The 57,671-nt window shown below is 63.5% G+C and carries 44 protein-coding genes, 1 tRNA gene and 1 riboswitch (1 of these 46 cut by a window edge); of the genes, 22 read left to right on the forward strand and 23 right to left on the reverse strand.

Translation table 11 applies throughout. The features are described from left to right. Positions 1-17: 17 nt before the first annotated feature. From bcsN to bcsA, 5 genes are read right to left on the reverse strand one after another with little or no spacing between them, the layout of a single operon-like run. Positions 18-674, reverse strand: a complete 657-nt coding sequence (bcsN, locus tag L2I41_RS15320) for a cellulose biosynthesis protein BcsN (RefSeq protein WP_237154446.1) — start codon at positions 672-674, stop codon at positions 18-20. Then, positions 671-2,554: a tetratricopeptide repeat protein gene (locus tag L2I41_RS15325; protein WP_237154447.1), complete on the reverse strand. Its 1,884-nt coding sequence runs from the start codon at positions 2,552-2,554 to the stop codon at positions 671-673. The genes bcsN and L2I41_RS15325 overlap by 4 nt, the downstream gene beginning before the upstream one ends. Continuing rightward, positions 2,545-3,621 carry a family 8 glycosyl hydrolase gene (locus tag L2I41_RS15330; protein ID WP_237154448.1) on the reverse strand — a complete coding sequence of 359 codons (1,077 nt, stop codon included), beginning with the start codon at positions 3,619-3,621 and terminating at the stop codon, positions 2,545-2,547. Before L2I41_RS15330 ends, L2I41_RS15325 begins: the two co-directional genes overlap by 10 nt. Then, the gene (locus tag L2I41_RS15335) at positions 3,618-5,834 is read right to left on the reverse strand and encodes a cellulose biosynthesis cyclic di-GMP-binding regulatory protein BcsB (protein WP_237154449.1); all 2,217 of its coding nucleotides are present in this window, start codon (positions 5,832-5,834) and stop codon (positions 3,618-3,620) included. The genes L2I41_RS15330 and L2I41_RS15335 overlap by 4 nt, the downstream gene beginning before the upstream one ends. Further along, on the reverse strand, positions 5,831-8,050 hold the full coding sequence (gene bcsA, locus L2I41_RS15340) for a UDP-forming cellulose synthase catalytic subunit (protein WP_255720257.1): 2,220 nt from the start codon (positions 8,048-8,050) through the stop codon (positions 5,831-5,833). Before bcsA ends, L2I41_RS15335 begins: the two co-directional genes overlap by 4 nt. A 516-nt stretch (positions 8,051-8,566) precedes the next feature. Between bcsA and L2I41_RS15345 the strand changes: the two genes are divergently transcribed. Next, positions 8,567-9,874, forward strand: a complete 1,308-nt coding sequence (locus L2I41_RS15345; RefSeq protein WP_237154451.1) for a TolB family protein — start codon at positions 8,567-8,569, stop codon at positions 9,872-9,874. 71 nt (positions 9,875-9,945) lie between these two features. Here the strand turns inward: L2I41_RS15345 and L2I41_RS15350 are convergent, their stop codons facing one another. The 3 genes from L2I41_RS15350 to L2I41_RS15360 form a co-directional block, all read right to left on the reverse strand. After that, entirely contained in the window at positions 9,946-11,460 is a 1,515-nt protein-coding gene (locus L2I41_RS15350; RefSeq protein WP_237154452.1) for a DEAD/DEAH box helicase, read from the reverse strand. Between the two features lie 294 nt (positions 11,461-11,754). Beyond that, positions 11,755-14,325, reverse strand: coding sequence for a cation-translocating P-type ATPase (locus L2I41_RS15355; protein ID WP_237154453.1), 2,571 nt, complete (start codon positions 14,323-14,325; stop codon positions 11,755-11,757). 382 nt (positions 14,326-14,707) lie between these two features. Then, entirely contained in the window at positions 14,708-15,142 is a 435-nt protein-coding gene (locus L2I41_RS15360; RefSeq protein WP_237154454.1) for a MarR family winged helix-turn-helix transcriptional regulator, read from the reverse strand. 144 nt (positions 15,143-15,286) lie between these two features. On the opposite strand from L2I41_RS15360, the gene L2I41_RS15365 reads away from it, so the two are divergent. The 4 genes from L2I41_RS15365 (at position 15,287) to L2I41_RS15380 (ending at position 19,592) form a co-directional block, all read left to right on the forward strand. Then, positions 15,287-15,709, forward strand: coding sequence for an organic hydroperoxide resistance protein (locus L2I41_RS15365; RefSeq protein ID WP_237154455.1), 423 nt, complete (start codon positions 15,287-15,289; stop codon positions 15,707-15,709). A gap of 233 nt (positions 15,710-15,942) precedes the next feature. Next, the gene (locus L2I41_RS15370) at positions 15,943-16,458 is read left to right on the forward strand and encodes a hypothetical protein (protein WP_237154456.1); all 516 of its coding nucleotides are present in this window, start codon (positions 15,943-15,945) and stop codon (positions 16,456-16,458) included. A 530-nt stretch (positions 16,459-16,988) separates the two neighbouring features. Next, positions 16,989-18,443, forward strand: coding sequence for a siroheme synthase CysG (gene cysG / locus L2I41_RS15375; RefSeq protein WP_237154457.1), 1,455 nt, complete (start codon positions 16,989-16,991; stop codon positions 18,441-18,443). A 90-nt stretch (positions 18,444-18,533) separates the two neighbouring features. Continuing rightward, positions 18,534-19,592, forward strand: coding sequence for a M14 family metallopeptidase (locus tag L2I41_RS15380; protein ID WP_237154458.1), 1,059 nt, complete (start codon positions 18,534-18,536; stop codon positions 19,590-19,592). A 39-nt stretch (positions 19,593-19,631) separates the two neighbouring features. Here the strand turns inward: L2I41_RS15380 and L2I41_RS15385 are convergent, their stop codons facing one another. After that, positions 19,632-20,552: a LysR family transcriptional regulator gene (locus L2I41_RS15385; RefSeq protein WP_237154459.1), complete on the reverse strand. Its 921-nt coding sequence runs from the start codon at positions 20,550-20,552 to the stop codon at positions 19,632-19,634. A 412-nt stretch (positions 20,553-20,964) separates the two neighbouring features. On the opposite strand from L2I41_RS15385, the gene folD reads away from it, so the two are divergent. Together folD and fae are read left to right on the forward strand one after the other, a co-directional pair. Then, entirely contained in the window at positions 20,965-21,834 is an 870-nt protein-coding gene (gene folD / locus L2I41_RS15390) for a bifunctional methylenetetrahydrofolate dehydrogenase/methenyltetrahydrofolate cyclohydrolase FolD (protein WP_237154460.1), read from the forward strand. Positions 21,835-21,934: 100 nt separating this feature from the next. After that, positions 21,935-22,474, forward strand: a complete 540-nt coding sequence (fae, locus tag L2I41_RS15395; protein WP_237154461.1) for a formaldehyde-activating enzyme — start codon at positions 21,935-21,937, stop codon at positions 22,472-22,474. Between the two features lie 183 nt (positions 22,475-22,657). On the opposite strand, the gene L2I41_RS15400 is transcribed toward fae, so the two are convergent. Beyond that, complete coding sequence (locus tag L2I41_RS15400) at positions 22,658-23,869, reverse strand: TIGR03862 family flavoprotein (protein WP_237154462.1); 1,212 nt, start codon at positions 23,867-23,869, stop codon at positions 22,658-22,660. A 429-nt stretch (positions 23,870-24,298) separates the two neighbouring features. Between L2I41_RS15400 and L2I41_RS15405 the strand changes: the two genes are divergently transcribed. The 5 genes from L2I41_RS15405 to L2I41_RS15425 all read left to right on the forward strand — a co-directional run bounded on the left by L2I41_RS15405 (position 24,299) and on the right by L2I41_RS15425 (position 33,597). Then, the gene (locus L2I41_RS15405; RefSeq protein ID WP_237154463.1) at positions 24,299-25,591 is read left to right on the forward strand and encodes a capsular polysaccharide export protein, LipB/KpsS family; all 1,293 of its coding nucleotides are present in this window, start codon (positions 24,299-24,301) and stop codon (positions 25,589-25,591) included. A 298-nt stretch (positions 25,592-25,889) separates the two neighbouring features. Continuing rightward, complete coding sequence (locus L2I41_RS15410; RefSeq protein ID WP_237154464.1) at positions 25,890-27,008, forward strand: hypothetical protein; 1,119 nt, start codon at positions 25,890-25,892, stop codon at positions 27,006-27,008. Positions 27,009-27,011: 3 nt separating this feature from the next. After that, entirely contained in the window at positions 27,012-29,234 is a 2,223-nt protein-coding gene (locus L2I41_RS15415; RefSeq protein ID WP_237154465.1) for an HAD-IA family hydrolase, read from the forward strand. Between the two features lie 129 nt (positions 29,235-29,363). Continuing rightward, positions 29,364-31,388 (forward strand): YgiQ family radical SAM protein, encoded by a 2,025-nt coding sequence (locus L2I41_RS15420; RefSeq protein WP_237154499.1) that lies wholly within the window; start codon positions 29,364-29,366, stop codon positions 31,386-31,388. Between the two features lie 505 nt (positions 31,389-31,893). After that, positions 31,894-33,597, forward strand: coding sequence for an NAD-dependent malic enzyme (locus L2I41_RS15425; RefSeq protein WP_237154466.1), 1,704 nt, complete (start codon positions 31,894-31,896; stop codon positions 33,595-33,597). Positions 33,598-33,671: 74 nt separating this feature from the next. Here L2I41_RS15425 and L2I41_RS15430 read toward each other — a convergent pair whose 3' ends face one another. Continuing rightward, positions 33,672-35,444 (reverse strand): ABC transporter transmembrane domain-containing protein, encoded by a 1,773-nt coding sequence (locus L2I41_RS15430; RefSeq protein ID WP_237154467.1) that lies wholly within the window; start codon positions 35,442-35,444, stop codon positions 33,672-33,674. 308 nt (positions 35,445-35,752) lie between these two features. Between L2I41_RS15430 and rpmE the strand changes: the two genes are divergently transcribed. Next, a complete protein-coding gene (gene rpmE / locus L2I41_RS15435) occupies positions 35,753-35,980 on the forward strand; it encodes a 50S ribosomal protein L31 (RefSeq protein ID WP_237154468.1) in 228 nt (75 codons plus the stop codon). Positions 35,981-36,120: 140 nt separating this feature from the next. Here the strand turns inward: rpmE and rcdA are convergent, their stop codons facing one another. Continuing rightward, positions 36,121-36,660 carry a protease adaptor protein RcdA gene (gene rcdA / locus L2I41_RS15440; protein WP_237154469.1) on the reverse strand — a complete coding sequence of 180 codons (540 nt, stop codon included), beginning with the start codon at positions 36,658-36,660 and terminating at the stop codon, positions 36,121-36,123. Positions 36,661-37,216: 556 nt separating this feature from the next. Beyond that, complete coding sequence (locus L2I41_RS15445) at positions 37,217-37,405, reverse strand: DUF1192 domain-containing protein (protein ID WP_237154470.1); 189 nt, start codon at positions 37,403-37,405, stop codon at positions 37,217-37,219. 234 nt (positions 37,406-37,639) lie between these two features. On the opposite strand from L2I41_RS15445, the gene L2I41_RS15450 reads away from it, so the two are divergent. From L2I41_RS15450 to L2I41_RS15470, 5 genes are all read left to right on the forward strand, one after another. Next, a complete protein-coding gene (locus L2I41_RS15450; protein ID WP_237154471.1) occupies positions 37,640-38,638 on the forward strand; it encodes an NAD(P)H-quinone oxidoreductase in 999 nt (332 codons plus the stop codon). 135 nt (positions 38,639-38,773) lie between these two features. Further along, positions 38,774-39,478, forward strand: a complete 705-nt coding sequence (locus tag L2I41_RS15455; RefSeq protein WP_237154472.1) for a DUF1013 domain-containing protein — start codon at positions 38,774-38,776, stop codon at positions 39,476-39,478. Positions 39,479-39,924: 446 nt separating this feature from the next. After that, positions 39,925-40,368, forward strand: a complete 444-nt coding sequence (locus L2I41_RS15460; protein ID WP_237154473.1) for an NUDIX hydrolase — start codon at positions 39,925-39,927, stop codon at positions 40,366-40,368. A gap of 161 nt (positions 40,369-40,529) precedes the next feature. After that, positions 40,530-42,068, forward strand: coding sequence for a YjjI family glycine radical enzyme (locus tag L2I41_RS15465; RefSeq protein WP_237154474.1), 1,539 nt, complete (start codon positions 40,530-40,532; stop codon positions 42,066-42,068). Further along, positions 42,061-42,966 (forward strand): YjjW family glycine radical enzyme activase, encoded by a 906-nt coding sequence (locus tag L2I41_RS15470; protein WP_237154475.1) that lies wholly within the window; start codon positions 42,061-42,063, stop codon positions 42,964-42,966. Before L2I41_RS15465 ends, L2I41_RS15470 begins: the two co-directional genes overlap by 8 nt. Positions 42,967-43,017: 51 nt before the next feature. On the opposite strand, the gene L2I41_RS15475 is transcribed toward L2I41_RS15470, so the two are convergent. Beyond that, positions 43,018-43,093, reverse strand: a tRNA-Glu gene (locus L2I41_RS15475). Between the two features lie 113 nt (positions 43,094-43,206). Further along, positions 43,207-43,320, forward strand: a riboswitch (TPP riboswitch). 111 nt (positions 43,321-43,431) lie between these two features. On the opposite strand from L2I41_RS15475, the gene L2I41_RS15480 reads away from it, so the two are divergent. Both L2I41_RS15480 and L2I41_RS15485 read left to right on the forward strand, forming a co-directional pair. Continuing rightward, positions 43,432-44,277, forward strand: a complete 846-nt coding sequence (locus L2I41_RS15480; RefSeq protein WP_237154476.1) for an ABC transporter permease — start codon at positions 43,432-43,434, stop codon at positions 44,275-44,277. Positions 44,278-44,321: 44 nt separating this feature from the next. After that, entirely contained in the window at positions 44,322-45,272 is a 951-nt protein-coding gene (locus L2I41_RS15485; protein WP_237154477.1) for an ABC transporter substrate-binding protein, read from the forward strand. Here the strand turns inward: L2I41_RS15485 and L2I41_RS15490 are convergent. The 3 genes from L2I41_RS15490 to L2I41_RS15500 form a co-directional block, all read right to left on the reverse strand. After that, on the reverse strand, positions 45,242-45,874 hold the full coding sequence (locus tag L2I41_RS15490) for a peroxiredoxin-like family protein (RefSeq protein ID WP_237154478.1): 633 nt from the start codon (positions 45,872-45,874) through the stop codon (positions 45,242-45,244). The genes L2I41_RS15485 and L2I41_RS15490 overlap by 31 nt on opposite strands. A gap of 294 nt (positions 45,875-46,168) precedes the next feature. Beyond that, the gene (gene rpoH, locus L2I41_RS15495) at positions 46,169-47,068 is read right to left on the reverse strand and encodes an RNA polymerase sigma factor RpoH (RefSeq protein WP_237154479.1); all 900 of its coding nucleotides are present in this window, start codon (positions 47,066-47,068) and stop codon (positions 46,169-46,171) included. Positions 47,069-47,192: 124 nt separating this feature from the next. Next, positions 47,193-48,221: an RluA family pseudouridine synthase gene (locus L2I41_RS15500; protein ID WP_390634301.1), complete on the reverse strand. Its 1,029-nt coding sequence runs from the start codon at positions 48,219-48,221 to the stop codon at positions 47,193-47,195. 113 nt (positions 48,222-48,334) lie between these two features. On the opposite strand from L2I41_RS15500, the gene L2I41_RS15505 reads away from it, so the two are divergent. After that, complete coding sequence (locus L2I41_RS15505; RefSeq protein WP_237154481.1) at positions 48,335-48,691, forward strand: hypothetical protein; 357 nt, start codon at positions 48,335-48,337, stop codon at positions 48,689-48,691. A 39-nt stretch (positions 48,692-48,730) separates the two neighbouring features. Here the strand turns inward: L2I41_RS15505 and L2I41_RS21555 are convergent, their stop codons facing one another. Further along, on the reverse strand, positions 48,731-50,590 hold the full coding sequence (locus L2I41_RS21555) for a hypothetical protein (RefSeq protein WP_304610561.1): 1,860 nt from the start codon (positions 50,588-50,590) through the stop codon (positions 48,731-48,733). 191 nt (positions 50,591-50,781) lie between these two features. After that, positions 50,782-52,077 (reverse strand): adenylosuccinate synthase, encoded by a 1,296-nt coding sequence (locus tag L2I41_RS15515; protein WP_237154482.1) that lies wholly within the window; start codon positions 52,075-52,077, stop codon positions 50,782-50,784. A 329-nt stretch (positions 52,078-52,406) separates the two neighbouring features. On the opposite strand from L2I41_RS15515, the gene L2I41_RS15520 reads away from it, so the two are divergent. After that, a complete protein-coding gene (locus L2I41_RS15520) occupies positions 52,407-53,312 on the forward strand; it encodes a DMT family transporter (RefSeq protein ID WP_237154483.1) in 906 nt (301 codons plus the stop codon). 70 nt (positions 53,313-53,382) lie between these two features. Here L2I41_RS15520 and serA read toward each other — a convergent pair whose 3' ends face one another. The 4 genes from serA to glmM form a co-directional block, all read right to left on the reverse strand. Further along, a complete protein-coding gene (gene serA, locus L2I41_RS15525; protein ID WP_237154484.1) occupies positions 53,383-54,969 on the reverse strand; it encodes a phosphoglycerate dehydrogenase in 1,587 nt (528 codons plus the stop codon). A 204-nt stretch (positions 54,970-55,173) separates the two neighbouring features. Further along, complete coding sequence (locus L2I41_RS15530) at positions 55,174-56,346, reverse strand: phosphoserine transaminase (protein WP_237154485.1); 1,173 nt, start codon at positions 56,344-56,346, stop codon at positions 55,174-55,176. A gap of 190 nt (positions 56,347-56,536) precedes the next feature. After that, the gene (locus L2I41_RS15535; protein WP_237154486.1) at positions 56,537-57,361 is read right to left on the reverse strand and encodes an outer membrane protein; all 825 of its coding nucleotides are present in this window, start codon (positions 57,359-57,361) and stop codon (positions 56,537-56,539) included. 234 nt (positions 57,362-57,595) lie between these two features. Next, positions 57,596-57,671, reverse strand: partial view of a phosphoglucosamine mutase gene (glmM, locus tag L2I41_RS15540; RefSeq protein WP_237154487.1) — the final stretch only. Its footprint extends 1,271 nt past the window's final position; 76 of the gene's 1,347 nt are visible here — the last part of the coding sequence; its start codon lies off the right edge, out of view — the gene reads right to left on this strand; it ends in the stop codon at positions 57,596-57,598.

A 57,671-nucleotide genomic window follows, 5' to 3' on the forward strand; every position in this document is an offset into this window, starting at 1 on the left:
GCTTGGGCGTCTGGCTGTTACTGCTGTGCCGATGGTGCGCCGATGAGGCCCGAGGCGGCGGCGAGCGGGTCGACGCTGAGGCCGCCGCTGCGGACGGTCCAGTCGGTGGCTGGGCCGAGGGCGAGGCGCAGGCCGGTCATGTTGGCGGTGAGGGCTTCGGGCGTGGCGCGGGCGCACAGGCGCAGGCGGATGTCGATGGGCTTGGACGTGGCTTCGGTGATGTGTTGCCAGGCAAAGAGGCAGGTGACGCCGGCGCTGTGGCCGAGCGCGGTGCCGAAGGCGCCGTAGGCGTTCTGGCCGAGGGCATTGGTGCGGGCCATGCGGACGCCGGGGATGGCGGCGGCCATTTCCGCGTCGATGCCGGCGGGCGTCGGCGGGGCGAGCAAGGCGGGGTCGGAGCCGTCGGGACTGGCGGTGGCGACGGTGATCACATTCTCGCCGGCCAGCGGGGTCGCGCTTTCCAGGACGATGCGCTGGCTGAGGCGGCGCGGCTCCTGCCGCTCACTGACCGCGAGGACGCGGCCGGCCGTCGGCGGCAGCACGGCCCAGGCCTGGCCGGGTTCGCGGGTGAGCGAGGTGGTGGTCTGCAAGGTTGCCACCGAATAGCCGGTGGAGGCGATGCAGCCGGAGAGCATCAGGCCGGCAAGAGCGGCGGCGAAGGGGGCGCGGATCATGACCGGGCTCCCGAGGTGGCGACGGCGCGGCGGGTGTCGGCCGTGGACAGGGTGTTGTCGAGGCGGAGGAACAGGGCCTTGGCTTCGGCGCGCGCGCCAATGTGCCAGAGGCACCAGCCGCGCAGGAGGGCAAGGTCGGCGGTTTCAGGGGTGAAGGCCGCGCGCTGCTCGAGCGCGGTCAGAGCGCCGCGCCAGTCCTTGGCGTTGAAGCGGGCCTGGGCGGTGTCGGCGAGCGCGGCGGCGCCGATCTCGGCGCGGCGCTCGGGCGCGCTGACGCCGTTCATGGCGGTGGCGACGGCGCCTTGCACGTCACCAGCGGCCATGGCGGCGAGCGACTTGCCATAGGCGGCGTCCTGCCGGACCTTGCCGCTGCCGGCCATGCCGGCCTCGAAGGCGGCGGCGGCCTCGACCGGGCGCTGCAGCTTCATCAGGCACCAGCCCTTGATGACGCTGAGATCGGGCTTGAGCCTGGCGCGGCCGTTGGCAAGATCGACGCAGCGGCTGAAGTTGCCGGCCTCGAAGGCGACGAGGATGGCGTCGCGGCCGGCGGGCTTGCCTGCGCCAGAGGTGGGGGCAGCAAGCCGGATGTCGGCCACTTCGGGGAACTGGGTGCGCCAGGTGGTGATCAGGGCATTGGCCTTGCTGTCATCCTTGACGGCGAGGGCGGCGTAGATGGCACCGCTCGCGAGGCTGGCGGAGGGCTTCCAGGCGAGCCCGTGGTCGAACCAGGGGGCGGCGTCGGCGGGGCGCTTGAGGTCATAGAGATACCAGCCGAGCACTTCGGCGCCGGCTGCCGACTGGGTGGCGCTGACGGCGGAGCCGTAGTCGGCGATGTCGGGGGCGGCCAGCGATGGGCGGGGGTTGCCCTCGAACTGGGCGGTGCCGAGATCGACATAGAGGTGCGTCAGCGTGTCGGAACGCTGGCGGTTGTCATGGGCGATGCGGATCGCCTCGGCGCGCTGGTGCAGGTCGTCGAGCGAGAGCACCAAGCCCTCGGCGATCTTGGCGTCCATGTCCGGGCCGGCGAGCGTGGCAGCGGTGCGGAAGGCGGCGAGCGCCTTGTCGCTCTGCTTGCCGGCGCGATACCACCAGCCGAGCAAGGCGGCGTCATCGGGCTTCGGACCCGCGTTGGCGAGCGATTCCAGCACGGCCAGATCGCGCGGATCGGGATCGGCCGTCGCGGTGCCGGAGAGGCGGGCGGCGATGGCGGCGCGGGCGAAATCGGGGCGGAGCCGATCGAACTCGCCGGGCGTCTTCTCGTGGGTCAGCAACAGGTGGCCGCCGTCGGCGCCGAGGCTGGCGATGGCCTTCTGCACGGTGGCGAGGCGGGTCGAGGCGTCCGGGCAGCTGTCGAGCAGCCGGGTATAGAGGGCGAGCGACGCCTCCCGATCGGGCTTGGCGGCCTCGGCGGCGGCAACGCGCCAGCTGACGTCGAGATCGGCGCAGCCGATCATGTCGGCGTGGGCGGCGGCGATGGCGAGCACCTTGGCGGCGTCATTGGCGTCGGAGGCGGCGATCAGGCCATCGCGCGCCTGCCGGCGTTCGATCTGCGCCTTGAGATCGGCGGAGGGCTGGAAGGCGGGATCCTGCGCTTTCAACTGGTCGATGGCGGCGGAGAGCGCGGCCATGTCGCCCTTGCGGAACAGGTCCCAGAGGGGGCTCTCGCGGTCGCCGGAGAGGGCGGTGAGATCGGTGGGCGGCGTCCAGTCGGGATAGAGCGCCTGCAGGCGGCGGATCTCGGCCTGGGCGCGGTCCATCTCGTTGTGGCTGGCGTAATAGCGCAGGGCGCTTTCGTCGACCTTGCTGTCGGCGGCGAGCGCGGGCGCGGCGAGCAGCAGGGCGGCGCCGGAAAGGGCGGAGATCATCCGGATCAAAGGCATTGCGGATACCTCTCGGACGCGGCGGCCAGCACGAGCAGGCGCAACGTCGACGGATAGTAGACGTCCATTGGGGCGGAACGGAGGGCGGGATCGAGCTTCTGGCCGGTGAGGGCGCAGCCGACCAGGGCGGGTATGGCGGCATATTCGGGGCCGCCGAAAGGCGCAGGCGCGGCCTTGCCGGTCACGTCGACGACGGACGGCGGGGCCTTGGCCCAGGCGCGGGCATAGGGGGCGAGGTCGTCGGGCGTGGCAAAGCCGCTCCAGGCCAGATAGAGCGGCACGCGCAGGGCGTTCCAGCCGAAGGCGGGCGGAAAACCGTCGGCGGGGCGGGGCGCGGTGGCCAGCGAGATCCAGTCGGTGGGCAGGCCGGCGGTGCCGAAGTGGGCAGCCCGACCGACGGCGAGACCGGAGGCGGCGATGGCCTGCCAGTCATATTCGGGAGCGACAGTGGCGAGCGCCGGCAGGGCCGGATAGACCCAATAGGAGAGATTGACCACCGGCCCGTCCTTGCGCTCGGCGGCGGAAAAGCCGGTCACGCCGGGCAGCAGCAGGCGGCCGTAGGGACTGGAGGCGGTGGCCTTGTCGGCGACGGCGCGGGCGATGAGGGCGGCGGTCTTGCGGTAGTCCGGTTCGCTCCAGCGGTCGCCGGCGAGCACGAGCGCCCAGGCGATGAGGATGTCGCCGTCGGTGGCGTCGTTGAGGTCGGCCACCGGCTTGGCGGCGGCGGGATCGTAGGACCAGGCGAAGAGCGCGTCGTCGCGGACGCCGAGATTGGCGAGCGTCCAGTGCAACAGGCGCTCGAAGGTGGGGCGATCGTCGGCCATCACCGCGAGGAGCAGGCCGTAGCCCTGGCCCTCGCTGTGGGAAATGCCGTGGTTGCCATTGTCGATCACGCGACCGCTCGCATCGACGAAGGCCTTGGCCCAGGCGTCGAACAGGGAGCGATCGATCTGCGGTTGCGGCAGGTTCCCGGCTTCGGCCTCCTTGGGCAGTTGCAGCGCGCCGGAGATCCAGACGCAGCCGAAGACGATCGCCACAAGGGCAAGGCCGGCAAGACGCCTGATCATTTGGCGGTCCTCACGCCGGCGCGGCGCACGGTGGCATAGGTGGTGAGGCCGAAGGCGAGGGCGGCGAGCACCATCAAGCCGGCATAGATGGTCGCGTTCGAGGCAAACCAGGCGGCGAGGGTGAGGCGCAGGTTGCCAAGGCTCATGTCGCCGGTGGAGACGATGCGCGGCGCGGTGGCCTGCTGCACCTGCCAGGTCTGGCTTTCGGCGTTGAAATAGGTTCCCTCACCGGTGAGGCGCTGCCAGTTGGCGCGGTCCACGAGTGTGGTGACGCCATCGGCGAGCAGCGCCGCGGTGGGGGCGGTGACCAGCGTTATGGGCGCGTCGGACCCTGCGGGCAGGGATTGCACCACGGCGAGGCTGCTGCCGATCGGAGCGGCGGGGCGCTGCTTTTCCGAGAAGCCGAGGGTCTGGCTCGCGGACTGGAAGAGGCCGCCGAGCAGGCCGTTCAGATCGGTCCAGCGGCTGTGGTCGCTGCCGACGCGCTTCTTCCATTCGGCGATCAGCGGATCGTTGTTGCCGGCGCTGTTGGCGATTGAACCGGTGAACAGGGTGTCGGCGTTGCCGGATGCGCCGACCGAAGCCAGCGCCGGGCCGCCGGTGGTGAGGGCTGCGAGATCGACGCCGGAGGTATCGCGCAGATCGCGCGGCAGGCTGTCGGCGGCGCCGACGATGACCAGAGCGTCCTTGCGATCGCGCGGCACCGACAGGGTGGCAGCGAGCGCGGGAAGCGCGTCGGCGGCGACGGCCATCTTGGCGTAAAGCGTCGCGGCGGCCCCGATGGTGGCCGGATCGCTGCCGGCGAGCGCGAGGCGAACCGGGGCGGTGGCGTCAGGTCCCGTCGAGCCGGCGGCGAGCGTGGCGCCGAGATCGGGCAGGCTGGCGGCGCGCGCGAGCGTCGGGATGGTGAGCGAGGTGGAGTTCAGGATCAGGAAGCGCGCGTTGTCGGCGAGCTGGGCATGCGGGTCGCAGGCGAGATCGTCGGCCGAGGTGACCTTGGCGATCAGCTGCACCTCGTTGTCGCCGGCGTGGAAGGCGCTGAGCGGCACTTCGATGCGGCGACCGTCGATGACGTCGCCATCGGGCTTGCCGAAGGGCAGGGCGGCGGCGAGGTGGCCGTCGACGAAGAGCGACAGGCTGTTGTCGCGGTCGAGGTTACCGGCATAGCCGGTGGAGAGCTTGATGGTGACGGAGTCGTAGTCGGCGGTCAGTGCGTCGGACGGCAGGGTGACGTGCAGGGTGTTCTGCCAGAGACGGCCGGAGAAGCTCTCGCTGGGCAGGCCGAAATCGGCGAGCTGCAGCGTCCGGCGCTCATGGCCGATGCGAAGCGTATCGACGCTCGGACGGCCGACGTCGTCGGCGACATCCATGAGGTGACCGATGCGCGGGGCAGCCTTGGGGCTCTCGAGGGCGACGACCAGGGTGGGACGCCCGCCGGCGGTGGGGCCAAGCAGCTGCGGCTCGGTGAGCGCGGCCGTGGCGGTGGCGGCGGGAATGCCAACCGCGGCGAGTTCGGCCTGCGTGCCCAGGGCGATGTCGAGACCGGCGCCGGTGCCGGGCGTGGCGGCGACGTCCACCTTCGGGATCGAGGCGCCCGCCATACGGGCCGCGACGGCGGCGGTCTGCAAGGCGGCCGTCAGCTCGGCGTCGCTGGTGGGCAGCACGCGCAGCCGCAGCGGCAGGCCGCCGGAGGCGTCTGCCGACAGGGTGGCGATGGACTTGAGCGACGCCGTCGAGACTTGCGCGAGGCTGAGGCCGGAGCGGGCGGGATCGATGCGGCTCCACAGTTCGTAGGTGCCGTTCAGCGAACAGTCGACGCGGTGGCGCTGGCTGGCGGTGAGGGTGATCTCGTTCCAGCCGGCCTTCATCAGCGAGGGAGGGATGGCGATGGAGGTGGTGCCGCTCGCCTCCGCGTTGCCAAGGCCGACACGACCGATGGTCTTGCCGTTGATGGCCGCGACCAGGGTGGAGGTTTCGGGCATGACGGAGACGGCCGACTGCAGCGCGAGGATCAGTTCGCCGGAGCGGGCGGTAGCTTCAGCGTCGAGATAGAGGGGGAACCGCAGGCTGGATTCCTCGCCGTTGAAGGTCCAGCCGCCGCGAGGCGCGGGCAGGTGGCGGAGCGGCTGGGCCGGCGGCTCGGCCAGTGCCGGAAAGGCAAGGACGGTGGCCAGCAGCAGGGCCGCGCATCGGGTGGAGAGGTGGCGGATCATTTGCGGACCTCGACAGTGGCGTGGACAACAGTGCCACTGGGTTCGGGGGCTGGCGCGTCCGGCTGGCCGATGCGGGCGAGGTAGCTGATGCCGCGCACCACGTGGTGCAGGCTGAGGCCGAGCATGCGCAGCGTACCGGTCAGCACGCCGACCGGATTGCGCCGGCGCTGGCGGAAGCCGTCGAGGGGATCGCCGTTGGCATACATGATGGAGGCGACGACGGCGGTGTTCTCGATCTCGGTGCCGGTGAAGGCGATGCCGGCACTGACGCCCTTGTCGTCATGGCCGAGGCGGCGCAGCGTGACGGGGACATGCAGGATGGGCTGACCGGGCTTGGCCGGGGAGATGGCGAGATGGCCGGACTTCTCGGCGGCGCGATCGAAGCTGAAGCGGCCCGACAGCGGCCGCAGCTTGGCGCCGCCGGCGGAGACGTCCTCGATCAGCACCTGTTCGATCTTGCCGTCGATCCGGACGGCGCCGCGGCGGGAGACGGCGAGGCGTTGGGCATGGCGCCGCTCGACGCGTTCGGAAACGACGCCCAGGGCGAGGCCGGCAACAGCGAGATTGAGGAGGTTCCACAGGCCGACGACCAGCAGCAGATCGCTGGCGGCGGGGTCGTGATACCAGCGCCAGGCGGTGACGACGGTGGCGATGACAAGCACGGCGAAGATGACGAAATAGGGCAGGGCCAGCTCGCTCAGGCGCTTGCTCTCCAGCGTCTGGCCCTTGGCCGTGACGTTGAAGGTGGGCTTGCGCGGGTTCAGGAGCACACCGAAGATCGAGCGGACCAGATAGACCGACTGGACGTATTCATAGAGCTCGCTCATCCACGGCCAGCGCACTTTGCCGTAGAGATAGTTCTGCATCATCATGTTCGCGGCCATGTAGACCGTGGTGTAGGCGATGAACTCGGAGATGTTCGCCTCGTAGATCTCCATGGAGAAGAAGGTGTAGAGCAGCGGGGCGATGATGAAGGTGAGGCGCGTCAGCGGGAACAGCCAGAACAGGCTGGACGACAGATAGGCGATGCGCTGCGGACCGGACAGGCCACGCTTGAACAGCGGGTTCTTGAGCAGCAGGATCTGCATCATGCCCGAGCACCAGCGCGAGCGCTGGCCAATGAAGCTGGCGAAGGTTTCCGGCTGCAGTCCGGCGATCAGGGGCTTGTCGACATAGCGGCTGTTCCAGCCGCGAGCGTGCAGCGACAGGGCCGTCTCGCAGTCCTCGGTGATGGACACGCCGTCGAAGCCGCCGGCTTCCTCGAGCGCCGCGCGGCTGATCACGGCGGCGGAACCGCAGAAGAAGGCGCCGTTCCACTTATCGAGGCCCTTCTGGATGATGCCGTAGAACATCTCGTTCTCGGAGGGCATGCGGTTGAAGGTGGAGAGGTTCTTCTCGATCGGGTCCGGGTTGAGGAAGAAATGCGGGGTCTGCACCAGGAACAGGCGCGGGTCCTCGTGGAAGTGGCCGACGGTTTCGGTGAGGAACTCGCGCACGGGGCCATGATCGGCGTCGAAGATGGCGATGAGTTCGCCCGAGGTCTTGGGCAGGGCGGCGTTCATGTTGCCGGCCTTGGCGGACAGGTTGCGCTCACGCGTCAGATAGTGCGCACCGAGCTCCTCGCACAGCGCCATCAGTTCGGCCCGGCGGCTGCGTGCCGAGTGCGCGGCGACGGGGTCGGCGGCGTTGCACTTCTGGTCGGTGCCGCCGTCGTCCAGCAGGTAGACCTTCAGCTTGCCGGCCGGATAGTCCATGGCCAGCGCCGCCGAAACGGTGGTGGCCAGCATGGCCTTGTCTTCGTTGTAGGTGGGGATGAACACGTCGACGGTGGGCGTGTCGTCGTCGGAAAGGCGCGGGGCCGGGGCACGTTCGATGGGATCGGCGACGATGAACAGGCTGATGCAGAGCATCAGCACGGTGAACATCTCCATCACGTAGAGGATGAAGCCGGGAATGAAGTTCAGCGGGTCTTCGATGCTCGGGAGCGTGGATGTGGTGCGCCAGTAGACATAGCGGCCGGCGATCGTCAGCGCGAGGCCGATGAAGGCGAGACGCCAGGGACCGGTGCGGCCACCCATCCAGACAAGGATCATGGCCCACAGGAGCGCAAGACCGGTGGTGAGCTGAACGCCCGTGCCGACGGGCTGCATCGTGAGGGCTGCCAGCACCAGGCTAGACAGGATCCAAACTGCAAAAATCAACTTGTCCGACTTCATGTCTATGCATCTCGATCATGGATCTGGGCGGACACTAACGGCAAAATCGAGAGAAAAGCGAGGTCTCATATGGTTTTGTATGGTGATATACGGGATTCTCGGTTTAATTTATGTGAATGCGAAAAGAATGTGTAACCATTTATTATGGTTAATGTTTCTTTAATTCTGCTTTTTTGATGTTGATTTACGTATGAGATCATGGAGAATTCCAGGTTTTACTTCGGCTTGGCTCGGCAGGGTGGCAGGGTAGCTCCTGCCGGGCTGTGGCAATGTGCGGCTGTCGGCAGGGAACGCGAGGCAAGATGGCCACTTTGCTAAAACCGGTCTCATGGCTATTGTCGTGAACATGCCGCCGGTTCCTGCAGACAGGGACTTTGCAGGCAAAGGTGAACCGAGCGTGGTCGGCCGCAAGATTTCCGTGGCCCAGTTGGTGTGCCCTGGTTGGGGGCTATTTCCGTGCCGGCGACGGAGAGTTATCGTCGGCGAAAATGTTGCCATTGTTGGGGAGTGATTGCGATGCAAGCGATTTCGGCGGCAGCAAGAGCCGGCCTCGTCCTGTCCTTTCTTGTGAGTTCCTGTGGCATTGTGGCGGCGGCGAGCCCGGTCGCATCGGTCGTGCGGGTCTCGACCAAGGCGAATGGCGGGCAGGTGTTCGCCGAGAGCCAGAGCCCGAAGATCTCGCCTGACGGCAAACAGGTCGTGTTTTCCAGTCTGGCGTCCAACCTGGTGGCCGGCGACACGAACGGGCGCTCGGACATCTTTCTGAAGACATTGTCGAACAATGCCATCAAGCTGATCTCGACCAGTTCGGCCGGCGTAAAGGGCAACAACTCGAGCTACGGCCCCGTGTTCTCGCCAGACGGCAAGAAGGTGGCCTTCTACAGCTTTGCCCGCAACTTCGATGGCGGCAAGAACCCGCTCTTCATCGAGGATGTCTATGTGAAGGATCTGGTGTCGGGCAAGCTGACGCTTGTGTCCAAATCCAAGTCGGGCGTGCCGGGCAATGACGACAGCATCTACCCGGTGTTTACGCCGGATGGGAAGAGCATCCTGTTCCAGAGCAAGGCGTCCAATCTGGTGCCGAATGACACCAACGGCGTGTCGGACATCTTCATAAAGTCGCTGACGACGGGAAGCATCAGCCGGCTTTCGACGACGCTGGCGGATGGGCAGTTGAACGGGCCGAGCTTTCAGGTGCGCATGGCGCCGAGCGGGGTGCGGTTCATGTATAGCTCGCAGGCCAGCAACTTGTTCAACGGCGATACGAGCGGCACCGACATCTTTCTTTATGATGGGCCGAGTGACAACCTCTACCTCGTGTCGTCCAATTCGGCCGGTCAGCAAGCCAACAGCGACTGCAACCTTCCGGAGTTCTCGCCGGACAGCAATTGGGTGGTGTTCGAGAGCAACTCGACCAATCTCGTGTCGACGCCGACGGGCGGCATGCACCAGATCTTCCTCAAGAGTTTGACGACCGGCAAGGTGACGCTGATCTCGGCGAGCAAGACGGGTGCCGCCGGCAATGCCAACAGCGATCACGCGCGCTTTTCGCCGGACGGCAAGAGCGTGATCTTCGAGTCCGTATCAAGCAATCTCGTCGCCGGCGACAGCAATCAGAAGACCGACATCTTCATCAAGACGATCTCCACCGGGGCGATCACGCGGGTCTCCGTGGCGGCCTCGGGCTTGCAGAGCAACGATCACAGCTCCAACCCCATGTTCGGGCCGAATGCCAAGATGATCGCCTATGCCAGTAAGGCGACCAAGCTGGTGAGTGGCGACAGCAACTCGGTGCAGGACGTCTTCGTTGCCAAGCTGAAGTAAGGCGGCGGGCAGCAAAAAGGCCGCCTTGCGGGGCGGCCTTCGTGTCTTGATGCAAGATCAGAAGTCAGAAGTCAGACTTCCTGACGGCGCTGACCGTTGCCGCCATTGCGCTGCGGGCGACGGCTGTCGCCCTGCGGACGGGCGGCCGCCTGCGGGCGGGTCGGCTTTTCACGGCCGCCGGCGAGGAAGCCGACGCGGCCGAGGGTTTCTTCCTGGGCGCCGTTGTCACGGTGCTGCGGCCGCGCGGTCTGGGGCTTGGCGGCGGGCTTGCCGCCGGCAGCCGCGGGGCGGCTTTCGGGGCGCTTGCCGGGATGATGATGACCGTCCTTGGCGCCCTGGGCGCCGCTGGGGCGATGGTGACGCTGCTGGTTGCCGCGCGGATTGCGGCGGTCACCGCGCTCTGCGCGATCCTCGTCGTCACCGCCCGCGTCGCGGTCGGAGCGCGGGGACAGGGCGATGGTGCCACGGCGATCCTCGGCGGGGATCTTCTGACGCGTGACCTTCTCGATGTCCTTGAGGTAATCGCGCTCGTCGTCCCCGCAGAAGGAGATGGCGATGCCCGACTTGCCGGCGCGCGCGGTGCGGCCGATGCGGTGCACGTAGCTCTCGGGGATGTTGGGCAGGTCGTAGTTGATCACGTGGCTGACGCCGGAGACGTCGATGCCGCGGGCGGCGATGTCGGTTGCGACCAGAATGGGCGTCGAGCCGGCCTTGAAGGAGGCGAGAGCCTTCTCGCGCTGGGCCTGGCTCTTGTTGCCATGAATGGCCGAGGCCTCGACACCGTCCTGGCCGAGCTGGCGGACGACACGATCGGCGCCATGCTTGGTACGGGTGAAGATCAGGGCGCGTTCGGGCTTCTCGGCGACGATGACGTCGAGCAGCAGGCGGCGCTTGGCGGCGGTCTCCACGTGGATGACGCGCTGTTCGACGCGCTCGGCCGTGGTGGCCTCCGGGGTGACCTTGACGGTGATCGGGTTGAACAGAAGCTCACCGGCGAGACCGGCGATTTCCTTGGGCATGGTGGCTGAGAAGAAGAGCGTCTGGCGCAGCTTGGGCAGCTCCTTGACGATCTTGCGCACCGGCTGGACGAAGCCCATGTCGAGCATCTGATCGGCTTCGTCGAGCACGAAGATCTCGGTCTCGTGCAGCGTGACCATGCCGGCGAGCATGTGGTCGATCAGGCGGCCCGGGGTGGCGACGAGGATGTCGACGCCGCGCTTCAGGCGATCTTCCTGCGGGCGATGACCGACGCCACCGAACACCACGGCGATCGTCATGTGGTTCATGTAGCGCGAATAGGTCTTGAAGCTCTCGGCAATCTGGGTGGCCAGTTCGCGGGTCGGCGACAGGATGAGGGCGCGCACGCGGCGGGGCGCAGCCGGCTTGCCGGGGGCGAGGCGCTGCAGGATCGGCAGCGCGAAGGCGGCGGTCTTGCCAGTGCCGGTCTGGGCGATACCCAGGAGGTCGCGGCCCTTCATGAGCTCGGGAATGGCCTGGGACTGGATCGGGGTGGGGGTGGTGTAGTTGGCGTCGACGAGGGCGCGGGTCAGCGTTTCGCTGAGGCCGAAATCGGAAAAGGACGTCAAGTGAGGGTCTTTCAATAAACAAGCTTGGCCGCCGGCGGTTGAGCCGGTGCGCTTCGCGGAGCAACCAGCCCCGCGTGATCATGGGCCAATTATCTTGGGAAACCGGTCTGTCGGGGCTTCAAGCCCGTGCTTCACGCGACCGGAGAACAGGGGCAGCAAAGGCCCTTGTGCGAGGGGGTATGGATTGTTGCGGTGCAAAAGTCAAGTCTTTCCTGGCGCCAGGGGTGTGGTTGCCCCGCCTGAGCCCGTCACCTTTGCCTGGTGTCGGGCTGAAATGGACCACGAGGGCGGGCTTTATGGCGCGCTGGAAACAGGCCTGTCGGAAGGCTGCCAGCGGGCGCGGACCAGTGGCTTCAGGTATTCGAGGATCAGCAGCAACGCGATACCGGCCCCACCGGCCACGGCGAGGTCGACGGCATGAAGCGGTCCGAAACGGAAAAGGCTCCGGACAAACGGCCAGTAGAGCGTCGCGGCCAGCATCAGCGCCACGGACGCGAGCACGACGGCGAGGGTGCGGTTGGGCTGGCGCAGTGCGGTGAGCACTGATGCGCTGAAGGAGCGGCCAACAAAGATCAGGCTGATGATGACGAAGACGAGCGAGACGAAAGTGACGGCGCGGACTTCGTCGTCCGGCATGCCGCGACGCAGGGACAGGAGATAGATGGCCGCGACGACGGCAAATCCCATCAGGCCTTGAAGCAGCCCCCAGACCACCAATGCCGGTGAAAACAGCGGCTCGCTGGGGTTTCGCGGTGGGCGGGCCATGACGTCTTCTTCTTCCGCTTCGGCTTCGAACACGAGAGAGCAGACCGGATCGATGATCATTTCCAGGAAGGCGATGTGCATGGGACCGAACAGGATCGGCAAGCCGAAGACCAGCGGCAACAGGGCAAGGCCCGCGATCGGCACATGTACCGCCAGAATGAAGCCCATCGCCTTGACGAGATTGTCGTAGATGCGGCGGCCAAGGCGCACGGCATGGACGATCGAACCAAAGTCGTCGTCAAGGAGCACGATCGAAGCGGCCTCGCGGGCGACGTCCGAGCCGCGTCCTCCCATTGCGATGCCAATGTGTGCCGCCTTGAGCGAGGGCGCGTCGTTGACCCCATCGCCGGTCATGGCAACGACTTCGCCGCCGGTCTTGAAGGCTTCGACGATCCGAAGTTTCTGTTCGGGCATGATGCGAGCAAAAACAGTCGCCGACCGCACGCGTCTGGCGAGGGATGCATCGTCCATAAGGCCAAGCTCGATGCCTGTCACCACGTCTGCGCAGTCTATGCCGGCCTCGGTCGCGATGGCCCGCGCGGTGGTCGGATAGTCGCCGGTGATCATCACCACGGATATACCGGCCGAGCGGCATTGGGCGACTGCAGCCGGCACGCTGGCACGCAAGGCGTCGGCGAGGCCCACCAGGCCCAGGAATTCGAAGGCGAAGCCAAGTTGGTCCGCCGGCCATGGTTCGCTGGCGATCGCGCGCGCAAGCCCGAGAACCCGCAAGCCCTTTGCCGCCATGCCATCGGCCTCCACCTTCAGGGCAGCAAGCGCAGCCTCATCGAGGTGGCATAGCCTTCCGATCGCCTCGGGAGCGCCCTTGGCGGCGGCCAGCATGCTGGATCCTGTGTCGTCCGCCGCCCAGACGTTGGTCATGGCCAGGAGATCTGGACACAGTCCGTATTCGTGCACGAGGTGGCGTGGCGTCGACACAGTGGCAGGTGGTTGAGTTCCATTGAGGTCATGGAAGGCCTTTTCCATCGGGTCGGTGGGCATCTGGGCGCTGGCGAGGACGCCCACATCGACAAGCGTTCGAAAGGCTTGCGCAAGGTTGGGGTTGGCAGACGTACTGCGTCCGTCCGGCAGGCGAAGTTCGGCGATCGCCATGCGGTTTTCGGTCAGAGTGCCAGTCTTGTCGGTGCAAAGGACGGTTGCCGAGCCCAGCGTTTCGATTGCGGCTGCACGTCGTGTGAGGACGCGCGCCTGCGAAATCCGCCATGCGCCCATCGCCATGAAGACGGCCAGCACCAGCGGAAATTCCTCGGGCAACATCGACATACCCAAGGCAATGGCGGCGAGCAGGCCGTCGAGCCACCCGCCGCGCAGGGTCCCGTAAAGCACGAAGGCCAAAATGGTGATGCCGCCGCCGATCAGGGCGAAGGTCCGCACCAGTCGCCCGGTCTGGGCCTGGAGGCGTGGGGACTCGGTCGCCAAGGATTGCAAGGACATCCCGATCTTGCCGATTTCACTTTGTGCTCCGATCGCCGTGACCTCCCCCAGTCCGGTTCCGCGCACCACCAAAGTGCCGGAAAAGACACGGACCACGGCGTCGTCCTCGGCTGCATGCCCGGAGGGGCTGTCCCCTGTGCCACGGGCGAGTTTGGTGACGGGAACGGACTCGCCCGTGAGAAGGGACTCGTCAGTCTGAAGATCGTGGCACTCAAGAAGAAGGGCGTCAGCGGGGACGCGGTCGCCTTCAATCAGCACCACAAGATCCCCACGGACCACGTCGCGTCCGGCAATGCGTCGCCGCTGCCCGGCCCGGATCACCATGGCGCGGGGACTGGTCAGGTCTCGCAGGGCCTCAAGCACGCGTTCAGTCCGACTTTCCTGGACAACCGTGATCGCCACCGAGAGGGTGGCGAAGGCCAGCAGGACGAGGGCTTCCGTCAGGTCGCCAAGCAAGAGATAGACACAGCCGCCGCCAAGGAGCAGAGCCAGCATCGGCTCGCGCAGGACTTCGAATACAATGCGCAGGGGCGTGCGCCGCTTTGCCCTCGGCAACTCGTTGAAGCCTTCCGAGGCCGAGCGCCGCGCCGCTTCCTCATCCGACAACCCCTCGGCAGCGGCCGGTGGTAACGTCATGTAGGTCATTGTCATGTTCCGCAGACCGGAGACAGGGGGACGCTTTGGCTATGCCCGACGCATGAAGGGGATTTCTACAGATCGGCCATCGGATCGACAAACGCTCCGAGCCTTGAAGTTCATGCATTTCCGGACGCAGAACCGCTTCAGACTTTTGCTGGAAATGCTCCAGGCTGCGAACGCCGCTACAGCCGGGAGCGTGCGATCACCGCAGATAACTTGCTCACGCAATGGTTGGCTGTAAAGCTTCGGAAATTACATAAGACATTCGCTATGGGTCGAAGAAAGAGGGGGCTGAAAGCGTCGCTTGGTTGGGCGGCTTGCGGCGACCCTCGTCGCCTATGCACGCGGTGCCTGGTCCCATGTGTCGAGCATGTTGCAAGAGCCGTGTTCAGGTCACCTGCCCAAGTCGCGCTCTCAGCTCGTTCAGGCGTTCGCGCAGCTCGCCGATTTCTTCCAGCGAGCAGCCCATGGCCTTGCCCATTTCCTGAGGGATGCAGACGGCCTTGGCCTTGAGGGCCTGACCGGCGGCGGTCAGCGCGACCCTGACCTGGCGTTCGTCCTTGTCGGAGCGGCGGCGGGTGACGTAGCCGGCAGCTTCCAGGCGCTTGAGGAGCGGGGTGAGGGTGCCGGAATCGATGAGCAGGCGGGCGCCGATGTCGGAGACGGTGAGGTCATCCTGCTCCCAGAGCACCAGAAGTGTCAGATATTGCGGATAGGTGAGGCCGAGCGGATCGAGCAGCGGACGATAGGCGCGCGCGATGGCATGCGCCGTCGAATGGACGGCGAAGCAGAGCTGATTGTCGAGTTTCAGATCGTCGGACATGATAGGGTCACCTTTGCAGGTGCAAGATAAGGGTGTGGTCGGTCCAAAGCGACGGCGCTGAGGGGTGATCACGGAAAAGTGAATTTCAAAAAATCAAATTGTGAGCAATACAATTGCGTACGAACAAACGAAGGGAGTTCAGCCATGAAAGTGCTTTATACCGCTCACGCCACCACCACCGGCGGCCGCACCGGGTCCTCGAAGTCTGATGACGGTCGTCTCGACCTGACGCTGTCGACGCCGAAGGAATTGGGTGGCGACGGCGGCGCCGGTACCAATCCCGAGCAGCTGTTCGCCGTGGGCTATTCGGCCTGCTTCATGGGCGCGCTGAAGTTCGTGGCCTCCAAGGAAAAGGTGACCATTCCGGCCGACGCCACCATCACCGGCAATGTGGGCATCGGAGCGCGTGACGATGGCACCGGCTTCGGCATCACCGTTGCGCTCGACATCAACGTGCCCGGCGTCGACAAGGCCGTGGTCGAGGATCTGGTGCAGAAGGCGCATATCGTTTGCCCCTACAGCCACGCGACGCGCGGCAACATCGACGTGACGCTGACCGTCAAGTAAGTGCGGCCTACCCGGTTTCGTTGCGACGGCCCGGTGTTCCCAAGTGGAACGCCGGGCCGTCTCGTTTTTTCTACTTCAATTCGAGTAATTTTTCTGAATTTCAGCTTGACGCGCGGTCTTCATTTTGTATATATTTTGAGTTGAATCAATTGTTATGGCTAGTTTCGCCCTATTTGTGTTGTCTGTGTCTCTATTTTTTGATGTATAAACTATGTAATTCGCTGGGGGTGGCTATGCTGCGATTTACGTCTGCGATCGAGAGATCTTTGCTAACGGAAAATTGGTATTCCGCCTTGGCAATGTCTTTGTTGCTTCCAGATATCTGCGGTAAAATTGATAATCCGAGCCTCTCCTCCACCAAACGTTACGTGAGGTGGTATGAGCACTGGCTTCAACCATTGTACACTGTCGGTGGGGGCGACGTGATGCTCTCTGGGGCTGATTGTTATGCCTTAAGGTGCTCGTTGATGCACGAAGGTAGCGGAAACGTTGAAAAGCAGCCTGTAGCTGAAAGGGTCGGTAAGTTTGTTTTTTGCAAACCAGCCCGCGGTTTGATAATTCACTGCAACTCTATAGACGATATTCTGCAGCTTCAGGTGGATATATTTGCTAATGATATGTGTGCTGCGGTTAAGGCTTGGCACGTGTCTGCAGCGCAGGATCCCATCCGTAAGGCGGCGATGACCGAACTTCTCCCCATTCATGACCCTCGGGAAGGGATTCCAGGGCTAGTTTCATTTGGCGATTAGCTAGTGGATATCCACTAGACGTTCGGTCTGCTGCCCAACGTAAGGGCCAAGAGACGCTTTGCTGCCTAAATCATGTGCGTCTTTGCGGAGTGGTCGGTGGATTTGCAGGTGGGTTTGCCGATGGGGCGGCGAAAATCACGGCTTCGTGAAGTTGGCACGAGGTCTGCATTGATATGTCCCGAGTGGGCCGACGAAGGCGCACCTTCCAAGGGAACGATAGCTCGATCACGAGCATCATGTGTGACGCCGCCAAGCAGCACCGCCGGATTGTCCGGGCAGCGTGCGCTTCGGCGGCGTTTCCATTTCTCGGCCTTCGAGCATTCCCGGTGAATTTTGAGGCGCGTTGGTGCGGCGGGCAAAATCCGTTCGCTTGGAGGTCCGATGCCGCAAGGCAAATTCCTGTTGCGGGGCGTCGGGAGGATCAAAATTCTTCGGCCGGTGCGGCGCACGTGGCATAATCAGACCAAATGGGCCTTGAAGGTCAGGGCTATCCGTGCAACCTGCCGCCCGCCAACCCGGAGACCCAGGCCATGTCGAGCGAGCCTCGCACCCCGAGAGATGCCGCGCCGCAGCGCATGACGCCGCTCGCCAAGCTGCCGCTGTTCATGGACCTCAGAGGCAAGCGGGTGGCGGTGGCCGGCGACACGGCCGGGATTGCCTGGAAGGCGGAGCTGCTGGGAGCGGCCGGAGCGGAGGTGTCGATCTTCTGCCGCGCGCCGGATGTCGAGATCCTCGAACTCATCAAGCGGGGCGTCGCGCCGGGGCGATTGGAGCTGAGGCTTGAGCCCTGGACGGCGGCCGATCTCGAGGGCGCGGTGCTCGCCCTGATCGACAGCGACGACGAGGTGGAGATCGAGGCTTTTCGGACTGCCGCCAAGGCTGCCGGAGCGCTCGCCAATGTCGTCGACAAGCCCGAGAAATGCGACGTGCAGTTCGGCTCCATCGTCAACCGGTCGCCGGTGGTGGTTGCCATCTCCACCGATGGTACCGCGCCGGTGCTGGGGCAGGCGATCCGCCGCAAGATCGAGACATTGCTGCCGCCGGCGATCGCCGACTGGGGGCGGCTGGCGCGGCGCATTCGCCATGAGGTGACCGAGCGACTGGCGCCGGGCGCGGCGCGGCGCGGATTCTGGGACGCCTTTGCCGAGCGTGCCTTCGGGCTACCGCCGGGGCCGGGCGAGGAACAGGATCTGATCGGCCTGATCGGCCAGAGCAGTCGCCCCACCGGCAAGGTGATCCTGGTGGGCGCCGGCCCCGGGGACGCCGATCTGCTGACGCTGAAGGCGGTGCGGGCGCTGCAGTCGGCCGACGTGATCCTGTTCGATGATCTGGTGTCGCCGGAGGTGCTGGAACTTGGCCGGCGTGAAGCCCGACGCATCATGGTGGGCAAGCGCGGCGGGCGGCAATCGTGCAAGCAAGAAGACATCAACGACCTGATGGTGTCGCTGGCGCGCGAAGGGCAGCGCGTGGTGCGCCTCAAGGCCGGCGATCCCATGGTGTTCGGTCGGGCCGGCGAGGAGATCGCGCGGCTCAAGGCAGAGGACATCGTGGTGGAAGTGGTGCCGGGCATTTCGGCTGGCATCGCTCTCGCCTCGGCACTCGGGGTGTCGCTCACCCATCGCGACGCTTCGCATTCCCTGCGCTTCGTGACCGGGCACGCCAAGAGCGGCGAACTCGACGAGAGCCTCGACTGGAAGGGCCTCGCCGACCCGGATACGACGCTGATCGTCTACATGGGCGGGCGCACCTCGGGCGAGATAGCGGCGCGGCTGATTGCCGAGGGGCTGCCGGCCGAGACGCCGGTGGTGCTGGGCTATGCCATCGGGCAGGCGGAGCAGCATGTGGTGCCGCTCAGCCTGTCGGCGCTGCTCGACGGCACGGCGGTGACGCCGGGATTGCCGGTGGTGATCGGCATCGGCAAGGTGTTCGAGGCGGCGCAGGCAACATCGGGGCAAGAGGCGCCGGCTCGGATGGAAAGCGTCTGAACCCGGTTTCGCTGGTGGAAATGCAGTGATAGGTCTTGTCGTCGAACCCGTTCGCAGAGACGGGCCGCGCCAAGCTTATCGGATTGCTTCATGGACAAGATCATCGAGACCATTCCGGGTGATACGCCCGGCCAAGACTATCGCTTCACCGTTCTGAAGTTCAAAGGCAGTGATCCCGCGGCGCAGACCGCCTATCTGCAGGCGGCGCTGCATGGCAACGAGCTGCCGGGCGTGGCCGCATTGCATGTGCTGATCCCGCTGCTGGAGGCGGCGGAGCGCGAAGGTCGGCTCAAGGGCACCGTGACCGTGGTGCCCTATGCCAACCCCATCGGCCTCGGCCAGCATGTGTGGGAGGACCACCAGGGGCGCTTTTCCTTCACCAGCCGGGTGAACTTCAATCGTGACTTCCAGATGCTGGAGCGGCCGGATGCGTCGCTGGTGACCGACGATCATCCGGGCGAGATCGCCGAGAAGCGGCTCAAGGCCAAGCTGCTCAAGCTGTCCGTCGGCCATGATCTCGTGCTGGACCTGCATTGCGACGACCAGTCGCTGTCCTATCTCTATGTGCCGGCGGCGGTGTGGCCGCACATGTCGGATCTGGCCACCTGCCTCGGCTCGGAGGCGGTGCTGGTGTTCGAGGGCAACACCGACGGCTCCTTCGACAGTGCGTCGATCCAGCCCTATCTCAATGCACCGCCTGAGGTGGCGAAGTTCGAGAAACGCGCCGTGACGACGGTGGAGTTCCGCGGCATTTCCGATGTCAGTCCGGCGATGGCGCGGGTGGACGGTGAAGGGCTGTATCGGTTCCTGGTCGGGCGCGGCGTGGTGGCGGATGCGAGCGTCAGCCCGGTTGCGCCTTATGCGGGCGTCGCGGTGCCGCAGGACAATGTGGTGATGGTGCGGGCGCCGGTGGCCGGCGTGATCCTCTACCATGCGGAGCTTGGGGCCACGGTGAAGGCCGGCGACCTGCTCGCGACCATCGTGACCGTGCCGGGCGAAGCGGGTGGTTCGACGGACGTGTTCGCCGAGCAGGGCGGCTTCGTCTTCACGCGCCGCTCGCATCGTTTCACGCGGCTCGGCGATGACCTGATGAAGATCGCCAGCCCCGAACGCTGGGCCGGGGCCAAGGAAGGCGCGCTCGAATCGTGACGCATAACCGACTGTCGTCTTCGGTGACAGTCGGCCTGTTCAGACAAGTGGCTGGCCGGTTCGAAGATGCTGCTCGAGCTTGGCCGCCATTTCGATCACCAAGGTGATCAGCGTGGGCATGGGGCTGCGGTCGAGCGCGACGAGGCCGACCGAATGCTCGATCAACGGCTCGCGCATGGGGATGGCGACAAGATCCGAGCCGGGGCCGAGGATCGACTGGATATACTCCGGCATGACCGCGGCAAGGCCGGTGTCGCGCACGCTGGCGCAAAGATTCATGATGGAGTTGGTCTCGACCTTGATGGCCGGGATCGCGTTGACGCTGTGGAAGGTGCGATCGATGATGCGCCGGTTCTGCATGTTCTGCGTGAGCAGCGCCAGCGGATGGTTGGCCGCGTCGGACCAGGAGATGGACTTGAGCGCGGCGAGCGGATCGTCGGCGGCGACGAACAGGCAATAGCGCTCGCGATAGACTGGACGGGCGATGACACCGTGGATCGGCTCGTTGTCGAGATAGGTGATGCCGACGTCGGACGAATAGTCTTCGAGCGCCTTCTGCACCTCGTCGGACGTGCCCGAGAGCACCACCAGGTCCACATTGGGATGGGTGGCCCGCATGATCTTGGACAACAGGCCGGCGATGGGCAGGGCCGAGGGAATGACCGAAATGGTGAGGCGGCCGGAGACGCCGCCTTCGCTCTCCTTGAGGCGGCCGATGTCCTGGCGCATGGCGGACCAGTTGTCGAGGATCACCTGCGCCCATTTCAGGACGCGCATGCCGTCCTCGGTGAAGCCGTGGAAGCGCTGGCCTCGCTCGACGATGGCAACGCCGAGTTCTTCCTCCAGCTGGCGGATGCGCTCCGACAGGGTGGGCTGGGTGACGTGGCAGGCCTGGGCGGCGCGGGTGAAGTGCTTCTCGCGGGCGAGAGCTGCCAGGTATTGCAGCTGCCGGATGTCCATGATGGGCGAATCCAACTCCTCAATCGGTATTGTCTATCAAGCGATGTCGTGGTGCGCTTGGCAAGGCAAATGTCGCGTTGATCCTCGCACCTGGCTTATCCCTTCGCATAAGATGCGTTCATGCCGCTGGCTGGCGTCAGAAGATCAGAAAATGCGTGGTGCTTGAAAGGAATAAATGGGGCGAACGTTTCAGGAAATCTGAGTGTGACTTCGGAAAATCTGAATACTATTGTCCGCTTGTGCGGCGCGTTGCCTCGGGGGACGGATTTTCTGGTGACAGGCCTTTCGCAGTTTGCCAAAGATCGACGAAAGCGGCCACGGCTGCAAAGAATTTGACTTGCTAAAACGATCTCGACTTGCAAGCTGCGAGCGATCCAGCTAGCGCAGGATCATTCCAACCAGGGATTTGCCCATGACCGCACAGATCATCGACGGCTTTGCCGTTGCCGCCAGCCTTCGCAAGGATATCGCTACCCGTGCCGCCGAGATGAAGGCCGCGCATGGCGTGGTGCCCGGCCTTGCCGTGATCCTGGTGGGCGAGGACCCGGCCAGTCAGGTCTATGTGCGCAACAAGCTGCTGGCGACCGCCGAATGCGGCGTGAAGAGCCTGGAGTACAAGCTGCCGGTGACCACCTCGGAGGCGGAGGTTCTGGAACTGGTCGCGAGCCTCAACGCCAATCCCGAGGTTCACGGCATCCTGGTGCAGCTGCCGCTGCCCAAGCAGATCAATGCCGACAAGGTGCTGGGTCTCATCGATCCCGACAAGGACGTGGACGGCTTCCACCCGATGAACGCCGGCCGCCTGTCGGTGGGGCTGCCGGGCTTCGTGCCCTGCACCCCGCGCGGCTCGCAGATCCTGATCGACGCGGTGCTGCCGGATCTCGCCGGCAAGCATGCGGTGGTGATCGGCCGGTCCAACATCGTCGGCAAGCCGATGGCGCAACTGCTGTTGCAGAAGAATGCCACGGTGACCATCGCCCATTCGAAGACGGCGGACCTGCCGGCGCTCTGCCGCACCGCCGACGTGCTGGTGGCTGCCGTCGGGCGGCCGCAGATGGTCAAGGGCAGTTGGGTCAAGCCGGGCGCCGTGGTGATCGACGTGGGCATCAACCGCATCGAGGTGGACGGCAAGGGCAAGCTGGTGGGCGACGTGGACTTTGCTTCCGCCGCCGAAGTGGCCGGCCACATCACGCCGGTGCCACGCGGCGTCGGTCCGATGACCATCGCCTGCCTGATGCTCAACACGCTGGATTCGGCGACGCGCGCCATCAAGGCTGGGTAATACCGACGCAGCCAGCAGAAATTCTTGATCATCGAGCCACGGCCCTGCACAAGCGCCGTGGCTTTGAGTATTTTGTTGCGGAAACAGAGGGGTGATTCCAATGAGCGATATCTGGTTCAAGACGGGTGAGGCGACCGTGTTTGCCGCCGAGGGGCAGGTGACCGATGCCATGCCGGAAGTGCTGATCGGTTCGGTGAAGGGGCCGGCCGGCCATGCCTTCGCCTCCATGATGGGGCAGGTGCAGGGCCATACCCGCATGTTCGTGGTGCGCGACTGCAACCAGATGGTCCGCCCGGCGACCATGATGACCACCAAGGCCACCATTCATTCGGCCGAATATGTGGAGCTGCTCGGCGGCGTGGTGCAGGCGGCGATCGGCGATGCCATCGTCGACTGCGTGGCCGAGCATGTCATTCCGGCGGCGATCGTCGAAGACATTTGCATGATCATCATGGTCTGGCTCGATCCGCGCTGCCCTGATGATCCGAACCTCGACAAGAAGGATCTGTACCGCACCAATTACGAAGCGACCAAGCTGGCGATCGCCCGGGCCATGCAGGACAAGCCGACGGTGGAAGAGCTGATCGCCAACCGCAAGACGATCAAGCATTACGCGCTCGACGGCATCATCGATTATTGATCGAGCGTTCCGCTTCCGATACTTGTCCTCGCCCGTTAGCGGGCGTGGGCACACGTCATACCAATTCTGCCCAAGATGCTGACGCATCGGCTCATTGAAGAGATTTCGAATTTCTCACCTGCATCAACGGCATGAGAAAGTCGAAAGCGGGATACCGAGAGTCATTTTCAATGACACTCGGTATCAGGTCTTGTCCGCGAGGCGGGCCAATATGCCTTTGGCGGCCGCCCGTCCCGTTGCAAGGCAGGCGGTGATCAGATAGCCGCCGGTGGGGGCTTCCCAATCAATCATCTCGCCGGCGACGAACAGGCCGGGGAGCTTCGTCAGGCTGTAGTCGGCGTCGACCTCGCCCCAGGCGATACCGCCGGCGACGGAGATGGCTTCCTCGACCGGGCGCGGGGAGACGAGCGGCAGCGGCAGCGCCTTGAGGGCGGCTGCGAGCGCTGGCGGGTCGGCGCGGGTGATCGGGGCGATCAGCAGCGAGGCGAGCGCGCCCTTGACGCCCTGCAGGCCGGTAGCCTTGCGCAAGCGATTGGAAAAGCTGGATTTCGGCGACTGCCGGGCGAGATCATCAGCGACGCGTTCGAGTGAACGGCCGGGCAGGAGATCGACCAGCAGGGTGGCGCTGCCGTCTCTTTCTATGGCGTCGCGCGAGGCTGCCGAATGGGCGTAGACGAGGCTGCCCTCGACGCCATTGCGGGAGACGACGAACTCGCCGGGCAGCGTGCCGGCGGCGGACGTGGCGGTGACCGACTTCACCCAGGCGCCGGCATGGCGCTCGGCGAAAGCCTCGGGCCAATGGGCGTTGAAGCCGCAATTGGCCGGCCGGAAGGCGTGGACGGCGACGCCGCGCTCGCGCAGCCAGGGCACCCAGGCGGCATCGGAGCCGAGACGGGGATAGCTGGCGCCGCCGAGCGCAATCAGGGTCGCGTCCGGACGAATCTCCTTGGGGCCGTCGGGGGCTGCGAACAGCAAGGCGTCGCCGGAGAAGCCGCACCAGCGATGGCGCGTCTCAAGCTGGACGCCCTGGGCGGCAAGCCGCTTGAGCCAGGCCCGCAGCAGCGGCGAAGCCTTCATCGAGGTGGGGAACACGCGTCCGGACGAGCCGACGAAGGTGTCGATGCCGAGCGAACCGGCCCAGCGGCGCAGATCGTCGGGCGTGAAGGCATCGAGCGCCGGTTTCAGGCGGGGGACCGCGGCGCCGTAACGCCCGATGAAGGTCTCGTAGTCCTCGGAATGGGTGAGGTTCAGCCCGCTCTTGCCGGCCAGAAGCAGCTTGCGCCCGATCGTCGGCATCGCTTCATAGAGCGTGACGGACACCCCGGCGGAAGAGAGCACTTCCGCCGCCATAAGGCCCGCCGGCCCGCCGCCAATGATGGCTACTTGTTTTTGCATGGATGCCGTGCCGATTCTGAATCTGCTGTGGAATGACACCTGACGGGTGTCGCCCCTATGTATTTTGGTACTGTTTGATAGCCACTGTATCCGGTTGGGTTGGCGTGGAGCAACCAGCGAACGCTCTTGACCCCCAGCTCTGCTCTGCTAGAGCATCCGTTAACTAGGTTGAATCAACCCGATCGAAAGCTGCGTCTCAAGGCAATGAATCTGATCCATCGATTATTGGTCAGATCGCGCAGTTTGATCAGCGAAGGCTCTGGTAATGACGAGGATTGGCGAGCAATACGACGCCAGAGGTATTGCATGTCGGTTGGTCGCGAGGTGTCATTGCAGCTGCTGTGCGCAGACAGCTCTTGATAGCTTGGTTTTGGACCGTGAGTGCAAGGATCCTGCTTCGATCGGGATTTTAGACGAGGGACTGGTGCGTTGACCGACATTCTACCTGATGCCAAGGATCCGTTTGTCAACGCCACCGTCTTCACTTTGCGTGTGAATCAGTGGAAGAGGCCTATTTTCGAGGCTTACTTTCCAACCGCACGGTTTGTTCATTTGCCGAGCGGTATAACCGGTCAGATGTTCACACGTGACTGGGCGTCGCGCATCGAGGCTGTGCAAGATGCAGTGCTGCTGCATTGGGGTGCGCGCGTTGACGGCGACATTGAGGCGTTCGCGACATTGCATGGGATTCCTCTCTGGCGCATCGAGGATGGCTTTATCCGCTCACTTGTCGGTAGGGCCAGCCGGACTCCCCCGCTGTCGTTAACGATCGACTCTGGAACGGCCTACTACGATGCCAGACGTCCCTCCGATCTCGAAGTACTTCTCAACAACTTCGAATGTTCGCCCGGCCTATTGAAGCGCGCCCGGGCGGGCATCGACCGATTGCTTGCCGCTGGCATCACCAAGTATAACGGTTCTGCTTCGTCGACTGGGCTGCCTCCGCGCGACGGGCGTCGCCGAATTCTCGTCCTTGGTCAAGTTGAGGAGGATCAGTCTATCGAGTTTGGCTGCGCAAGGCCCTGGGTCAACAATGACCTTGTACGTTTGGCAGCTTCTGACCACCCTGAAGCCGAAATCATCTATCGTCCGCACCCGGATGTGCTCGGCGGTATGCGCCGCCCCGGTTCCAATCCGGATGAGGTTGCAGATATCGCATACGTTTATACAGCTGCTGTTCCCCTGCCGACGCTACTTGATGAGGTTGATGCGGTTTACACCATTACGTCGCTTGGAGGCTTCGAGGCCTTGTTGCGCGGTTTGCCAGTCACCGTCACCGGCTCTCCCTTCTACTCTGGGTGGGGGCTTACAGACGATCGACAGTCTAATCCACGTCGCAAGCGTCGGCGGACAGTCGAAGAGCTGTTCGCTATTGCTTACATCGTCTATCCACATTACTTTGATGCGTCAACTGGAGATCGGATAGACTTCGAGCGTTGCCTAAATCTTGTTGAAACTTGGCGCTGTGGTTCCGTGCCCGCTAAGGCGACGGACATTGATCTTTGGAGAAAGCCTGTTCAATGGCGTTGGTTTGGTCCCTATGGGGTGCTTGGGTGGCGACATCTGCTGACGCCAATAGTTGCGCCTATTGTAAGGCATATCGGCGGCGTCGAGGCCGCGTCCGCCTTTCGCAACAATCCGATCGATTTTTTTCGTGATGTCAGCGGGCCAAATTTCAGGCTCTATCGTTGGATCGGTCGTATTCTATATCCGTTCGGCTGAAGGGCTCAAGCTGCCTAACTTTTTGTAGGAAGGCTATGTCTTGGGGCTTGAAAAATGCCGACACCTCAATCTGAGGTGAGCGAGTCATTTGGCCGCAAAGGAAGGACTTTTGACGTCGCGCTCGCACCTGGAAGTTTTGTGCTAGTCTGGCTGGAATCGATCGTCGCTTTTGTCTATTAGAATAGGCTGAAAGCAAGGTGCGCTTGATTGTATGATCAATGAGTGTGACATTTGGGCAGGCACTCCAATGTGCCTCGTATTCATGTGAAAGCAATCATTTCTAGGAGAGTAAGATCCCGTGAGACAGTTCGAAAACGTCATTGTGACATCTGATATACTGGCAACCTCGCAAAAAGAGCAAGACAGTAATCTGAGATGGCTCAGAGATTTGTTTACTGGGCCTATCCAGCGGGGGGCGGGCTTGCCGGTTGAGATCGGAAGTCGGCAGTGGAATGATACTTGGTCGTTTGACCGGAAGGCTTTTTTCGAGCTTTCTGGACTTGGAGTCGATCTCGAAGAAACCCAGATCTATTTTTCGCCAAAATCTATTTCAGTCGCGTCCATCGAATATCTCAAGTCATGTCTGCATGATGGCACAATCGTTGTGGGATACGAGATCAGCGCTTCAACACGGGAGATTCTGACGCGCGCCGGCGTGACCTACGTTGATATGTGGTTACATCCAATCCGGTTCATGGATGATCTATTGTTTGCGTTTCAGTCGAATGATCCGTCTCTCGATGAACGCATTCAGTCATTCGAGTTGCCAGAAGAGTTGAGCTTTGCCTATGCGTCCAGGTTGCGCGTACAGATGTACCGAGGTAAGCCCCGCCTGAACAATGATCTGAAGACGCGTAGCGCGCTTTTTGTGGGGCAAACTCTAAAGGATAAAGCTATCGCGTCTGATTCGGGTATGCTCACGCTTTTGGACTATCGCGCGCAGTTTGAACGCACGGCAAAATCCTACAATCACGTCTATTATTCTAGGCATCCATTTGTGAAGAGTGGAGACGAAAAATCTCTTTCATTTACAAGGGGTTTTAGGAATGTCTCTTTGACCAGTCATCCGGTATATATGATGTTGGCTACGGATGAATTGGAGTATGTTTTCAGTATTTCGTCGTCTGTTGTCACTGAGGCGAAATATTTTGGTAAGAAGGTGGACTACCTCTACCAGCCGCCTGTCAAAGTTTACACGGAAGGTGGTTATAGCAGTGTGTTACACAATTTTCTTTTTTCTGATTTCTGGAGGTTTGTTTTCCTTGGTGGTGCAAAGCCAGACAGTCGTGCAATAAACTTCGTCGACGGTCGGAACAAGATGCGGGATATGTTGTCGTGGTATTGGGGGTTCCGGACAATCGATCGGCTCGAGGGGCTTTACAACACCGTGTCCAATCTGGTGCCTACGAAGGGTTAAACCGTGCTCGACATTGCCAAGTCCAAGTCCTTGATCGACAAAGCAGACGTCGTATCATTTGACATATTTGATACACTTATCCGACGCAGTTTCGCCTCCCCGCGCGATGTATTTCATCATATGAAAGGGCAGGCCCATCGTCTGTCTGGAGGTTTGATAACAGATTTTTCCTCTATCCGAGTCCACGCCGAGAAGCATGCCTTGGAAAGCGCCAAGCTGCTCGGTGTCAATGAAGTGTCGATTGATGAGATTTACGACGAAATCGGCGAACTGACCGGGCTTAAGGGAGATGTACTCACCGCCCTTAAAAATCTGGAGATAAGTACGGAAGTTGAATGCACCGCCTCTCGGCCTATCGGGCGAGATCTTTTTAGTTATGCTCAGCTGCGCAGGAAGCGGATTATCCTGGTGTCAGACATGTATCTCGATCGCAATGCGATTGAGCGTCTCTTGGCTGTCGCCGGCATTGAACACTACGAGCGAATTTATCTCTCAAGTGAACTGAGGAAGACGAAACGGGACGGCGACCTTTTTCGATACATCCTTGATGAGTTGCATCTTGATGCGTCGAAGTTGATTCATGTGGGCGACAACTCGAAGGGTGATGTTTCTGTGCCCGAGAGTTTGGGTATTCTGACGATCCATTTGCCTCGCTCTATGGAAAATTTTCGGGAGTCTAGTGTATTTGGCGTCAACCTCGCGGAGGCGGGCAAGAAGCACTGGTCCCTTACAAAGAGCGTGGTCGAAAAGTTGGTTGCCGATCGCTTTTTCGATGTACGTGAGGATCGCCACAAGACGGAGTTTTTCGGCGGTGACCCTTTTTGTTTCGGGTACTCTGCTTTAGGTCCTCTGATGTTGGGGTTCGCGTTTTGGTTGTTTAGGGAGGCAAAAGCGGATCGGACTGAGAAGCTATACTTCCTGTCCAGAGACGGCTTGATAATGAAACGCGTGTTTGACGAACTCTTTCCTGCTAGCGAATATGGGATTGAGACCGAGTACCTTTACTGCTCACGCAGAATGGTTCGTGTGCCGGCCATGAGGAACAGGTTCGATCTACTCCAGCCATTGTCGCGTCCGATTCATAAGCGATCGATCGGTAACTGGCTGGAGGCCAATTATGGTGTGAATGTATCTGACATCTCCATAGATATATTCAAGCGCCACGGTTTTGAGAATGCATCTACTCTGATCTATGATGACGTGGATAGGGGAGCATTGAAGGCGCTTATTCAAGAGTGCGAAGAGCTTTTTCTCGCGGTTGCAGCAGACGAGAGATCGAGTTTGGAGGGCTACCTCGCTGCGAGCGGAATCGGAAACGGAAGGCACGCTGTCGTCGACATCGGGTATGCAGGCACGATGCAGGACGCGTTGTCTTCTTTCTTGGGCCGAGAATTGAAAGGCTACTATCTCGCCGTATTCGGTTCTTCTTCCGGGGGCAAAAACCAACTCGACCTCAGAGGGTTCCTCTCCCAATACGGATCTGACAATAATCCGTCTCTGGGGATATGCACGCATCGCTTTGTGTATGAGAGCCTGGTTTGCAGTGTTGAAGACTCAACGGTGCGCATTAAGTGGGATGGAAGCGCCTACTCTCCTGTTGGTCAAATTATTCCAGGAGACGACGGGCGCAAGGTATTCGTGGACCTTGCTCACGCGGGTGCAGTTGCAATGGCCAAGGATTACCGGGAAATTTCGCCGGTTGCCCCAGAGCTATCCTTGTTGTCTTCCGAAGCAAGTACCATGATTCTAGACAGTTATCTGCGAAGGCCGATGTTGGGTGACGTCGCGTTGTTGAATGGGATCACGTTCCACGACTTGTATGGAGTTGACGAGCCGAGATTCTTGGCGTTGGCGCCGGAGCTGAGAAGCGGTGTTGTTCCTGCACGAATCATCTGGAAGGAGAGTCTTTCTGTTGATGCGGGGGGCGTGATCCAGACTGCCCAGGAAGCTGAAATGGCAGCTAGGACAGCGTTGGCTGCGAAGCAGTATAGCATCGCTGCCGATGCATTCCTTGCTGCTTTCAAGCTTCAGCCCGCTCGATCGAACTATCTTCGTGCGGCAGCAGAGGCTCGTTACAAAGCAAAAGAACGGAAGGTTGCTCGCGCTCACCTTAGAGAGTACTTGAAAATTAACCCTAATAATGCAAGGGCAAAGGCTCGGCTCTGGACAATGCGTGTGCCGTTCTTGTCCATGGTTATAGGTGACTACGAGTTCAAGTTGAGTTGAGGCTGGTGGGTGTGTTTTGGTTTGGTGAGTGCTTTGTTCGTGTCTGGAATTTGGGTACGTATGCATACGTAATATGGCTCTCGGGGAGAATTCCCCGAGCCCACAAATTCTGCTAAACACCCGCCCATGATGGACGCTGCGAAACCGATCTTTTCCTACAAGAAATACTGGGCCGCCCGATTTGGGACGGCCCGGTTCCTGCCCACGAGCCGCGAAGAGATGCAGGCGCTGGGGTGGGATAGTTGTGATGTGATCATCGTCACGGGTGACGCCTATGTGGATCACCCGAGCTTCGGCATGGCGGTGATCGGGCGGCTTCTGGAGCGGCAGGGGTTTCGGGTCGGAATCCTGTCGCAGCCCGACTGGCAGAGTGCCGAGCCGTTCAAGGCGCTGGGAAAGCCCAACCTGTTCTGGGGCGTGACCGGCGGCAACATGGACAGCATGGTCAACCGCTATACGTCCGACCGGCGAATCCGCCATAACGACAGCTATACGCCGAACAATGAAGGCGGCAAGCGGCCCGACCGGGCGGTGAATGTCTATGCGCAGCGCTGCCGCGAGGCCTACAAGGATGTGCCGATCGTGCTCGGCGGCATCGAAGCGTCGCTGCGGCGCATTGCACACTACGACTACTGGTCGGACAAGGTGCGCCGGTCCGTGCTGGTGGATTCCAAGGCCGACATCCTGCTCTATGGCAACGCCGAGCGGGCGATCGTCGAGGTAGCCCACCGCATCGCCAAGGGCGAGGATATCGCCACCTTTGATGACGTCCGCGGCGTGGCGCTGATGAAGTCGTCGGTGCCCGAGGGCTGGACGGAAGCGCATGCCGACGACATCGACAGTGCCGACGAGGGCGCGCGCCAGCGCGGCGAGAAGACCGTGATCCGTCTTCCGGCTTACGAGCAGGTCTCGGCCGATCCGGAGACCTATGCCCGTGCCTCGCGCGTTCTGCATCGCGAGAGCAATCCCGGCAATGCACGTGCGCTGGTGCAGCGCCATGGCGACCGCGAACTGTGGGTGACGCCGCCGCCCATCCCGTTGACGACGGAGGAGATGGACGGGGTCTATGAGCTGCCCTATGCGCGCGGGCCGCACCCGAGCTATGGCGACGCCAAGATCCCGGCCTGGGAGATGATCCGCTTCTCGGTGACGATCATGCGCGGCTGTTTCGGCGGCTGTTCCTTCTGCTCGATCACCGAGCATGAGGGACGCGTGATCCAGAGCCGGTCCGAGGGGTCGATCCTCAAGGAGATCGAGCATATCCGCGACAAGACGGATGGCTTCACCGGCATCATCTCCGATATCGGCGGCCCCACGGCCAACATGTATCGCATCGGCTGCAAGGATCCGGCGATCGAGAGTGCGTGCCGCAAGCCGTCCTGCGTCTATCCGGACATTTGCCCCAACCTCAACACCAGCCACGAGGCGCTGATCCAGCTCTACCGCAAGGTCAGGGCGGTGCCCGGGGTGAAGAAGGTGATGGTGGCCTCCGGCGTGCGCTACGACCTCGCCGTGAAGAGCCCGACCTACATCAAGGAACTGGTGAAGCACCATGTGGGCGGCTATCTGAAGATTGCGCCCGAGCATACCGAGGACGGTCCGCTTTCCAAGATGATGAAGCCGGGCATCGGGGCCTATGACCGGTTCAAGCAGTTGTTCGACGCGGCGGCCAAGGAAGCGGGGAAGAAATACTTCCTCATTCCCTATTTCATTGCCGCCCATCCTGGCACCAGCGACGAGGACATGATGAACCTCGCGCTGTGGCTCAAGAAGAACGGCTATCGCGCCGACCAGGTGCAGACCTTCCTGCCGTCGCCGATGGCGCTGTCGACCGCCATGTATCATTCGGGCGTCAATCCGCTGAAGGCGGTGCGGCGTGGCGGATCTGAACGGGTGGAGACGGTGAAGGGGCTGAAGCAGCGCCGCCTGCACAAGGCCTTCCTGCGCTATCACGACGCCGAGAACTGGCCGCTTCTGCGCGACGCGCTGAAGTCCATGGGGCGTGCCGATCTGATCGGCAACGGCAAACACCACCTGATTCCGTCGTTCCAGCCGGCTGGTACCGGTGGTTCGGGTGGCGAGGGCAAGCGCGTGGGCGCCAAGCATGGCACCCAGAAGTTCCTGACCAAGGGCGTTCTGCCCAAGCGCAAATGACGCAAGAGCCGGGGCGGTGAGCCCCGGCTGATCCGCCCGGGTCCCCTGTCTCCAATCCTGTTGAAGCCTCGCCGTACGGGTATCCCCGGACAGCGAGGGGCTTTGCCATGCGATGACAGCATGGCTTGAGCGTCAATTTCAATTTACTTGTCGATTTTCGATTAGCTAGTGATGAAATCGATCACAGCCATCGTCATTTTCGCCGCCAAGGGCGCGATTATGTGGGGCGGAAGTTCCGCTTAAAGTTTTCGCGAGGGTGCTGGCGTTGATATACGTCAACGCAGATCATGTTGCATTGCGACTAAACCGATAAAGTAAGTCGAGGCGGGCAACTTAACGCATTAAGTCCCCGTGCGACCAATGAAGCTCGTGTTTTTACTGAAGATTTTGGTTGCAGATGAGCGCAGTAGAAGGGGCGATGAATAAGACTTTCGGCTAAGCCCCGAGGCGAGAACAACCCGCTTCGCATGGTTTCGGTTCGATCTGGACAGGATAGAGGGCCATCATGAACGACTTTACCAATCTAGGCAGCCAAATCGACGCGTCCGTGGTGGCGTCGGTGACGTTGGATCAGGCCATTCTCGAGAATCCGTTGCTCAATCGCGGCACGGCCTTCACCGTCGAGGAGCGCGATGCCTTCCATCTGCACGGCCTGCTGCCGGACCAGGTCGAGACCCTGGAAGATCAGGTGGCCCGCCAGCTTGAGTGCGTGCGCGGCCTGGCGTCCAATCTTGATCGCTATGTCTTCCTGCGCGACCTGCAGGACACCAACGAGACGCTGTATTACGCGCTGATTACCGAGCATCTCGACGAACTGCTGCCGATCATCTACACGCCGACCGTCGGCGCCGGCTGCCAGCAGTTCGCGCATATCTACCGCCGTCCGCGTGGCCTGTTCCTGTCGCTGCCCAACAAGGATCGTCTCGACCAGATCCTCGCCAACCCGCGCTTCGACAAGGTCGAGTGCATCGTGGTGACCGACGGCGAGCGCATCCTCGGCCTTGGTGACCAGGGCATTGGTGGCATGGGCATCCCCATCGGCAAGCTGGCGATCTACTCGGGTTGCGGCGGCATCGATCCGGCCGCTACTCTGCCGATCACGCTCGACGTTGGTACCAACAACCTCGAGCGCCTCGCCGATCCGATGTACTTCGGCTGGCGGCATGAGCGCGTGCGCGGCCAGGAATATGACGACTTCATCGAAGCCTTCGTCACTGCCGTTCGCAAGCGCTGGCCCAACGTGCTGCTGCAGTGGGAAGACTTCCACAAGAACAACGCCAATCGCCTGCTGGACAAGTATCGCGATCAGCTCTGCACCTTCAACGACGACATCCAGGGCACGGCCTCGGTTGCCACCGGCACGCTGCTGTCGGCCATCCAGATCACCGGCACGCCGCTCACCGAGCAGCGCATCGCCATCCTCGGCGGCGGTTCGGCCGGCATCGGCATCGCCGACCTGATCAAGCGCGCCATGGTGGAAGCCGGCCTCGAGCCCGACGAAGCCGCCAAGCGCTTCTTCGTGGTGGGCCGCTACGGTCTCGTCACCGAGCAGACGCCGAACCTCGACACCTTCCAGCTCGGCTTCGTGCAGGACAGCAAGCTCCTCAACGAGTGGGAGCTCGATCAGGAAGGCAAGGCCTCGCTGCTCGACGTGGTGCGCAATGCCAAGCCGACCGTGCTGATCGGCGTCGCCGGCCAGGCGGGCATGTTCACCGAAGAAATCATCCGTGAGATGGCCAGCCATGTGGACCGGCCGATCGTCTTCCCGCTGTCCAACCCGACGTCCTGCGTCGAGGCCCAGCCGGCCGACATCATCACCTGGACCGACGGCCGCGCCATCATCGGCACGGGCAGCCCGTTCCAGCCGGTTGAGTACAAGGGCAAGACCTATCACATCGCCCAGACCAACAACTCCTACATCTTCCCCGGTGTCGGTCTTGCGGCTCTGGCGGTGCAGTCGACCCGCGTGACCGACGGCATGTTCCTCGCCGCCGCCCGCGCGCTGGCCGAGCTGTCGCCGGCCAAGAGCACCCCGGGCGCCCGTCTGCTGCCCAAGCTCGACAAGATGCGCGACGTGTCCTTCCACATCGCCGTCGCCGTGTCCAAGCAGGCTCTGGCCGAAGGCCTGACGCCGAAGATGAATGACGCGGAGATCCTGCGCCGCGTGCATGACAAGATGTGGGCGCCGAAGTATCGCCCGATCCGCTGAATGAGTGGACGCTGAATGAACGAACGCCCCGGACGGCATCCCGTCCGGGGCGTTCTGCTTTTCAGGTGTGGCGGTCAGGCTTCGAATTGCAGGCGTGCGAGGCGGGCGTAGAGGCCGCCTGCCTCGACGAGTTCGGCATGGGTACCTTCCTCGACGATGCGGCCGCCGTCCATCACCAGGATCCGGTCGGCCCCGACGACGGTGGCGAGGCGGTGGGCGATGATCAGCGTCGTGCGGCCCTTGGCCAGCGTGTCGAGGGCGGCCTGGACCAGGCGCTCGCTCTCGGCGTCGAGGGCGGAGGTGGCCTCGTCGAGCAGCAGGACCGGTGCGTCGCGCAGGATGGCGCGGGCGATGGCGATGCGTTGCCGCTGGCCGCCGGACAGGGTGACGCCGCGCTCGCCGAGCTGGGTGGAATAGCCTTCAGGCAGGGCGTTGACGAAGCTGTCGGCGTGAGCGGCGGCGGCGGCTTGCTCGACCGCCATGTTGGTCGCTCCCGGCGCGCCGAAGCGGATGTTGTCGCGCACGTCGGCGGCGAAGATGACCGGGTCCTGGGCGACCAGCGCCATGCGGCGGCGGACGTCACGGGGATCGGCGCGGGCCACGTCGACGCCGTCGACGAGGATGCGGCCGGCGGCGGGGTCGTAGAAGCGCAGCAGCAGCTGGAAGACGGTGGACTTGCCGGCACCGGAGGGGCCAACGATGGCCACGGTCTCGCCGGGACGAATGGCGAAGCTGAGATCGGTCAGCGTCGCCATGTCGGGGCGGGAGGGATAGGCAAAGGAGACGCCCTCGAAGCGGATTTCGCCAAGGGCCTTGGGCGGCAGGACCTGCGGATTGGCGGGGGCAGTGACGGCTGGCCTGATCTCGAGGATTTCGGCCAAGCGCTCGGCGGCGCCGGCGGCGGCAGTCAACTCGCCCCAGACCTGGCTGAGCTCGCTGAGGCCGCCAGCGGCAAAGACGGCGTAGAGCACGAACTGGCCGAGCGTGCCGGCCGAGAGGTCGCCGGCGACAACGGCGCGGGCGCCGATCCACAAGACCGAGATGATGCTGACGAAGACCAGGAAGATCGCGACGAAGGTGAGGAGGCCGCGGGTGCGGATCTGCGTGCGTGCGGCGTCGAAAGCCCGGTTGACCTCGGCGGTGAAGCGGGAGGTGACGAGCACTTCGCTGGTATAGGCCTGGACGGTGCGGATGGCGCCGATGGCCTCCTGCGCATAGGCGCTGGCGTCGGCCAGGGTGTCCTGGGCTTCGCGCGACCGCTTGCGCACGGTGCGGCCGAAGGCGACCAGCGGCAGCACGATCAGGGGGATGGCGGCCAGCACGATGGACGAGAGCCAGGGGCTGCTGACGACCATCATCACAGCGGCACCGAAGAAGAGAAACAGGTTCCGCAGGGCGATGGAGGCGCTGGAGCCGGCGGCGGCCTTGATCTGGGTGGTGTCGGCAGTGAGGCGCGAGACGATCTCGCCAGACCGGGCGGTATCGAAGAAGGCGGGAGAAAGTTCGGTCAGATGACTGAAGACAGCGGCGCGCACGTCGGCGACGACGCGCTCGCCGAGCGTCATCACCAGATAGTAGCGCAGGGCCGAGGCGAGGGCGAGGCAGCTGACCACCACCATCAGCACCGAGAAGGTCTGGTTGATGCTGTGGCCGCTGGCGGCGACGAAGCCGTTGTCGATCATGCCGCGAACGGCGATGGGGACGGCGAGGGTGGCGGCGGAGGCGGCGACCAGTGCACCGAGGGCCGCAAAGGCACGCCCCTTGTAGCGCGCGGCGAAGGGCAGCATGGATCTCAGCGGCTTCAGGCTGGAGCGGCGTGGAGCTTTGGCGGCGGTCTCGTCGGTCATGATCGTGCGGCTATCCGGACAGCTGGTTTACTTGCAAGGGTTGATCATGCCGAATGCGCGACGGCAAGTCACAGAATCCTGAAAGTTGGGGGCTCGGGCCGCTTGTTCCCGGCGCCCCTTTGTTATATAGAGGCCGCGATCTCGTCGTGAGTTGGCTATGGGCCGCCATCGGGTGCCGTTGGCGGCTTTCGTTCGTAAGGGACGCAGAGCCTGTTGCGACCGTGCAGGAATTGAACATCGGGCACCCCGCGCGCGGGCGTCGCCGCTGCGGCCTTCAAGGCTGACAGGACAACAAAAGGACCGAAGCGATGAAGCAGGGCATTCATCCCGAATATCACTCCATCAAGGTCGTCATGACTGATGGCACCGAGTTCGTCACCCGTTCGTGCTTCGGCGCGGAAGGTTCTGTGCTGAACCTCGACATCGACCCGAAGTCGCATCCGGCCTGGACCGGCGGCACCCAGCAGCTGATGGACCGCGGTGGCCGTCTGTCGCGCTTCAACAACAAGTTCGGCGGCCTGTTCGCCACGAAGTGATCGGGCGCCTGGCGTTCGACGACAAAAAACCCCGGCGAGCGATCGCCGGGGTTTTTGTTTGGGGGCATGGCAGCGTCAGTGAAGGACAGGCCAGAAGCGGGACAGCGGCGCCAGGCCTGCGTCCCGCCTCGTCAGGAGTGTCACGAATCGAGACGGCGGGCGCCGAAGGCGCTGGCGAGCCGGTCAAGATCGCGGGCGATCAGGTTGGCCGGATTGGCGGCGACGGTGCGGGCGGCGTAGATGGCGCGGTCCATGTGGCGGACGCGTTCGTGCAGACGGGTGGTCCGCTCGATCAGGTCGCGCAGGGCGGCCGGCAGGTCGTCCCATTGCGGGCCGGACATCAACGGATTGGGGCTGTCGAGGCGCACCTTGTTCTTTTCCGAGCTGGCCTGGTCGAGCGACAGCTCGCCCTCGTTGACGGCGCGCTGCAGCAGGAGCCAGGAGGCGATCTGCATCAGGCGCGTGGTCAGGCGCATGGACTCGGTGGAATAGGTGAGAGTGGCGGCACGGCTGAGAGCGCGGCTCTCGCTGCGGCCGGGGCCGTCGAGATAGGCGGCGGTTTCCTCGACCAGCGTCATGCCGTCGCGAAAGAGTTCGCGGAACAGCTCGGAGTTGACCGCCCGCGAACCGAAATCGATGGCGCCGGACTCGCTCACGGAATTGATCGGGAACTCGCTCATGCCAAAACCCCTTTACTAAAACTCATCGGCAAGCCGGCTACCGGGCACCAAGGCTGGCTTCCTAAGCCGAAATCCTCAAGGCGCACAGCGGTCAACCTGCCTTGGCGTTACACTGTCCCCGATATCCAACGGCCCTGTCGGCACGTCGGTCGTCTCGGGATGGTACGCCTTGCGTGTCATCAGGCTCCTGACTGGCAACCCATGTGCCAAGGACGGCATTTGACCTCGGCGGTCAAGATAAGTTCTTAATAAAAGGTTAACAGAGGGAGGGGCCCGCGTCATCCGGATTTGAGTCGCACTTTTTGTGCAGACCAGCCGAGGCCGTGCAGACAGCGTCGGTGTCCGGGCATAAAAAAAGAGCCGCTAGAGGCGGCTCAAAAAGTTTAACAGGGAGGCGTCAAAAAGAGTGACAGGAGCCACTCAGGGATCCAAAACCTTGGATCACCAGAGTAATAACTCAGATAGGTTAATCAATAGCTAACAATGCGGCGCATTTTGATTTGGTGGCCTGCGCTTTGTCTCGCTTCGGGTCAATTTTCATTTTCGAAACAAGCCTTCAGAATTTGAACAGGGCCTCGGCGGCAGATTTCGTGTTCATCTTCGAGCCCTTGAGCTCAGTCAATCTGTTAATTTCTTCTTGCAGAAGCAGGATGGTTTCATCGATCTCCTGAACGGAAAAGGCCGAGACATCGCGGCCAACTTCGTAGCTCGGCTTTTTCTTTGGGGTGTCGTCGTCAATCATCATGCTTGCTGCCTTCCGGTCGTGAGCCTGCTTGCTTGATGGGGATGGAATGGCAGTAAGTCGCAAGTGTCAAGCGAAGCGGAAAGGTGTAGGGCTTGATCCCGATATGGCACCCGGCCCGGGATCTTCCCCCTGTCCGCCGCGGGTCCAAGGCTTTCCCGGTTGGCGGAGCCAAGCCCGATCCTGCGCCTTGCCGGTTAGTCTGGGTTTTGCCTGGGGATCTGTGAGAGAGAGCTCATGACCGACTTGCCGCAAACCATGACCGCGATCGAGATCAGCGCGCCGGGTGGTCCGGAGGTGTTGAAGCCCGTCCAGCGTCCGGTGCCCACGCTCGGCGCCGGCGAGGTTCTGATTGCTGTCGACGTTGCCGGCGTCAACCGCCCGGACGCGCTGCAGCGGGAGGGCGGCTATCCGCCGCCGCCGGGCGCGCCAGACATTCCCGGGCTTGAGGTGGCGGGGCGTGTGGTGGCCGTCGGGGCAGGTGTGGTGTCGCCACGCGTGGGCGACCGCGTGACGGCGCTGGTGGCCGGCGGCGGGTATGCCGAATATTGCGCGGCGCCGGCGGGCAGCTGCCTGCCCTGGCCGGAGGGCTATGACGCGACAATGGCGGCGGCGCTGCCGGAAACCTTCTTCACCGTCTGGTCCAATGTCTTCGATCGGGCCGGCCTCAAGGCCGGCGAGAGCTTTCTCGTCCATGGCGGCACCAGCGGCATCGGCACGACGGCGATCCAGATGGCCAAGGCCTTCGGTGCGCGGGTGTTCGCGACGGCGGGGTCGGCCGAGAAGTGCGAGGCTTGCCGCGCGCTCGGGGCGGATATCGCCATCAACTACCGCGACGAGGATTTCGTGGCGGCGGTGAAGGCGGCGACGGGCAGGAAGGGCGTCGACGTGATCCTCGACATGGTCGGTGGCGACTACGTGGAACGCAATTATGACGCGGCGGCGGCGGACGGGCGGATCGTCCAGATCGCTTTCCTCAACGGTCCCAAGGCGACGGTGAACTTCACCAAGCTGATGCTGAAGCGGCTGACCCATACGGGCTCGACGCTGAGGGCACGTGATCCGGCCTTCAAGGCGGAGATTGCCCGTGCGCTGGAAGCGAAGGTGTGGCCGTTGCTCGCCAGGGGGCAGATCAAGCCGGTGATCGAAGCGGTGCTGCCGCTCCGTGAGGCGGCCGAGGCGCATCGGCGGCTCGAGGCCGATCATATCGGCAAGATCCTGCTGAAGGTGCACTGAAAGGGGCGCAAACCATGCGTTCTTGAATTGCGAAGCGGCCGAAGGATCTGTATAAGGGCCTCACTCCCAAGTCATCGTGATACGAGACGGCGGGCCGCCGGCGAGAGCCGGTGGACCAATGAGAAGGATTTTATCATGTCGAACGTCCCCCTGATGCCCAAGGCCACGGCCGTCTGGCTGGTCGAGAATACGGCCCTGTCGTTCGATCAGATCGCCGCTTTCTGCAAGCTGCATCCCCTGGAAGTGAAGGCCATTGCCGACGGCGAGGCCGCGCAGGGGATCAAGGGGCTCGATCCGATCCTCACCGGCCAGCTGAGCCGCGAGGACATCACCCGCGCCGAGAAGGATGGCGGTCTTCGCCTGAAGCTGCAGGACCCGAAGGTGCGTGTGCCCGAGGCCAAGCGTCGCGGCCCGCGCTACACCCCGGTGTCGCGCCGCCAGGACCGCCCGAATGCGATCCTCTGGCTGGTGCGCAATCATCCCGAACTCAAGGACGCGCAGATCATGCGTCTGGTGGGCACCACCAAGACGACCATCGCGCAGATCCGCGACCGGACGCACTGGAACTCGGCCAATCTGTCGCCGGCCGATCCGGTGACGCTGGGTCTGTGCTCGCAGATCGAGCTGGACATGGAAGTCGAGAAGGCCGGCAAGGCCTCGCCGGAGAAGGTGCTGGAGCAGACCCTGCTGCCGGTGGAAGAGACCACTTCGGCGGATGCTCTGGCCGGCTTCAAGTCCGGTTCGCGCCGCGAGGAAGAGGACGAGATCGACGCGGACGCCGTGTTCGCCAAGCTCAACGCCATGACCGCGCGCAAGAGCGACGACGAAGACGACTATTGAGCAAGGCGGCGATCGGCCGGATTTCGCCTTGAGGGCGTCATGCCCAGCTGGGATGCTGGGGAGAGGCGCCAGGATGGGGCTGAGGTCTGGCTGTTGCAGTCCTGAATGAATCCGAACCCATGGTTCGTATATACCCATTCCGGGTTTTCGCCCGGAATGGGTTTTCTCTTTTCCAGACAACGGTTCTGAGGCTGCGGTCCTCGGGCCTTGGGCTGGCGGGGCAAGCCTCGGGATATTGATAGTGCCGCGGTCCGCTCGTCGGACGGAGATGCCGCGGTCACGGGGTGGTGCCATCTTCACGGCGGTATTCATGTCGGAACTGTTTTTGACCTATGTCGTTCGCATCACGTGTGGATGTCGTTACAATTATGTAGATAGCTGGCTAATTGCCTAGGGGGCAATCTATCCGGCTCCCGTTGATTGATTTTGCGAGTGGAGCGGCATGGATGGCCAAGCGGGGGAAAAGACGGCAGGTGGCGGCGCTCGCCTACAGGATCACGCCGGAAGGTGTGCCTCTGTTCCTGCTGATTTCTTCCCGTGACACGCGCCGCGCGGTGATTCCGAAGGGATGGCCCATGAAGGGGCTGAAGGATCACGAGGCGGCTGCCACCGAGGCCTTGGAAGAGGCGGGCGTGACGGGCAAGGTGGGGCGCATCTCGATCGGCAGCTATCTCTATTGGAAGCGGCTCAGCGATTGCTTTGCCTTCGTGACCGTCGACGTCTTTCCGCTGAAGGTCTCGGGGAGCGTCGAGGGGTTTCGGGAGGAAGGGCAGCGGGAGATCGGCTGGTTCAAGGCCGAGGACGCCGCCCTTCTGGTGGACGAGCCTCTCCTGGCGACGATGATCTCGCATTTTTCCAACCGGGTTGGGCGGCGGCGCAAGGCAGCTTGACAGGGCTTGCCAGTTCATAAGCGCAGACTTGCTTCAATCTATTGAAAGATAACGTATATCTACGTATGGAACGGGTACGGACAGGGCGTGTAATCATGGAAAACCGGTGTCGGCGAGCGTAGTATTCGCTGCCGGGGATTTTCACGTTCAGGATGCCTCCCATGTCCGAAGAGATGACTGCAGTCCGCAAGATCGTGCGCGACCAGACCCTGTCCTTCAAGCAGAAGGAACATGCGCTGGCGGTGCAGGCGGAGAACATGCTGCCCTATCCGTTGCTCGACGCGGAGACGCGGGCCGCGCTGGATGCGCGCATCATCTGCGACATGTACGAGGGGCATGCCCCCTACAAGCCGCGCTATGTGCTGCCCGACTATGCGGTGGTGCTGAGCAAGGGCTCGGCCTATCTCGAACTGCCTGTGCCGACCACGCTCGATGAAGCCATCAACACGCTGATGATCGCCTATCATCACGTGCCCTCCGTGACCGGCATGCCGGTGTTCATCGGCCACCTCGACGCGCTGCTGCTGCCCTTCTGCGACGGCGTGTCGGACGACGAGCTCTATCGCAAGATCAAGCTGTTCTGGCGCTATCTCGACCGGGTGCTGCCAGACGCCTTCATGCATGCCAACATCGGCCCGACCGACAACCGGGTTGCCCGGACGATCCTGAAGGTGGATGCCGAACTCAAGCAGATCGCGCCGAACCTCACCTTCCTCTACGATCCCGAGGTGAGCGGGGAGGACATCCTCCGGCTCTGCACCGACAACATCATTGCCTGTTCCAAGCCGCATATCGCCAATCATCCGGTGCATGCGGCGACCTTCGACGCGCGTGGCTATGCGATCGTCAGCTGCTACAACGCGCTGCCGCTGTGTGGCGGCGCTTCGACGCTCACCCGCATCAACCTCAAGAAGGTGGCCGAGGCAAGTGCCGATGAGGCCGATTTCCTCAATGTGCAGCTGCCGCGCTATGTCGCGCTGAACGCGCGGCTGACGCGGGCGCGGGTTGACTATCTGCACAAGCAGTCGGGCTTCTTCCAGTCGTCCTTCCTGGTGGAGGAAGGCTGGATCGAGCGTGAGCGCTTCACTGCCATGTTCGGCATCTTCGCCATGGCCGAGGCCGTGAACCACCTGCAGGCGATGGCCGGCAAGGCTGGGCGCTATGGCCATGACAGCGAAGCGAATGCGCTCGGCGCGCGCATCTCGGCGCTGCTCGCCGATCTGGTGGCGCGCGAACCGATGGACAATGTCTGGCGCGGCGCGGCCATGCTGCATTCGCAGGCTGGCATCAGCTCGGACGCTGGCGTGACGCCCGGCGTGCGCATTCCCTATGGCGAAGAGCCTGACCCGGTGAGCCATGTGCGGGCGCTGCTGCCGCATCACCAGCACTATGCCTCCGGCGTGTCGGAAATCCTGACGCTTGATGAGACGGTGCGCGGCAACCCCGAGGCCGTGTTCCAGCTGGCCAAGGGCGCGCTTGCCATGGGCTTCCGCGAGTTCACCGCCAATGTGGCCGGCAATGATCTGGTGCGCGTCACCGGCTTCATGATCCGCCTGTCGGACGTGAAGCTCTACAACGAGGCCAAGGGCTCGCGCACCAACACCACCTCGCTGGGCGCAGAGGCGGCCGAAGTGGTCGGCATCCTCGGTCGCAAGCCGCGCGTGGTCGGGCTCGAACTGGCGGTCGGCGCCGTTGGCTGACGGCGACGCCCGCGGGGCGGCCGAGGCCCGCGGCGCGCTGACGGCGCAAGTCTCGAAGATCCTCACCTGGTCCGTGGTCGACGGGCCTGGAAATCGCTTCGTGCTGTTCCTGCAAGGCTGCACCTATCGCTGCCTTGCCTGCCACAACCCGCACACCATCGGCCAATGCGATCATTGCGGCGCCTGCGTGGCCACCTGTCCCTCCGGGGCGCTCAGCCTTCGCGATGGGCGGGTGGTCCATGACCCGGCGCCCTGCACGTCCTGCGACACCTGCCTCAGGACCTGTCCGATCAACGCCAATCCGATGGTGCAGACGATGACCGTCGCGGATGTGCTGGCGCGCATCCGCACGGCGCAGGCCTTCCTGACCGGCATCACCGTCTCGGGGGGAGAGGCGACGATGCAGTTGCGCTTCGTGTCGGCGCTGTTTGCCGCCCTCAAGACGTCTGGGGATCTCAGGCATCTCTCCTGCATGATTGACAGCAACGGCCATCTCGGACCGCGCGGCTGGGCTTCGGTGCTGCCGTTCACCGATGGCGTGCTGCTGGACATCAAGGCCTTCGATCCCGACCGGCATCGCCGGCTGACCGGGCGCAGCAACGAGCGCTCCATCGCTTCGGCCCGGCTGCTGGCAGCGGCGGGCAAGCTCAGCGAGCTGCGCCTCCTGATGATCCCCGGCGAGACCGACCTCGACGCGGAAATCGACGCCCTGACGCGCCTCGTACTGGACCTCTCGCCCGAAACCCGCATCCGCCTCAACGCTTTCCAGCATCACGGCGTGCGCGGCGAGGCGCGGGAATGGGCAAAGATGGAGCGCGATGGCGTCGAACGCGCAGCGGAGCGGCTGCGGGCGGCAGGGGTGAAGCACGTGGCCGTGCCGACGGTGTGGCTACCGTGAGGGGGTAACCTCAGGCAAACAGTGTCAGTGCATAGATTTCCAAGGGAAATTTGGCACTCCCAACCGGAATCGAACCGGTGTTTTCGCCGTGAGAGGGCGACGTCCTGGGCCGCTAGACGATGGGAGCGCAGCGGTGAGCGGGGATATATCGTTCCGGTTCGGGAAGTGCAAGCGCATTTTCGCAAACCGGCTACGCTTTTCTTGAAGCTTGCCTCGGCGGCGCTTCCGGCCCATAGTCGTTGCCGTTCCGAGGGGTGTCTTCTGCAGGAAGACTGAGATGATCCGGGTGGCCGGATCGAACTCTTCGAACCTGACCCGGGTCATGCCGGCGTAGGGACGGAACGAGTTGGATGGCCCGGGGAGACCGGGCCGATCCTGCCTGATCCTTCACAAGCGCCGCTGTTCGACCCTTACGACGCCCTGCCGGTGACGATGTCATTGCGCCGGGAGATCCGAGGATTGGCGATGCGCGAGTTGGACGGCGACAGCTTGGGTGGAGCGGCGGATGCCGGGGCTGGCGTCGCGTTGGCGGCGGCCTCGCAGCGGCGATCCGGGCGCGCGTGGCTTGCCAATCTGCCGGTACAGTTTTCCCTGGCCTTTCTGATCGTGCTTGCCCTGTGGCAGGCGGGCGTGATGGTGCTGGATGTGCCGGTCTTCATGCTGCCGCCACCGTCCGACGTGCTGATCGCCTTCCGCGACTATGGCGACCGGTTGCTGGCGGAGGCCGCCATCACTCTGTTCGAGACGCTGCTGGGGCTGATCGCCGGCGTGGCGCTCGGCATTGCCACGGGACTTGCCGTTTCGCTGTCGCCGCTGATGGCGCGGCTCCTGTCGCCGCTGCTGGTGGTGAGCCAGTCGCTGCCGGTGTTCGCGCTGGCGCCGCTCCTGGTGCTGTGGCTCGGCTTCGGGCTGAGCTCCAAGATCGTGATGACCTCGCTGGTGATCTATTTCCCGGTGGCGTCCAGCTTTGCCGACGGGCTCAATCGCACCGAGCCCGGTCTCATGGACCTCGGGCGCCTGATGAAGGCGCGGCGGTTCGATTTGCTGCGGCTGATCCGGGTGCCGGCGGCGCTGCCGGCACTGGTGACGGGCATCCGCGTTGCCGCCGTCTATGCGCCGATCGGTGCGGTGATCGGCGAATGGGTGGGGGCCTCGCATGGCCTCGGCCTCCTCATGGTGCAGGCCAATGCGCGCATGCAGACGGCGCTGTTGTTTGCGGCGCTGACCGTGCTGGCGGTGGCCACCATCGCCCTCAAGATCCTGGTCGATCGCCTGACCGCGCGCCTCATCCCCTGGGTCGAGACGACCTGAGACAGAACACAAAGACACCCGATATGAACTTAGGAAGGAAGCCCATGAAATTCCTGCGCAGTCTCGTCTGTGCCGCCGGTCTGATGATCGCGGCGACCGATGCCTTCGCCGCTGACAAGTTGACCGTGCTGCTCGACTGGTTCGTCAATCCCGACCATGCGCCGCTGGTGATCGCCAGGGAGGGGGGCTATTTCGCCGCCCATGGGCTCGACGTCGATCTGGTGGCTCCTGCCGACCCGTCGGCGCCGCCACGGCTGGTGGCGGCCGGGCAGGCCGAGATCGCCCTGCATTACCAGCCGAGCCTGACGCTGGATGTGGAGGCAGGGCTGCCGCTGGTGCGCTTCGGCGCGCTGATCGAGACGCCGCTCAACACGCTGATCGTGCTGAAGGACGGGCCGGTGAAGCAGCTTTCCGACCTCAAGGGCAAGAAGATCGGCTATTCGGTGTCTGGCTTTGAGGACGCTATGCTTGGGCAGTTCCTCAAGAAGGCCAATCTGAGCCTATCGGACGTGGAGCTGGTGAACGTCAATTTCGCGCTGTCGTCGTCGCTGCTGGCGGGGCAGGTGGATGCGGTGATCGGCGGCTATCGCAACTTCGAGCTCAATCAGATGAAGATCGAAGGGCACGAGGGGCGGGCTTTCTTCCCCGAAGAGAATGGCGTGCCGGCCTATGACGAGCTCACCTACGTGACCAACAAGGCGCTGATCGGCGACAAGCGGCTGCCGGCCTTCCTGCAGGCGGTGGAAGAGGCGACGCTGTTTCTCACCAACCACCCCGATGACGCCTGGGCCATGTTCGTGAAGGCCTACCCTGACCTCAATGACGACCTCAACCGCAGGGCCTGGGTGGATACCCTGCCGCGCTTTGCCAAGACGCCGGGGGCGCTGCAGGCGGACCGCTATACGCGCTTTGCGCAGTTCATGAAGGACGCAGGGCTGATCAAATCCGTGCCGGTCACCGACACTTACGCGGTGGAGCTGCGCAGCTCGGAGTGAGCTTCCGCCTGACACAGGCAGTCTTCCTCGACGGCGCGGGGTGCAGCGGGTGCTCCCGTGCCGTCATAGGTGCCACGCGGCTCCATGCCGGTGGTGATGACATATTCGAGGCCGCGCAACAGGTCCTCAAGGCGCGGTCTGCCCACGGGCATGGTCTGGACGATGCCGGAGAAGAGCGTCCCATCGGGGCGGACCAGGAACATGGCCGGCTCGACGAAAAAATCTGGCTCGATGATGCCGCGGGCGTTCATGCCAAGGCCCTTGCTGACGTAGAGGCCCCATTGGCGCGCCTGATCAAGCGTCAGGCCGTAGCAGACGGTGAGTTTGTCGATACCCCATTCCTCGACCATCAACTCCGCGCGTTCCTTGGTATCGGTGGATACAGCGAGGACGCGGACGCCGAGCTTATGAAAATCGTCGTAACGGGACTCCATTTCCTGCAGCTGTTCCTTGCAGAAGCGGCAGTGATAGCCGCGGTAGAACAGCACGAGAGTGAAGTGCTTTGGCTTCTGGTCACAGAGGCGCCAGCAGGGACCACCAACGGTTCCCATCCGCAGGGGCGGTACCATCTTGGACGGCTGAAGGCGGGCAAAGGGTTCCATTTACGTGACGCTCTTTTACTGCCAGACTAGAAGGATCCGCCGGCTTTGACTCCACCGGCTGGCTACGACCTCTATGTGACCCTTATCTGATCACAGATAAAGAAACACTGTCATCACGATTTGCTGAAAACCAATGCTTGTTCATCTGTCGTTCCGTCAAAAAACTGCCGGACTGCACAACTCTGGGTGCATGAGCGGCAAGAGAAAACATTATCATAAATATCATAAAACCGGCACAGGAAAACACCTGAGCCGGTTTTGCGCTTGATCACGGGTGGTTGCCGAACAATCCGGTCATTCGACGTCGATGGTCCGCGGCAGGTTTTGCCCCTTGGCCATGGCCTGGACGGCGTCCTGCACCTTCTCGAAAGCGCGGACCTCGATCTGGCGCACGCGCTCGCGGCTGACACCGAACTCGGCCGAAAGATCTTCGAGCGTCACGGGATCCTCGGCGAGGCGGCGGGCTTCGAAGATGCGGCGCTCACGCTCGTTGAGCACATTCATGGCCTTGCGGAGCATGGACCGGCGCTGGTCGAGCTCCTCGGTCTCGGCCATGACCGTTTCCTGATTGTCGCGGTCATCGACCAGCCAATCCTGCCACTCACCGCCTTCGCTGTCGGCGCGCAGGGGCGAATTGAGCGACGCGTCGCCGGAGAGGCGACGGTTCATGGAGACCACGTCGTCCTGAGTGACGCCGAGCTTGGTGGCGATGGCCTCGATCTGGTCGGGCTTCAGGTCGCCGTCGCCCAGCGCCTGCAACTGGCTCTTGGCCTTGCGCAGGTTGAAGAACAGGCGCTTCTGATTGGCGGTGGTGCCCATCTTGACGAGCGACCAGGAGCGCAGGATGTATTCCTGGATGGCGGCCTTGATCCACCACATGGCATAGGTGGCGAGCCGGAAGCCCTTCTCGGGCTCGAAGCGCTTGACGGCCTGCATCAGGCCGACGTTGCCTTCCGAGATCACCTCGCCGATGGGCAGGCCATAGCCACGGTAGCCCATGGCGATCTTGGCAACCAGGCGAAGATGGGATGTGACGAGCTTGTGCGCCGCGTCCCTGTCGCCATAGTCGGTGTAACGCTTGGCCAGCATGTATTCTTCCTGCGGCTCAAGCATCGGGAAGCGACGGATTTCGTCGAGATAGCGGCTGAGACCGCCCTCTCCGGCGGCGATCATCGGTAAAGTCGCACGGGCCATATAGCACCCCCCCTTGAATGCTGCCGGTTCCATCTTGGACCCCGGCTCGACGGTTCAGCGCCTACCTGTGAGCACGTCGAACCGCCTATATAGGTAGCCTCAGGAGGATTTCAGCGGCGTGATGTCAACTTTGCAGCTCGCCAAAAGCCTCGATCAGCTTTTCCATATCTTGCGGCAGCTCACTCTCGAAGCGCAAGAGCTCCCCGGTCACAGGATGCTCGAAGGCTATCAAGAAGGCGTGAAGCGCCTGGCGCGGAAAAGCACGGACGTCGCTGGCCAGGGGTTCGGGCAGCTTGTTTGCCTTGGTGAGGAAGTGGCGGCCGTAGTCTTGATCACCGACCAGCGGATGACCGGCGGCGGCCATGTGGACGCGGATCTGATGGGTGCGGCCGGTCTCGAGGCGGCATTCCACCAGCGAGGCGACGGCGGCGCGACCCGACTGCGGGGGGAAGCGCTCGGCGACTTCGTAGTGGGTGATGGCTTCCTTGCCGGAGTGCTTGAGGATGGCGATCTTGGTGCGATCGGTCTGCGATCGGCCGAGCGGGGCGTCGATGGTGCCGCGGAAGGGCTCGGGGCTGCCCCAGACGAGCGCGAGATAGGCCCGTTCGAGTGCGCCGGTGCGCCCGTGGTCGGCAAACTGCGCGGCCAGGCCCGCGTGCGCCTTGTCGGTCTTGGCGGCAACCATCAGGCCGGTGGTGTCCTTGTCGAGCCGGTGGACGATGCCGGGGCGCTTGACGCCGCCGATGCCGGACAGACTGTCGCCGCAGTGATGGATCAGAGCGTTGACGAGCGTGCCGGTCCAGTTGCCGGCAGCGGGATGCACCACGAGCCCGGCGGGCTTGTTGATGACGATGAGGTGGTCGTCTTCGTAGACGACGTCGAGCGGGATGTCCTCGCCTTGCGGCTCGGCCGGCTCGGCGGGCGGCACGCGCACTTCGAGGCGGGCCGGGCCAGCGATCTTGCGCGAGGCGTCGGTGACGGGCTGGCCATCGAGGCAGACATTGCCGCTTTCCACCAGGACCTTGAGGCGCGAGCGGCTGATGTCGGGAAAGGCGTCTGCCAGCGCCTTGTCGAGCCGGGTCTTCGGCGCGTCGGCGGGGAAGTCGGCGGTCAGGGTTTCGAGGGCGTCGTCCTCGACCTCGATGTCGTCCATTTCCGTCTGGTCGGCGCCTGTCATGGTCTCATCTCCACACCGGCGTCGACAAACCGCGCCAATTTCGATACATCGCCACGGGTTAGCCCACATAAGGCAAGGAACGCAAGATCATGGCAGATCCGATGGACACCGATCGCGACGAAGCGCCGCTCGATCCGACGCTGGAACGCGTTCAGGCCCGGCTGAAGCGGATGATGATGATTGCCATGGGAACGCTGGGCATCGGCGTGCTGGCGGTGTTCGTCGCCATCCTGTTCCGGGTATCCAAGATGGGCGGTCCGTCGGTGCCCACCGGCGAAGCGTGGAAGTCGGTGATCGAGATTGCCACCAAGGGCGACATCGTCGCCACCAATGTCAGCGGCGACCAGGTGGCCGTGACCGTGGTGGGGCCGGAGGGCCGGGTCATCGAGGTCTACAACCTGCCTACGGGCAAGCTGATCGGCAAGTCGGTTCTGATCGGCAAGTGAGACGGTCGATCCGGGGAAAGCCCGGACCGACCGGGAATGTCACTGTCCCCAGGCCTTGAAGGCGTCGGCGAAGACCTTGTCGCCCGGCGTGCCCTTCTCGAAGGTGAGGATGGCACGGCGGCGGTTGCCGTAGCGGATCGGAATGTCGATCCATTCGCGATCCTTCATCAGCGCGACGTTGCGGCTGATGTCCTGATCGAGGCCCGAGAGAGCGAGCCAGTAGATGTTGTCGGAGACCTTGGCGACGGCGCCGATGACCGGATCGCCGCGCGCGTCTTCGGTCTGCTTGGCGATCATGCCGGGGGTCATGTCGATGCTGCGTCCGGGGAAGGACGTGGGAATGTCGAAGTTCAGCTCGACGATATGGCTGGCCGGCAGGGCCTGATCGTCGTTCTTGTGGATCGACAGCTTCAGCTTCAACTTGAGATCGGGCACCTCGATCTGGGCGCGGATCTGCGTGACGGGCTTTTCGCCTGGCAGCGGCGGCTCGTTGACGAGGCTCCACACCACCTGACCGTCCAGCTTGGAGCCGGGCGAGCCGGGGATGGGCTCTTCATAGAGTATGGCCTTCTGAGCCACCTGAATGCCCTGGCTGGCGTCGGCGGTGGCCGGTGCGGGCACGGCAGGGGCCGGTTCGGCGGCGGTCGCCGGTGGCGGTTCGGTGCTGGCGACCGGCGCGGGTGTCTCCGTGGCCGGCTGTGGCGCAAGCGCCGTGGCATCGGGCGCCGTCTGCGTCAGGCTGGGCGCCGTGGTGACTGCTGTCGGAGCCGGCGTGACTGCTGCGGGTGCCGGTGCAACGGGTGCTGCGGCCTGTCCGCCTGCGGGCGGCGGCGGCAGGTCCGGGTCAACTGTTGTCGGCGGCGCCACTGCGACCGTCTGAACCTCATGCGCATCCGGCGCGACCGGATTGGCGTCGCCGCCTTCGATCGGCAGGCGGTCGAGGATCTTTGGCTCGCCGCTGTCGGGCTGTGTCGTATCCGTCGTGGCCTGTTCGGTCGGGGTGTCGGTGCTGGCCACGAGCTGCGACAGGCTGTCCTTGAAGATATAGGCGCCGGCGCCGATGGCGGCGAGACCGACTACGACAGCGGCGGCCAGAATCAGGCGGAAGCGGCGCGCGGGGGCCTGGTCCTCGATCGGCCAAGGCATTGCCGGGCCGGCCGAGTCGCGGGACGATATGCTGGGGGCCGGCTGATCGATGCTGACATCGTGAGCGGCGGCGGGCTGGCGCGGACGCGGCTCTTGCCTCTTGGGGATGACGGGTTCACGGGCCGGCGCGCGGGGGGCGGGCCGTGGTGCCTCGGCAAACTCAGGTTCGACCTTGACCGGTGACGGCAAAGGCTCGACGTCTTCCTCGATGGCCTGGCGGGCGCTGCGTACCGCCTGGGCGGATGCCTCGCCGAGCGTATCGGCCTGACGCAAGGTCTTGGTGAGCGCGCTGAGGCCGGCACCGACCTTGGCGTCGGTCATGTCCTCGGCAACCCGGGCAGACGCCGGGCGTGGCGCTTCCGTGGGCGCGGCGCGCGTCGGCAATGGCGGCGTTGCGACCTTCACCTCGACGGGAGGACGCGGCGCTGACGACTGCGACGTCGGCAAGGGCTGATGTGCCGGCATGGGAGCCGGTTCGGGCGGCGGCAGAGGGGCTTGCGCGACTGGAGCCGGGACAGGTTCTGGCGCAAGGCCAAACGCAGCCTCGGCGTTCTCTGCCTCCACCCTGCGGATGCACTCTTCCAGCGCCATGCGCTGGTCGCTGATTTCGGCAGGCGATAGGGGCGGATTGTAGGAATTGAGCTGCCGGACCAGCGCAGCCCGGGCCTTTTCATAGACCGCACGGCGCGCGTCGCCTGCGCCGGACGGCAGCGAAGAGATCGCACGCTTCAATACGGGATAGTAATCGGCCATGAACCGCTTCTCTCGCCTTCAACCTCTGCACACCGGCTGTCGCTTGAAAGCATCCGGTGCGTCCTGCCTGATTGTTCCGGGTGTGCCAGCGCGCTTGCCGCAGGGGCAAACAGGCACACTCACACCCGAGAGTAGGACCACAAACGGGCAAAGACACGGCAAAGCCCGTCAATGGTCCTACGAATCAGGTCTTAATCCTCAAAAGGATCCTGGACAAGGATGGTATCGAGCCGATCCGGGCTCGTCGAGAGCATGGCGACGGGTGCGCCGATCAGTTCCTCGACGTAACGCACATATTTCACGGCCTGGGCAGGCAGATCGGCCCAGGAGCGGGCCCCGGCGGTGGAGTCCTTCCAGCCTTCGAGGCTTTCATAGATCGGCTTGACCTTGGCCTGGGCGTCCTGGCTGGCGGGCAGATAGTCGATGACCTTGCCGTCGAGCTCGTAGCCGACGCAGACCTTGATCTCGTCGAGGCCGTCGAGCACGTCGAGCTTGGTGAGCGCGATGCCGTTAATGCCGGTGGTCTTCACCGTCTGGCGTACCAGTACGGCGTCGAACCAGCCACAGCGGCGCTTGCGGCCGGTGACGGTGCCGAACTCATGGCCACGGGTGCCGAGGAAGTCGCCGACCTCATCGAAGAGCTCGGTGGGGAAGGGGCCTTCACCGACGCGGGTGGTATAGGCCTTGGTGATGCCGAGCACGTAGTTGAGAGCGCCCGGGCCCATGCCGGAGCCGGCAGCGGCCTGTCCGGCGTGGGTGTGCGAGGAGGTGACGTAAGGATAGGTGCCGTGGTCGTTGTCGAGCAGCACGCCCTGCGCGCCCTCGAACAGGATGCGGGCGCCGGCGCGGCGCTTCTCGTCCAGCAGACGCCAGCTGACGTCCATGTAGGGCAGGATGAAATCGGCGACGCCCATGACTTCGTCATAGATGGTCTGCGGCGCGATTTCCGGCTGGCCGAGGCCACGGCGCAGCGGATTGTGATGGGCGAGCAGGCGCTCGATGCGGTTCATCAGCGTGGCGGGATTGGCCAGGTCCATCAGGCGGATCGCCCGACGGCCGACCTTGTCCTCGTAGGCAGGGCCAATGCCGCGCTTGGTGGTGCCGATCTTGGTGCCGGCAGCGGCGTTGTTCTCGCGCAGCTCGTCGAGTTCCTGATGCAGCGACAGGATGAGGCTGGCATTCTCGGCGATGCGCAGATTGACGGGGCTGATCTCGATGCCCTGTTCGCGGATCTTGGTGACTTCCTTGACGAAGGCACGCGGGTCAACAACGACGCCGTTGCCGATCACCGACAGCTTGCCGGGGCGCACGACGCCGGAGGGAAGCAGCGACAGCTTGTAGGAGACGCCATCGATCACCAGCGTATGGCCGGCATTGTGGCCGCCCTGGAAGCGCACAATCACGTCGGCACGCTCCGAAAGCCAATCGACGATCTTGCCCTTGCCCTCATCGCCCCACTGGGAGCCGACCACTACCACGTTTGCCATCGACGTCAGGTCCTGTTGCTTGCTTTCCGACCCATTCCCGGCGACGGCCTCTTGCGAGGATGCCGACACACGGAAAGCCCCGATGCGGGTTGCACCGGGGCTTGCCGGACTATATCGCCCCGCGCCGGGCAATCCAAGCTTTGCAGGCAAATTTCCCCGCAAGAACCTTGATTGATTTTCAACGCAAATTTGCGACAGGGCCATGCAGGGGCTGCAAGGCAGCTGGCCGGTGCCGGGCGCGGGGCAGAGAACGGGCGGTGCCTGGTGAATTTTGATCGCGGCAAAGGGAGCCTTCGTGTTAGGGCAGGGGCTCTTCGTGGAGTTGTTTCGTGCCGAAATCGAGCCTCTGGGCGCGCTTCTACGCCCAACCTTATGTTCTCCTCAGCCTGTCGACGCTGTTCTGGGCGGGCAATGTGATCGCCAGCCGGCTGGCGCTCGGGCAGGTATCGCCCATGGCGCTGACCACCTTCCGCTGGGGGGGCGTGCTGGTGCTGCTCGGGCTGTTTGCCCGGCAAAGCCTTCGCCGCGACGCGGCGGTGCTGAAGGCGCATGCCGGCTATATCCTGCTGATGGGCGCACTCGGCTTCACCTTCTTCAATGCCTTCTACTATGTGGCGGCCCATTTCACGTCGGCGGTGAACATCGGCATCATCCAGGGAGCGCTGCCCGGGCTGGTGTTCGTCTTCGCCTATCTAATGGCTGGCAGTCGGGCCCGTGTCGGGCAGGTGCTGGGAATGACGGCGACCTTGCTCGGCGTCGCGGTCATCGCCATCAAGGGAGATCTTGCGACCATCGCCACGCTGAGCTTCAACCTCGGCGATCTGCTGATGCTCGGGGCCTGCGTCGTCTATGCAATCTACACCGTGCTGCTGCCGCGCCGGCCGAAGGTGGGCGGGCTCAGCTTTTTCAGCGGTTTGGCGGTGGCTGCCTTCCTGACGTCGCTGCCCTTTCTCGCCGGTGAAATCGCCTATGGTCAGTTCGAGTGGCCGACACTGACGGGCTGGGGGCTGGTCGCCTATTGCGCCGTGTTTCCCTCGGTGGTCAGCCAGATCTTCTTCATGCGTGGCGTGGAGCTGGTGGGGCCGGGGCGTGCGGGCGTGTTCATCAACCTGATCCCGGTGTTCGCCTCCATCATGGCTGTGGTGATCTTGCGCGAGGATTTTCACGCCTTCCACGCGGTGGCCTTGGCGCTGGTGATGGGCGGAATCGTCTGGGCAGAGCGCTCGAAGCGATAGCTGTTTTGCCCATAAAGAAACGGCGCGTCCGAGAACGCGCCGTCAAGGTCATCCTTTGGGGTCAAGGATTTCAGAACTGCAGGGCCTTGGCCTGGCGCACCGCAGGGATCTTGGTGATGGCATCAAGCACCGTGGCCGGCACGGGGCCGTCGACCTCGACGAGGCAGATGGCATCCGAACCCTGCTCGAGACGGCCGAGGGCGAAGGTGGCGATATTGACGCCGGCGTCGCCCAGGAGGCTGGCGAACTTGCCGATGAAGCCCGGCTTGTCCTCGTTGGTCACGTAGATCATGTTCGGGGCGAACTCGGCATCCATCTTGATGCCCTTGATCTCGACGATGCGCGGGTGACCATCGGCGAAGACGGTGCCGGCGATCGAGCGCTCCTGCTTGTCGGTGATGACGACGAGACGGACGAGGCTCTCGTAGTTCTCGGCTTCCTCATTGCGCACTTCGGAAACGTGCAGACCGCGTTCCTTGGCCATGATCGGGGCCGACACCATGTTGACCGACTGCAGCAGCGGGCGGAGCACGCCGGTGAGCGCGGCGGCGGTGAGCGCGCGGGTGTTCATGGAGGCGACTTCGCCTTCATATTCGATGCGCACACCCTTGAGGTCGGTGTCGGTCAGCTGGCCGGCGAAGGAGCCGAGCAGCTCGGCGAGCTTGACGAAGGGGGTGAGGCGCGGGGCTTCCTCGGCGCTGATGGAAGGCATGTTGAGCGCGTTGGAGACGGCGCCCTTCATCAGATAGTCCGACATCTGCTCGGCCACCTGCAGGGCGACGTTTTCCTGGGCTTCCGTGGTGGAGGCGCCGAGATGCGGGGTGCAGACCACCTTGGGATGGCCGAACAGCGGGTGCTCGGTGGCGGGCTCGGTCTCGAACACGTCGAGGGCGGCGCCGGCCACGTGGCCCGAATCGAGGGCTGCCTTGAGGTCGGCCTCGACGATCAGACCGCCGCGGGCGCAGTTGATGATGCGCACACCCTTCTTCATCTTCAGGATGGCGGAGATGTCGATGATATTGCGCGTCTTTTCAGTGAGCGGCACGTGCAGCGTGATGAAATCGGCGCGACGGAAGAGATCGTCCAGCTCGACCTTTTCGACGCCGATCTCGACGGCGCGCTCGGGCGACAGGAAGGGGTCATAAGCGATGACGCGCATCTTCAGGCCGACGGCGCGGTCCGCGACGATGGAGCCGATGTTGCCGCAGCCGATGACACCGAGCACCTTGGAGGTGAGCTCGACGCCCATGAAGCGGTTCTTCTCCCACTTGCCGGCATGCGTGGAGGCATTGGCTTCCGGCAGCTCGCGGGCCAGCGCGAACATCATGGCGATGGCATGCTCGGCGGTGGTGATGGAGTTGCCGAAGGGCGTGTTCATCACGATGATGCCGCGAGCGGTGGCGGCGGGCACGTCCACATTGTCGACGCCGATGCCGGCGCGGCCGATCACCTTGAGATTGGTGGCGGCGGCGAGCAGCTTCTCGGTGGCCTTGGTGGCCGAGCGGATGGCGAGGCCGTCATAATTTCCAATGATTTCAAGGAGCTTGTCCTTGTCCTTGCCCAGACTCGGCTGATAGTCGACTTCGACGCCGCGATCCTTGAAGATCTGCACGGCGGTGGGGGAAAGCTGGTCGGAAATGAGAACACGCGGGGCCATGGTGGGTCTCCTGGGGCGTAGGATAGGCTGTGTGACGTCGCTTGCCGCGCTGATTGCCGCCCCGTCATGAGGCGGGCGAGATCAGGAGGCTGGCGTCGGTAAGTGGGTGATGTCGTCTTGGAACAGGCACGCCCTGCCCCGCAGGCGGGGAGGGAGGGGAGAGGCACGGCGGCGTCTCTCCCGAGGACGTGAAAATTCAGAAGATCAGGCCGACAGGTCGTCGAGAACCTTGGCGAAAGCCCAATCGATCCAGGGCGTCAGCGCCTTGAGATCGGCCGCTTCGACCGTGGCGCCGCACCAGATGCGCAGGCCCGGAGGGGCATCGCGATAGGAGGCGATGTCGAAGGCGACGCCTTCCTTTTCCAGAAGCGCGGTCAAGGCCTTGACGAAAGCCTGCTGTCCGGCGTCATCAAGGGCGGCCACCTTCGGATGGGTGAAGGTGAGGCAGACCGAGGTGTTGGAACGGGTAGCCGGGTCCTTGGCGAGGAAGTCGACATAGTCGGTCTTCTCGACCCAGTCGGCGAGCACCTTGGTGTTGGCATCGGCGCGGGCGATCAGGCCCTTGAGGCCACCGACGGTGCCAGCCCAGTTGAGGGCGTCGAGATAGTCTTCGACGGCGATCATCGACGGGGTGTTGATGGTCTCGCCCTTGAAGATGCCTTCGATCAGCTTGCCGCCGGAGGTGAGGCGGAATATCTTGGGCAGCGGCCAGGCCGGCTTGTAATGCTCGAGACGGTCGACGGCGCGCGGGCTGAGGATCAGCATGCCATGAGCGGCTTCACCGCCGAGGACCTTCTGCCAGGAGAAGGTGACAACGTCGAGCTTGTCCCAGGCCAGTTCCTGAGCGAAGGCGGCCGAAGTCGCGTCGCAGATGGTAAGGCCTTCGCGGTCGGCGGGGATGAAGTTGCCGTTGGGGACGCGGACGCCAGAGGTGGTGCCGTTCCAGGTGAAGACGACGTCATGGTCGAAGTTGACCTGAGACAGGTCGGCGATCTTGCCGTAGCCGGCTTCGATGACGCGGGCGTCCTTCAGCTTCAGCTGCTTGACGACGTCGGTAACCCAGCCGGAGCCGAAGGACTCCCAGGCCAGCATGTCGACCGGGCGCTGACCGAGCAGCGACCAAAGGGCCATCTCGACGGCGCCGGTGTCGGAAGCCGGAACGATGCCGATGCGGTAATTGGCGGGAATTTCGAGGATCTTGCGCGTCAGCTCAATCGCATCCGAGAGCTTGGTCTTGCCGATCTTCGCGCGATGGGAACGACCGACTGCCGCTCCCTTGAGGGCCTCGACGGTCCAACCTGGGCGCTTGGCGCAGGGGCCGGAGGAGAAATGTGCAGTAACCGGCTTCACGGCCGGAGCGGCAACAGTCGCAGTCATGTAACTATCCTTTCAGATAGGTGCCCCCCGGTGGGGAGGGGTGTCCCGCCGTCGTGACTATAGATTTCGCCGATCACCGTCAAGCTGGAAAAAGCAAAAAGGCGAGGCCCGGAGGTCTCGCCTTTGGTCTAAAACAGGGCGTGAATGCAACGGTCAGGACACGGTTTCGTCGCCCATGTCGCAGTGGTCGTCACTTGATGGTGTAGCGCACGCCGAGACGGACTTCGTGGGCGTCGATGTTGTCGTACTTCAGACGGGCGGAATGGGGATTGTCAGTGACGCCGTCTTCGATCACGCCCGACTGCGCGTCGCCGAGGTTGAGATAACGATAGCCGAGATCCAGCGAGAGCTGGTCGGTCAGGGCGTAGGACACGCCGGCCATGAGCGCCCAGGCGAAGTTCGTCTTGCCGGCGCCGGGATACTTGACTCCCGGATTGGAGTCGGACTGGATGCCGGAGGTTTCCAGGTAAGAGATACCCGCACCGGCACCGATGTAGGGCGTAAAGCCGTTCATGTGGGCGAGGTCGGCATAGACGTTGGCGAGGGCTGACCACGAGGTGATCTTGGCCGATTCGATCGAGTAGCCCAAGTTATTGGAACCGTTGGGGGCACCGTCTGGGCAGCCGCCTGGGCAGTAGAGATTGCCGTCGAACTTGGCTGGTGTCTCATAGTCGAGCGTCACGTCGGCGCGGAGATAGTCGTTGAACTGGTAACCGGCACCAATGCCGACGTCGAAGGCGCCGCGAAGGCCTTCATCCCACATGGCCGTGTGGCCGACGAAGGTGTCATTGCCGAATTGCGGGTTCGAAATCGAAGCCTTGGGGGCATTGTAATACTTGTAGCCGATGTCGCCGCGCAGGTACCAGCCGCCGGTGGACGTCAGCGGCATGGGTTCGGGGGCTTCGATGACCGGCGGATCGTAGGGCATGTCGGCCGCATGCACAGCGAATGTGCCGGCCGAAATTCCGAGGAAGGAAAGCCCGGCGAGGCAGGCAATCCGGAAATTCGTGCGCATGGTGTCATCCCTTCTGGATGCGTGCGGCCGCGGACAAAGCAGGCACGCACGCTCAACAACGCTTCGGGATTCACAATAGGGCAGGAGAGTTAATCGCCGCTTAACCACGTATATTAACCGTGACATGCAGCATCGGAATCTTCATCCGTGAAATGAGCTGAAAAAACAAAGCCCTGCGCATTGTGCCATGCGCAGGGCTTCCGAAGTAAGGCTAATGGCCAGAAGACGATGTCGTCAGGCCGCAACGCGGGAGATTGCGGAGACGATATCGCCAACAACCTCCTTGACCAGGTCGGCGTTGTCGCCTTCG

The organism is Oryzibacter oryziterrae, assembly GCF_021864535.1.
Taxonomy (GTDB): Bacteria; Pseudomonadota; Alphaproteobacteria; order Rhizobiales; family Pleomorphomonadaceae; genus Pleomorphomonas; species Pleomorphomonas oryziterrae.

Bases quoted from the DNA above. Each gene is read 5' to 3' on its own strand.
- L2I41_RS15325 (WP_237154447.1), bottom strand. From the start codon at position 2,554: ATGCCTTTGATCCGGATGATCTCCGCCCTTTCCGGCGCCGCCCTGCTG.
- L2I41_RS15515 (WP_237154482.1), bottom strand. From the start codon at position 52,077: ATGGCAAACGTGGTAGTGGTCGGCTCCCAGTGGGGCGATGAGGGCAAG.
- rpmE (WP_237154468.1), top strand. From the start codon at position 35,753: ATGAAGCAGGGCATTCATCCCGAATATCACTCCATCAAGGTCGTCATG.
- L2I41_RS15500 (WP_390634301.1), bottom strand. From the start codon at position 48,221: ATGGACGACATCGAGGTCGAGGACGACGCCCTCGAAACCCTGACCGCC.
- L2I41_RS15535 (WP_237154486.1), bottom strand. From the start codon at position 57,361: ATGCGCACGAATTTCCGGATTGCCTGCCTCGCCGGGCTTTCCTTCCTC.
- L2I41_RS15425 (WP_237154466.1), top strand. From the start codon at position 31,894: ATGAACGACTTTACCAATCTAGGCAGCCAAATCGACGCGTCCGTGGTG.
- L2I41_RS15485 (WP_237154477.1), top strand. From the start codon at position 44,322: ATGAAATTCCTGCGCAGTCTCGTCTGTGCCGCCGGTCTGATGATCGCG.
- L2I41_RS15385 (WP_237154459.1), bottom strand. From the start codon at position 20,552: ATGGACATCCGGCAGCTGCAATACCTGGCAGCTCTCGCCCGCGAGAAG.
- L2I41_RS15330 (WP_237154448.1), bottom strand. From the start codon at position 3,621: ATGATCAGGCGTCTTGCCGGCCTTGCCCTTGTGGCGATCGTCTTCGGC.
- bcsN (WP_237154446.1), bottom strand. From the start codon at position 674: ATGATCCGCGCCCCCTTCGCCGCCGCTCTTGCCGGCCTGATGCTCTCC.
- L2I41_RS15430 (WP_237154467.1), bottom strand. From the start codon at position 35,444: ATGACCGACGAGACCGCCGCCAAAGCTCCACGCCGCTCCAGCCTGAAG.
- fae (WP_237154461.1), top strand. From the start codon at position 21,935: ATGAGCGATATCTGGTTCAAGACGGGTGAGGCGACCGTGTTTGCCGCC.
- L2I41_RS15450 (WP_237154471.1), top strand. From the start codon at position 37,640: ATGACCGACTTGCCGCAAACCATGACCGCGATCGAGATCAGCGCGCCG.
- L2I41_RS15335 (WP_237154449.1), bottom strand. From the start codon at position 5,834: ATGATCCGCCACCTCTCCACCCGATGCGCGGCCCTGCTGCTGGCCACC.
- bcsA (WP_255720257.1), bottom strand. From the start codon at position 8,050: ATGAAGTCGGACAAGTTGATTTTTGCAGTTTGGATCCTGTCTAGCCTG.
- L2I41_RS15380 (WP_237154458.1), top strand. From the start codon at position 18,534: ATGGACAAGATCATCGAGACCATTCCGGGTGATACGCCCGGCCAAGAC.
- L2I41_RS15400 (WP_237154462.1), bottom strand. From the start codon at position 23,869: ATGCAAAAACAAGTAGCCATCATTGGCGGCGGGCCGGCGGGCCTTATG.
- L2I41_RS15455 (WP_237154472.1), top strand. From the start codon at position 38,774: ATGTCGAACGTCCCCCTGATGCCCAAGGCCACGGCCGTCTGGCTGGTC.
- L2I41_RS15465 (WP_237154474.1), top strand. From the start codon at position 40,530: ATGTCCGAAGAGATGACTGCAGTCCGCAAGATCGTGCGCGACCAGACC.
- L2I41_RS15505 (WP_237154481.1), top strand. From the start codon at position 48,335: ATGGCAGATCCGATGGACACCGATCGCGACGAAGCGCCGCTCGATCCG.
- rcdA (WP_237154469.1), bottom strand. From the start codon at position 36,660: ATGAGCGAGTTCCCGATCAATTCCGTGAGCGAGTCCGGCGCCATCGAT.
- rpoH (WP_237154479.1), bottom strand. From the start codon at position 47,068: ATGGCCCGTGCGACTTTACCGATGATCGCCGCCGGAGAGGGCGGTCTC.
- L2I41_RS15365 (WP_237154455.1), top strand. From the start codon at position 15,287: ATGAAAGTGCTTTATACCGCTCACGCCACCACCACCGGCGGCCGCACC.
- L2I41_RS21555 (WP_304610561.1), bottom strand. From the start codon at position 50,590: ATGGCCGATTACTATCCCGTATTGAAGCGTGCGATCTCTTCGCTGCCG.
- L2I41_RS15420 (WP_237154499.1), top strand. From the start codon at position 29,364: ATGGACGCTGCGAAACCGATCTTTTCCTACAAGAAATACTGGGCCGCC.
- L2I41_RS15370 (WP_237154456.1), top strand. From the start codon at position 15,943: ATGCTGCGATTTACGTCTGCGATCGAGAGATCTTTGCTAACGGAAAAT.
- L2I41_RS15345 (WP_237154451.1), top strand. From the start codon at position 8,567: ATGCAAGCGATTTCGGCGGCAGCAAGAGCCGGCCTCGTCCTGTCCTTT.
- L2I41_RS15360 (WP_237154454.1), bottom strand. From the start codon at position 15,142: ATGTCCGACGATCTGAAACTCGACAATCAGCTCTGCTTCGCCGTCCAT.
- cysG (WP_237154457.1), top strand. From the start codon at position 16,989: ATGTCGAGCGAGCCTCGCACCCCGAGAGATGCCGCGCCGCAGCGCATG.
- L2I41_RS15480 (WP_237154476.1), top strand. From the start codon at position 43,432: ATGCGCGAGTTGGACGGCGACAGCTTGGGTGGAGCGGCGGATGCCGGG.
- L2I41_RS15445 (WP_237154470.1), bottom strand. From the start codon at position 37,405: ATGATGATTGACGACGACACCCCAAAGAAAAAGCCGAGCTACGAAGTT.
- folD (WP_237154460.1), top strand. From the start codon at position 20,965: ATGACCGCACAGATCATCGACGGCTTTGCCGTTGCCGCCAGCCTTCGC.
- L2I41_RS15355 (WP_237154453.1), bottom strand. From the start codon at position 14,325: ATGACCTACATGACGTTACCACCGGCCGCTGCCGAGGGGTTGTCGGAT.
- serA (WP_237154484.1), bottom strand. From the start codon at position 54,969: ATGGCCCCGCGTGTTCTCATTTCCGACCAGCTTTCCCCCACCGCCGTG.
- L2I41_RS15490 (WP_237154478.1), bottom strand. From the start codon at position 45,874: ATGGAACCCTTTGCCCGCCTTCAGCCGTCCAAGATGGTACCGCCCCTG.
- L2I41_RS15530 (WP_237154485.1), bottom strand. From the start codon at position 56,346: ATGACTGCGACTGTTGCCGCTCCGGCCGTGAAGCCGGTTACTGCACAT.
- L2I41_RS15460 (WP_237154473.1), top strand. From the start codon at position 39,925: ATGGCCAAGCGGGGGAAAAGACGGCAGGTGGCGGCGCTCGCCTACAGG.